At 34.2% G+C, this 57,671-nt stretch carries 48 protein-coding genes and 3 pseudogenes (1 of these 51 running past the window's edge); 44 read left to right on the top strand and 7 right to left on the bottom strand.

Annotated features, from left to right (window positions below):
- The 11 genes from lon to M663_RS0102095 form a co-directional block, all read left to right on the top strand.
- A protein-coding gene (gene lon, locus M663_RS0102145; RefSeq protein WP_029687798.1) for an endopeptidase La crosses the window boundary here: on the top strand, nt 1–703 show its 3' end. 1,634 nt of this gene lie to the left of the window's left edge; the window shows 703 of its 2,337 coding nt (coding positions 1,635–2,337); its start codon lies off the left edge, out of view; it ends in the stop codon at nt 701–703.
- Complete coding sequence (yihA, locus tag M663_RS0102140) at nt 693–1,277, top strand: ribosome biogenesis GTP-binding protein YihA/YsxC (protein WP_003870586.1); 585 nt, start codon at nt 693–695, stop codon at nt 1,275–1,277. The genes lon and yihA overlap by 11 nt, the downstream gene beginning before the upstream one ends.
- 171 nt (nt 1,278–1,448) lie before the next feature.
- Complete coding sequence (locus M663_RS0102135; protein ID WP_029687797.1) at nt 1,449–1,811, top strand: DUF2294 domain-containing protein; 363 nt, start codon at nt 1,449–1,451, stop codon at nt 1,809–1,811.
- Between the two features lie 113 nt (nt 1,812–1,924).
- On the top strand, nt 1,925–2,578 hold the full coding sequence (locus M663_RS0102130; protein ID WP_004397403.1) for a F0F1 ATP synthase subunit A: 654 nt from the start codon (nt 1,925–1,927) through the stop codon (nt 2,576–2,578).
- A gap of 69 nt (nt 2,579–2,647) precedes the next feature.
- Entirely contained in the window at nt 2,648–2,869 is a 222-nt protein-coding gene (gene atpE, locus M663_RS0102125; protein WP_003870589.1) for an ATP synthase F0 subunit C, read from the top strand.
- A 19-nt stretch (nt 2,870–2,888) separates the two neighbouring features.
- On the top strand, nt 2,889–3,398 hold the full coding sequence (gene atpF, locus M663_RS0102120; RefSeq protein ID WP_003870590.1) for a F0F1 ATP synthase subunit B: 510 nt from the start codon (nt 2,889–2,891) through the stop codon (nt 3,396–3,398).
- A complete protein-coding gene (gene atpH, locus M663_RS0102115; RefSeq protein WP_029687796.1) occupies nt 3,386–3,919 on the top strand; it encodes an ATP synthase F1 subunit delta in 534 nt (177 codons plus the stop codon). The genes atpF and atpH overlap by 13 nt, the downstream gene beginning before the upstream one ends.
- Nucleotides 3,920–3,944: 25 nt before the next feature.
- A complete protein-coding gene (atpA, locus tag M663_RS0102110) occupies nt 3,945–5,465 on the top strand; it encodes a F0F1 ATP synthase subunit alpha (RefSeq protein ID WP_029687795.1) in 1,521 nt (506 codons plus the stop codon).
- A complete protein-coding gene (gene atpG, locus M663_RS0102105; protein ID WP_029687794.1) occupies nt 5,465–6,349 on the top strand; it encodes an ATP synthase F1 subunit gamma in 885 nt (294 codons plus the stop codon). The genes atpA and atpG overlap by 1 nt, the downstream gene beginning before the upstream one ends.
- Nucleotides 6,350–6,363: 14 nt before the next feature.
- Nucleotides 6,364–7,749 (top strand): F0F1 ATP synthase subunit beta, encoded by a 1,386-nt coding sequence (gene atpD / locus M663_RS0102100; protein ID WP_003870594.1) that lies wholly within the window; start codon nt 6,364–6,366, stop codon nt 7,747–7,749.
- A 10-nt stretch (nt 7,750–7,759) separates the two neighbouring features.
- On the top strand, nt 7,760–8,173 hold the full coding sequence (locus M663_RS0102095; RefSeq protein WP_004397392.1) for a F0F1 ATP synthase subunit epsilon: 414 nt from the start codon (nt 7,760–7,762) through the stop codon (nt 8,171–8,173).
- A 49-nt stretch (nt 8,174–8,222) separates the two neighbouring features.
- On the opposite strand, the gene M663_RS0102090 is transcribed toward M663_RS0102095, so the two are convergent.
- The 5 genes from M663_RS0102090 to M663_RS0102070 form a co-directional block, all read right to left on the bottom strand.
- Nucleotides 8,223–9,086, bottom strand: a complete 864-nt coding sequence (locus M663_RS0102090; protein ID WP_029687792.1) for a DMT family transporter — start codon at nt 9,084–9,086, stop codon at nt 8,223–8,225.
- A gap of 30 nt (nt 9,087–9,116) precedes the next feature.
- Nucleotides 9,117–10,748 (bottom strand): NAD+ synthase, encoded by a 1,632-nt coding sequence (locus M663_RS0102085; protein WP_029687791.1) that lies wholly within the window; start codon nt 10,746–10,748, stop codon nt 9,117–9,119.
- A gap of 71 nt (nt 10,749–10,819) precedes the next feature.
- Entirely contained in the window at nt 10,820–11,632 is an 813-nt protein-coding gene (locus tag M663_RS0102080; protein WP_029687790.1) for an ABC transporter permease, read from the bottom strand.
- On the bottom strand, nt 11,625–12,371 hold the full coding sequence (locus M663_RS0102075) for an ABC transporter ATP-binding protein (protein ID WP_004397377.1): 747 nt from the start codon (nt 12,369–12,371) through the stop codon (nt 11,625–11,627). The genes M663_RS0102080 and M663_RS0102075 overlap by 8 nt, the downstream gene beginning before the upstream one ends.
- An 84-nt stretch (nt 12,372–12,455) precedes the next feature.
- Nucleotides 12,456–13,466: an ABC transporter substrate-binding protein gene (locus tag M663_RS0102070; protein WP_029687789.1), complete on the bottom strand. Its 1,011-nt coding sequence runs from the start codon at nt 13,464–13,466 to the stop codon at nt 12,456–12,458.
- Nucleotides 13,467–13,663: 197 nt separating this feature from the next.
- On the opposite strand from M663_RS0102070, the gene M663_RS0102065 reads away from it, so the two are divergent.
- The 9 genes from M663_RS0102065 (at nt 13,664) to M663_RS15070 (ending at nt 25,672) form a co-directional block, all read left to right on the top strand.
- Nucleotides 13,664–16,150, top strand: a complete 2,487-nt coding sequence (locus tag M663_RS0102065; RefSeq protein ID WP_029687788.1) for an O-antigen ligase family protein — start codon at nt 13,664–13,666, stop codon at nt 16,148–16,150.
- An 86-nt stretch (nt 16,151–16,236) separates the two neighbouring features.
- Entirely contained in the window at nt 16,237–16,395 is a 159-nt protein-coding gene (locus M663_RS15075; RefSeq protein WP_273702592.1) for a hypothetical protein, read from the top strand.
- Nucleotides 16,396–16,680: 285 nt separating this feature from the next.
- A complete protein-coding gene (locus M663_RS0102055; RefSeq protein WP_029687787.1) occupies nt 16,681–18,375 on the top strand; it encodes an ATP-binding protein in 1,695 nt (564 codons plus the stop codon).
- A gap of 340 nt (nt 18,376–18,715) precedes the next feature.
- Nucleotides 18,716–19,753 (top strand): Rpn family recombination-promoting nuclease/putative transposase, encoded by a 1,038-nt coding sequence (locus M663_RS0102050; RefSeq protein WP_029687786.1) that lies wholly within the window; start codon nt 18,716–18,718, stop codon nt 19,751–19,753.
- A gap of 144 nt (nt 19,754–19,897) precedes the next feature.
- Nucleotides 19,898–21,283, top strand: a complete 1,386-nt coding sequence (locus M663_RS0102045; protein ID WP_337954487.1) for a UDP-glucose/GDP-mannose dehydrogenase family protein — start codon at nt 19,898–19,900, stop codon at nt 21,281–21,283.
- Nucleotides 21,280–22,227: an NAD-dependent epimerase/dehydratase family protein gene (locus M663_RS0102040; RefSeq protein WP_009610136.1), complete on the top strand. Its 948-nt coding sequence runs from the start codon at nt 21,280–21,282 to the stop codon at nt 22,225–22,227. The genes M663_RS0102045 and M663_RS0102040 overlap by 4 nt, the downstream gene beginning before the upstream one ends.
- Nucleotides 22,228–22,294: 67 nt before the next feature.
- Nucleotides 22,295–23,227, top strand: coding sequence for a glycosyltransferase family 2 protein (locus M663_RS0102035; RefSeq protein WP_029687784.1), 933 nt, complete (start codon nt 22,295–22,297; stop codon nt 23,225–23,227).
- Complete coding sequence (locus M663_RS0102030) at nt 23,188–24,324, top strand: glycosyltransferase (protein WP_009610146.1); 1,137 nt, start codon at nt 23,188–23,190, stop codon at nt 24,322–24,324. Before M663_RS0102035 ends, M663_RS0102030 begins: the two co-directional genes overlap by 40 nt.
- Nucleotides 24,325–24,817: 493 nt before the next feature.
- Complete coding sequence (locus M663_RS15070; RefSeq protein WP_273702591.1) at nt 24,818–25,672, top strand: hypothetical protein; 855 nt, start codon at nt 24,818–24,820, stop codon at nt 25,670–25,672.
- A 110-nt stretch (nt 25,673–25,782) separates the two neighbouring features.
- Here the strand turns inward: M663_RS15070 and M663_RS0102020 are convergent, their stop codons facing one another.
- Nucleotides 25,783–27,018, bottom strand: coding sequence for an IS110 family transposase (locus M663_RS0102020; RefSeq protein WP_029687782.1), 1,236 nt, complete (start codon nt 27,016–27,018; stop codon nt 25,783–25,785).
- A 399-nt stretch (nt 27,019–27,417) separates the two neighbouring features.
- Between M663_RS0102020 and M663_RS0102015 the strand changes: the two genes are divergently transcribed.
- From M663_RS0102015 to M663_RS0101940, 17 genes and pseudogenes are all read left to right on the top strand, one after another.
- Nucleotides 27,418–28,560 carry a glycosyltransferase gene (locus M663_RS0102015; RefSeq protein WP_029687780.1) on the top strand — a complete coding sequence of 381 codons (1,143 nt, stop codon included), beginning with the start codon at nt 27,418–27,420 and terminating at the stop codon, nt 28,558–28,560.
- Nucleotides 28,561–28,604: 44 nt separating this feature from the next.
- Nucleotides 28,605–30,308, top strand: a complete 1,704-nt coding sequence (locus M663_RS0102010) for an AAA family ATPase (protein WP_029687779.1) — start codon at nt 28,605–28,607, stop codon at nt 30,306–30,308.
- A 126-nt stretch (nt 30,309–30,434) separates the two neighbouring features.
- Entirely contained in the window at nt 30,435–31,553 is a 1,119-nt protein-coding gene (locus tag M663_RS0102005) for a glycosyltransferase family 4 protein (RefSeq protein ID WP_029687778.1), read from the top strand.
- Nucleotides 31,554–31,575: 22 nt separating this feature from the next.
- On the top strand, nt 31,576–32,478 hold the full coding sequence (locus tag M663_RS0102000; RefSeq protein WP_029687777.1) for a hypothetical protein: 903 nt from the start codon (nt 31,576–31,578) through the stop codon (nt 32,476–32,478).
- Nucleotides 32,479–32,520: 42 nt separating this feature from the next.
- Nucleotides 32,521–32,757 (top strand): hypothetical protein, encoded by a 237-nt coding sequence (locus M663_RS15810; RefSeq protein WP_337954486.1) that lies wholly within the window; start codon nt 32,521–32,523, stop codon nt 32,755–32,757.
- Nucleotides 32,757–33,935, top strand: coding sequence for a sugar transferase (locus M663_RS14450; protein ID WP_337954485.1), 1,179 nt, complete (start codon nt 32,757–32,759; stop codon nt 33,933–33,935). Before M663_RS15810 ends, M663_RS14450 begins: the two co-directional genes overlap by 1 nt.
- Nucleotides 33,936–33,948: 13 nt before the next feature.
- Nucleotides 33,949–34,869, top strand: coding sequence for an SDR family oxidoreductase (locus tag M663_RS0101990; protein ID WP_029687775.1), 921 nt, complete (start codon nt 33,949–33,951; stop codon nt 34,867–34,869).
- 42 nt (nt 34,870–34,911) lie between these two features.
- Nucleotides 34,912–36,756, top strand: a complete 1,845-nt coding sequence (locus tag M663_RS0101985) for a TerB N-terminal domain-containing protein (RefSeq protein WP_029687774.1) — start codon at nt 34,912–34,914, stop codon at nt 36,754–36,756.
- Nucleotides 36,746–38,077: an ATP-binding protein gene (locus M663_RS0101980; RefSeq protein WP_029687773.1), complete on the top strand. Its 1,332-nt coding sequence runs from the start codon at nt 36,746–36,748 to the stop codon at nt 38,075–38,077. The genes M663_RS0101985 and M663_RS0101980 overlap by 11 nt, the downstream gene beginning before the upstream one ends.
- 18 nt (nt 38,078–38,095) lie before the next feature.
- The gene (locus M663_RS0101975; protein WP_029687772.1) at nt 38,096–40,234 is read left to right on the top strand and encodes a DEAD/DEAH box helicase; all 2,139 of its coding nucleotides are present in this window, start codon (nt 38,096–38,098) and stop codon (nt 40,232–40,234) included.
- A gap of 226 nt (nt 40,235–40,460) precedes the next feature.
- A complete protein-coding gene (locus M663_RS0101970) occupies nt 40,461–41,522 on the top strand; it encodes a DNA repair exonuclease (protein WP_029687771.1) in 1,062 nt (353 codons plus the stop codon).
- A complete protein-coding gene (locus tag M663_RS0101965) occupies nt 41,519–43,828 on the top strand; it encodes an AAA family ATPase (RefSeq protein WP_029687770.1) in 2,310 nt (769 codons plus the stop codon). The genes M663_RS0101970 and M663_RS0101965 overlap by 4 nt, the downstream gene beginning before the upstream one ends.
- A gap of 141 nt (nt 43,829–43,969) precedes the next feature.
- Nucleotides 43,970–44,296, top strand: coding sequence for a glycosyltransferase (locus M663_RS0101960; RefSeq protein WP_273702593.1), 327 nt, complete (start codon nt 43,970–43,972; stop codon nt 44,294–44,296).
- 72 nt (nt 44,297–44,368) lie between these two features.
- On the top strand, nt 44,369–45,784 hold the full coding sequence (locus M663_RS0101955) for a sugar transferase (RefSeq protein ID WP_029687766.1): 1,416 nt from the start codon (nt 44,369–44,371) through the stop codon (nt 45,782–45,784).
- Nucleotides 45,785–45,795: 11 nt separating this feature from the next.
- Nucleotides 45,796–46,746, top strand: a complete 951-nt coding sequence (locus tag M663_RS0101950; RefSeq protein WP_029687765.1) for an SDR family oxidoreductase — start codon at nt 45,796–45,798, stop codon at nt 46,744–46,746.
- Between the two features lie 559 nt (nt 46,747–47,305).
- A pseudogene (locus M663_RS14445) lies at nt 47,306–48,218 on the top strand (GNVR domain-containing protein).
- A 358-nt stretch (nt 48,219–48,576) separates the two neighbouring features.
- Entirely contained in the window at nt 48,577–49,239 is a 663-nt protein-coding gene (locus tag M663_RS0101940) for an SdpI family protein (RefSeq protein WP_029687764.1), read from the top strand.
- A gap of 254 nt (nt 49,240–49,493) precedes the next feature.
- Here M663_RS0101940 and M663_RS0101930 read toward each other — a convergent pair whose 3' ends face one another.
- Nucleotides 49,494–49,808 carry a hypothetical protein gene (locus M663_RS0101930; protein WP_012269520.1) on the bottom strand — a complete coding sequence of 105 codons (315 nt, stop codon included), beginning with the start codon at nt 49,806–49,808 and terminating at the stop codon, nt 49,494–49,496.
- 422 nt (nt 49,809–50,230) lie between these two features.
- On the opposite strand from M663_RS0101930, the pseudogene M663_RS15805 reads away from it, so the two are divergent.
- The 7 genes and pseudogenes from M663_RS15805 (at nt 50,231) to M663_RS0101895 (ending at nt 57,595) form a co-directional block, all read left to right on the top strand.
- A pseudogene (locus tag M663_RS15805) lies at nt 50,231–51,146 on the top strand (nuclease-related domain-containing protein).
- Nucleotides 51,147–51,402: 256 nt separating this feature from the next.
- Nucleotides 51,403–52,264 (top strand): annotated as a pseudogene (locus M663_RS14435) (Rpn family recombination-promoting nuclease/putative transposase).
- 113 nt (nt 52,265–52,377) lie between these two features.
- Nucleotides 52,378–54,789 (top strand): AAA family ATPase, encoded by a 2,412-nt coding sequence (locus M663_RS0101915; protein ID WP_029687763.1) that lies wholly within the window; start codon nt 52,378–52,380, stop codon nt 54,787–54,789.
- A gap of 18 nt (nt 54,790–54,807) precedes the next feature.
- Complete coding sequence (locus M663_RS0101910; RefSeq protein ID WP_029687762.1) at nt 54,808–56,106, top strand: hypothetical protein; 1,299 nt, start codon at nt 54,808–54,810, stop codon at nt 56,104–56,106.
- 351 nt (nt 56,107–56,457) lie between these two features.
- Nucleotides 56,458–56,709, top strand: coding sequence for a hypothetical protein (locus M663_RS0101905; protein WP_003867774.1), 252 nt, complete (start codon nt 56,458–56,460; stop codon nt 56,707–56,709).
- 380 nt (nt 56,710–57,089) lie between these two features.
- Nucleotides 57,090–57,347, top strand: coding sequence for a type II toxin-antitoxin system Phd/YefM family antitoxin (locus M663_RS0101900; protein ID WP_029687761.1), 258 nt, complete (start codon nt 57,090–57,092; stop codon nt 57,345–57,347).
- Complete coding sequence (locus tag M663_RS0101895) at nt 57,332–57,595, top strand: Txe/YoeB family addiction module toxin (RefSeq protein ID WP_003867772.1); 264 nt, start codon at nt 57,332–57,334, stop codon at nt 57,593–57,595. The genes M663_RS0101900 and M663_RS0101895 overlap by 16 nt, the downstream gene beginning before the upstream one ends.
- Nucleotides 57,596–57,671 lie beyond the last annotated feature (76 nt).

Genomic DNA, 57,671 nt, shown 5'->3' with positions numbered 1-57,671 from the left:
AAAGAATTTATCTCAAATTGTGAGGAAAGCTATAAAGAAGATAGTGGAAGAAAATGCACAAGTAGTAAAAGTGGGAAAAAGAAATTTACAGTCTTATTTAGACAAGCCTATTTACCGCCCTGACAAAGCGAATCAAAAAGACGAAGTAGGGATAGTTTTTGGACTTGCATGGACAAGGATAGGAGGAGAAATTTTAACTGTAGAAGCCTCCATAATGCCAGGAAGTGGCAAACTCAATCTTACAGGGCAATTAGGTGACGTAATGAAAGAATCTGCCCAAGCTGGGTTTAGCTATATAAGGGCAAATGCCGAGAAACTGAATATAGATAAAGATTTTTACAAAAATATCGATATACATATACACGTTCCTGAAGGTGCAATTCCAAAAGATGGACCTTCTGCTGGCATAACAATGGTGACAGCAATGGTGTCTGCTCTTAAAAAAGTTCCTGTGAGAAAAGATGTAGCAATGACAGGAGAAATAACTTTGACGGGCAAAGTCCTTCCAATTGGAGGAGTAAAGGAAAAAGTTTTAGCAGCCCATAGAGCAGGAATAGGAAAAGTAATACTTCCTCAAGAAAACAAAAGGGATTTAGATGAAATTCCTCAAAGTGTAAAGCGAAAATTAGAATTCAAGTTTGTTGAAAAAATTGATGAAGTTCTTGACTATGCCTTGTCTAAGGAGGGCATTTATGAAAATTAAAACTGTAGAGCTGGTTCGTACTGCCTTTAATGAAGAGCAGTATCCTAAAGATAATTTTCCTCAGATAGTAATCGTAGGAAGGTCAAACGTGGGCAAATCCACTTTGATAAATACTGTATTAAACAGAAAAAATCTCGCAAAGACAAGTTCTAAACCTGGAAAAACTAGGGGCATAAATTTTTATTTGATAAATAATGGCTTTTATTTAGTAGACTTGCCGGGATATGGATATGCAAAAGTTTCAAAAGAAATGAAGAAACAGTGGGCACATAACATAGAGACTTTTCTAAATACTTCTAAGAATCTGCGGCATGCTTTGCTTTTAATAGATATACGTCGAACTCCTACAGAAGACGATTTTTTAATGGTAAATTGGTTTAGACATAAAGAGTTACCTTTTACAGTGGTATTAACAAAAGCTGATAAGGTCAATAAATCAGAGATAGTAAATGCAGTAGAAGGCATTTGTAAAACTTTTAACATTGATAGCGAAAGAATTATAGTTTTTTCTTCTTTAAAGAAAATGGGAGTATCCCAAGTATTATCAATTTTTGAGGAGTGGACAAAAAAATAAATTTTTAATTTTGTAAAAAAGCACGAGAAAATCGTTAAATTTTTGATTATTTTTGATGAAATAAAAAATTTAGCAGCATTAAAATTGTTGTGTTAGAACATTATAAGGGGTATAATTTTTATTAACTATTGATAAAAATTTTTGCGTTTATATGTGCGGAGGGAGAAAATAATGAAAGGGGTATTAGAAAGTAAAATAAACGAAGAAATGATAAAACTCACAAAAGAAGCAATTGGAAGAGGTGCAGAGGCAGCAAAAACCCGAATTTGCGAGGATATGATTATTGTAAGGCTTATTAAATCTTTGAGCCATGAGGAGATGCAAATTATATCTACTGAAGAGGGTAAAAGGCTGGTAAAACAATTAAGGGAATTATTGGATGAAATATTAAAACCCAAGTTTAAGGAGATGATAATGCGCCTTACAGGTTGTAATGTTATAGGTATCTATAAGGATATGAATCCTCAAAAAGGAGAATACGTCTATCTATTTGTGTTAGACAAAAATCTAGAAGAAGAGTTGCGAAGCAGGTAAAAATCAAATGAATTGTTAGCTTTTAGCAACACAGTAAATATACTAAATTGAAAATCTTTTGTAATAAGTATATAATTATACATGTTGGGGGTATAGAAGAGGAGGTGAGGTTATTGGAGATAGGATCTTCAGTGGTATTTACCATACCGCTATTTGGAGGTATTCCTATTACAGAAACAATAGTAGTAGAATGGATTATAATGGCTGTACTAATTTTGGGTGCTGCTGTTGTTACTAAGGGATGGAAATTAGTTCCTGAGGGTGCACAAAATGTTGTAGAGCTTATGGTGGAGGGATTTAATAAATTTGTGGAAGGTGCTTTAGGAGAGCATTGGAGAGATTATGCTCCTTATTTAGGAACTGTAGCAGCTTTTTTGATTTTAGCCAACACTATAAGCATTTTTGGCTTAACACCTCCTACTAAAGATATTAGTACAACTTCAGCCCTTGCCATTATGTCGATTACTACTGTTATTATAGCTTCCATAAGAGCAAGAGGGCTTAAAGGGTACGTAAAGCACTTTTTTAAGTCTCCTATAAACCTTTTTATCAATGTTTTGGATTTATTTACAAGACCTTTGTCGCTGGCAGCCCGACTTTTTGGCAACATATTTGCAGCAGTTACGATAATGGAACTTATTGAAAGGGCTGTGCCAATAGTAGTTCCTGCAGTATTTAGTTTATATTTTGACCTTTTTGATGGATTATTACAGATGTTGGTATTTGTGTTTTTGACCATGTTATATATTGAAGAAGCTATAGAATAATGTATAATAAAAATAATGAAATGATTAAAAAATTTTAATAAAAATAAAAAAGAAAAGGAGAGGATTTAAATGGATTTATTAGCTATAGGAGCAGCTATTGCTGCATTAACAGGGATAGGTGCAGGTATTGGTATAGGTCTTGCGACAGGAAAGGCAGTTGAAGCTGTATCAAGACAGCCAGAAGCAGGTGGAAGGATTATGCAGCTTCTTTTATTGGGAGGCGCGCTTGCAGAGGCAACAGCTATTTACGGTTTGTTGGTGGCATTCCTGATAATAATATTAAAGCCATAAGTTTGAGACAAATTTCCTGATGAAAGAAGGGAAAAAATTGGGCATTTTTAATATATCGACTTTCATCTTTACAATAATTAATTTACTAGTTCTTTATTTTATTTTGAAATGGCTTCTATTCAAACCTGTTACACAATTTCTTGAAAATAGAGAAAACAAAATTAAATCCTCCTTAGAAGAAGCAAATAGAGAAAGGCAAGAAGCTCATAATTTAAAAGCTAAGTACGAAGAAATACTAAAAAATGCTGATAATGAAGGAAAAGCTATTATTGAGAAGGCACAAAAGGCAGCAGAAGACAAAGCAAACAAAATTATAGAAAATGCCAATAAAGAGGCAGAAAATATAATAGAAAAGGCAAAAGAAGAGGCAATGTTAGAGAAAATCAAAGCTATGCATGATTTAAGGACAGAGATATCGCAATTAGTCATAGATGCCGCTTCCCGTGTGCTGGAGAAAAAGCTACCTGTTGCTGACGAAGACCTCATCAATGAGGTTATCGAGGAGGCGGGGGCATCATGGCACAAATAATTGCGAAGAGATACGCTTATGCCTTTTTTGATGTTGCGAAGCAGCAAAATAAAGTGAAAGAGTATTATGAGGAGTTAAATAAAGCAATTGAAATTCTTCAAGTGGATAAAGTAAAGCGGATTTTTAAGAATAAAAGTATTGATAAAACAAAGAAAATAGAATTTGTGGAGCAGATTTTAAAGGATACCGATAAAGAAGTTATCAATTTTATCAAAATAATAATATCAAAACATAGAGAAGATCTAATTGAAGACATTGGAAAGGAGTTTAAAAAGCTATACAAAGAGTATTTTAATATTACAGATGTAAAAGTCGTTTCTGCATATCCACTAAAAGAAGAAGTATTGCAAAAGCTTCAAGAAAAATTAGAGAAAAAGTTAGAAAAACACATCAATATCGAACCAATAGTAGATAAAAGAATATTAGGCGGTTTAAAACTTATTATTGGGAATACAATAATCGATGGTTCAGTCAAAGCAAGACTTACTGCACTTCTAAAAAATATGCAACAAGCTGTGTAAAATGAATTTAAGAAGGTGAAAGAGTATGAGCATAAGACCTGAAGAAATAAGCTCAGTTATAGAAGAAAAAATAAAAAATTTCGATTTTAACCTTGAAACTCAGGAAATTGGACACGTCATCCAATCAGGTGATGGAATAGCGAGGATTTATGGCCTTGACAATGCTATTTACGGAGAAATGGTGGAGTTTGAAAGTGGAGTCGTTGGAATGGTCTTAAATCTTGAAGAAGATACCGTAGGTGTTGTTGTCCTTGGAGACCCCGAAAAAGTTAAAGAAGGGGATATAGTAAAAAGAACAGGCAGAATCATGGAAGTGCCTGTTGGAAAAGAAATGTTAGGAAGAGTTGTAAACCCCTTAGGAGAGCCCATTGATGGTAAAGGACCAATAAACTACGAAACAAAACGTCCAATTGAATATCCCGCTCCACCAATAGTAAGAAGGAAATCTGTGGATACACCTTTACAGACAGGTATTTTAGCTATAGATTCTATGATCCCTATAGGAAGAGGGCAGAGAGAATTAATAATTGGAGATAGGCAAACAGGTAAAACTGCTATTGCTATAGATACTATAATAAATCAAAAAGACAAAGGAGTATATTGTATATATGTAGCTATAGGACAAAAGGCTTCAACTGTTGCAGGAATTGTAAACATGTTAGAAAAGTATGGGGCTATGGAATATACAACAGTTGTCGCATCAACTGCCAGTGATTCAGCTGCACTTCAGTATATTGCTCCGTATGCAGGTTGCGCTATGGGAGAACATTTTATGTATCAAGGCAAAGATGTACTGGTAGTTTATGATGACCTTTCAAAGCATGCTATTGCTTATAGAACTATATCCTTGCTTTTGAGAAGACCACCTGGAAGAGAAGCATACCCTGGCGATGTATTTTACCTTCATTCAAGACTTCTTGAACGTTCTGCAAGGCTTGCAGATGAATACGGGGGAGGTTCGTTGACGGCTCTTCCTATTGTGGAAACATTGGCAGGGGATATATCTGCATATATTCCTACAAATGTAATTTCAATCACAGATGGACAAATATACCTTGAGTCAGAGCTTTTCTATTCAGGAATAAGACCAGCTATAAATGTGGGTCTATCTGTATCCCGTGTTGGCGGTGCCGCACAAATAAAGGCGATGAAAAAAGTGGCTGGTCGCTTAAGGTTGGAACTTTCTCAATATAGAGAATTGCAAGTTTTTGCGCGATTTGGGTCTGACTTAGATAAAGCAACCCTTGAAGTTTTAAGACAAGGGGAAAGAATTGTTGAAATCACAAAGCAACCTCAATATCAGCCAATGCCAGTAGAAGATCAAGTAATAGCTATATATACTGTGATGAATAGATATGTTGCTGATATCGAGGTAGAACAAGTTAGACCTTTTGTAAAAGGACTTTTAGAATTTTTGGATATAAATTATCCCGAAATAAAACAGTCGATAAGAGACACAAAAGATTTAAGTTCCGAAACAGAAGAAAAATTAAAAGCTGCAATTTTGGAGTACAAAGAAAAGTACGCCGCAAAGGGTGATAGTTAATGGGAAAAAGAGATATAGCCTTGCGCATTAAAAGTGTCAAAGAAACACGGAAAATTACGAGAGCTATGTATTTAATATCAGCGTCAAAGTTTCAAAAAGCAAAAGTCATGTTGGACAATGTAAGACCTTATTACCATAAGGTTCAGCTTACAATGAAAGATATATTGCTTCATACAGGGGAAGTTACTTCTCATTATCTTGAAAGAAAAGAAGATGACAAGGGGAATAAGAAAAAATCTGTAATAGTTGTAACAGGAGACAAAGGCCTTTGCGGTGCTTACAATCACAATGTCATAAAAACAACTCAAGAACTAATTGGAAAAGAAGAAGTAAACTTGATGGTAATAGGAGAAGTTGGAAGGCGTTATTTCATCAAAAAAGGTTATAATGTAGATATTGAATTTTTATATACCGCTCAAAATCCAACTACAGCCATAGCAGGAGAAATTAGCGATGTCATATTAAATGCTTACAATAGAGGGCTGACAGATGAAATATCTATTGTTTATACTGAAATGCAAGGACTTGTACAAAAGGTAAGGGTTTTAAGACTTTTACCTTTAGACATTGACAACTTTATGGCGTTAGCCAATGAAGGAGAAGAAGCTGAAAAGAATGAAGTAATAATTGACAGTGACATGATATACGAGCCTTCTGCTTCAGAAGTTTTTGATGTGCTTGTTCCTGAGTATCTCAAAGGTCTCATATACAGTATACTTGTTCAAGCTTTTGCTTCAGAGCATTTTGCAAGGATGATTGCAATGGATGGAGCAACGTCAAATGCCGATAAAATGATAAACAGACTTACTTTAGAGTATAATAAACTCAGGCAGGCTTCTATTACTCAGGAAATATCAGAAATAGTCGCAGGGGCATCTGTATAAAAGGAGATGATAAATTGAAGAAGGGGTATATTACACAGGTCATTGGTCCTGTTGTTGATATAAGATTTGAAGGGGAACTTCCTCCTATAAACAACGCCATAAAAATACCTATGGAAGACAGAGAATTAGTTGTTGAAGTATCTCAGCATATAGGAGACAATGTAGTAAGATGTGTTGCAATGGCTTCAACAGATGGCTTAAAAAGAGGTATGGAATGTATAGATACAGGCAGCCCTATAATGGTTCCTGTTGGAAAAGGGACTTTAGGCAGAATGTTTAATGTATTGGGGCAGCCTATAGATGAGTTAGGAGAAGTCAAAGATGTGAAGTACATGTCAATTCACAGAAAAGCACCGCCTTTTGAAGAACAAAGCCCTGCTACTGAAATTTTGGAGACGGGTATTAAAGTAATAGACTTACTTACTCCTTATCCAAAAGGCGGTAAAATAGGGCTCTTTGGTGGTGCAGGTGTTGGCAAAACTGTCTTAATAATGGAGCTAATACGCAACGTTGCCATAGAGCATGGTGGTTACTCAATTTTCACCGGTGTTGGTGAAAGGTCTCGTGAAGGAAACGAATTGTGGCATGAAATGCATGAATCAGGGGTTATAGACAAAACTGCTTTTGTATTTGGACAAATGAATGAGCCGCCGGGAGCCAGAATGAGAGTAGGTCTTGCAGGGCTTACAATGGCAGAATATTTTAGAGATGAAGAGCACCAAGACGTTCTTTTATTCATAGACAATATATTCAGGTTTGTCCAAGCTGGTTCAGAAGTTTCAGCTCTTTTAGGAAGAATGCCCTCTGCCGTTGGATATCAACCTACATTGGCTACAGACTTAGGCCTTTTACAAGAAAGGATTACTTCTACAAAGAAAGGGTCTATTACCTCAGTTCAGGCTGTTTACGTACCTGCTGATGACTTAACTGACCCAGCACCAGCTACAACTTTTACCCACTTAGATGCTACAACAGTTTTGTCAAGAAGTATTGCAGAAATGGGAATTTATCCTGCAGTAGATCCTTTAGATTCTACTTCACGTATATTGGAACCTCATATAGTAGGAGAAGAACACTATTATGTTGCGAGAAAAGTGCAGGAGATTTTGCAGAGGTATAAAGAACTGCAGGATATAATTGCTATATTGGGTATGGAAGAGCTTACAGAGGAAGATAAACTCATAGTTTACAGAGCAAGAAAGATACAGAGGTTTTTATCACAGCCTTTCTTTGTAGCAGAAACTTTTACTGGAACACCTGGCAAATATGTGCCGCTGAAAGAGACGATAAGAGGATTTAAGAAAATTGTAGAGGGAGAAATGGACGATATCCCAGAGGCTGCTTTCTACATGGTAGGAAATATAGACGAAGTCTACGAGAAAGCTGAAAAAATGAAATGAGGTGAAAAGAATGGATAAAAATTTTCACCTCGAGGTTTTAACTCCTCATAGAAAATTTTACGAAGGGGATGTGGAAGAAATAATAGTGACCATAACCACAGGTCAAATAGGTATTTTAAAAGGCCACATCCCCATGACAGCAGCCGTAGGTACAGGTACTTTACAGATAAAAAAAGACGGACAGTGGAGAGAGGCATTTATTTCCGGCGGCTTTATGGAAGTCAAAAGAGACAGTGTGACAATCTTGTCCAGTGCAGTAGAATGGCCCGAAGAAATTGATATAGCTCGTGCTCAAGCAGCCAAAGAAAGAGCAGAAGAAAAACTTAGGCAAAAAAGAAGCAAACAGGAACATCTTTTGGCAGAAGCAGCCTTAAAGAGGGCTTTGATGAGATTGCAAATTGCTAGCAAATATCAAAAAATGTAAAAATAAAACTTCCTACTGATGATTTTTAAAAGCAGTAGGAAGTTTTTTATTATTTACTCACTTCCTTTTCAGGCAGTTCGGAAAGCACTATACCTGCAAACATAAAAATTCCGCCTAGTATTGCTCTAAAGGACATCACTTCACCTGCAATTAAAAAAGCAGCTATTGCAGCAAAAACTGGTTCTAATGCAAATATCAAAGCTGTATGAGTAGCAGTAGTGTACGCTTGCATTGTATTTTGGGCAACAATAGCAAAAGCCGTAGCAAAAAAGCCGGTTATTATAATGGCTAACCAGACATCGACAGATGTAGGTATAAAAGGCTTTTCAAATAGAAAAGTCACAATGCCGCTTAAAAGTGCAACTATTCCTATTTGAATAGTAGCGAGTAAATATGTATCCAAGGTGGAGGCGTATTTTGCTATCAAAACAATCTGCATTCCAAAAGCAAAGGCACACAAAAGTGTCAAAAAGTCACCTATGTTAATAGATAAGTCAATATTTGTAGTGAGCAGTATAAGTCCTATAAAAGCGAGGACAATTCCTAAAATTGCAGGCTTTGAAGGCTTTCTTTTAAGAAGCACTGCTTCTAAAATTGGCACTAACACTACGCTAAACCCTGTTATAAATCCTGATTTAGATGCTGTAGTGTATTTAAGTCCCATTGTCTGAAAGGCATAACCTAAAAAAAGCATTGTCCCAATTACTGAAGCAGCAGCCAATGTTTTTTTGTCAATGGTTTTTAACTTTTTATAGAAGATTATTGCGAGAAGCGAAAAAGCCAATAAAAAGCGTATAAAAAGAAAATTGTATACAGGAAGTGTCTGTATAGCGTTTTTGACTATTATAAATGTAGCCCCCCACACCATGGTTACTACGGTGAGCACAATGTCGCTTTTTAATTGTTTTGACAAAATATCTCCTCCTCACAAGTTATTTAAAAATCACAGTTTAAAGTTGTGAACAATTGGCATACGTCTTCCTGTTCCAAAGGCTTTGGTGGTGACTTTGAGTCCAGGTGCTGCTTGTTTTCTTTTGTACTCTACTCTGTTGACTTTATTTATAACATCTTTTACCAATCTTTCATCATATCCTTTTTCTATTATTTCTTTTGCTGACCTGTTTTCCTCTATATACATTTTTAATATTTCATCCAAAATCTTGTAAGGAGGCAATGAGTCTTCATCTTTTTGATTAGGTCTTAATTCTGCAGAAGGAACTTTTTCAATTATAGAAATTGGAATTATTTCTCTTTCTCTGTTTATATACTTCGCAAGCTCGTATACCATTGTCTTAGGTACATCTGCAATTGGTGCAAGGCTTCCGCTCATATCTCCGTAAAGAGTGCAATATCCCATTGCCAATTCTGATTTATTTCCGGTAGTTAAAACAATGTGCCCTTCCCTATTTGATATAAACATTAAATAATTACCTCTTATTCTTGCCTGTATGTTTTCTTCTGCCAGGTCACCTATAACGCTGTTATCCCCATTGAAAACGGATAAATAACTTTTGAACACAGGCTCTATTGGGATTACTCTAAATTCAACTCCCAAATTTTCAGCCAGTATTCTTGCATCAGTTTTACTTCCTTCAGAGGAATATCTTGAAGGCATTGAAACTGCAAGAACATTTTCTTTTCCTAAAGCTTCTACTGCAATGGCACAAACTACTGCAGAATCTATTCCTCCGCTTAAGCCTACTACTGCCTTTTTAAAACCTGATTTTTTACAATAATCTCTTACACCAACTACGAGAGCATTGTATACCCATGATATATCCTCTTTTATCTCAGGTAACTCTTTAAAATTTTTAAGCTCTTCCATATCGACAATTTTAATGTCTTCCTCAAAAGCTTTAAGCTGCACAACTCTTTTGCCTTCTTCATTTACTACAAAGCTAGAACCGTCAAATATCAATTCATCATTTGCACCAACTTGATTCACGTAAACAAAAGGAATTGCGTACTTTTTTATTTTTTTCTCTATCATTTCTACTCTCATATTTTGCTTACCCAAGTAGTAAGGAGATGCTGAAATATTTATAAAAATATCAGGTTTTAGCTTAAATTGTTCTTCTAAAACATCAACAGAATAATCTACATTTGGCTCAAAAACATAATCTTTCCATATGTCTTCACATATATTAACTCCTAATTTTATCCCTTTAAAAGAAGCTACCTTTCTTATTTGTGCTGGTTTGAAATACCTTTTTTCATCAAATACGTCATAGTTTGGAAATAAAGTCTTATCAAAAACCTCGACTATTTTACCGTCATAAATAAAAAAAGCAGAATTGTAAAGATTGCCTTCTGTGTCTTGCCTTACAGTACCAAGTATTACTCCGATTTGATAAGTAGCGGGCAAGACTATTTCATTTATATATTTTTCATTGGCTTCTAAAAAATCTTGCATAAACAAAAAGTCTTTAGGAGGATAACCTACAGTAGACAATTCAGGGAACACCACAAGGTCAGCTTTTTGGTATTTTGCTGTATTTATAAACTCTACTATCTTTTTAAAGTTTCCTTTTATATCTCCTACAACTGGATTTATTTGTGCTAATGCAATTTTCATTAGTTTTCACCCCGCATTTATAGTACTACAATACATATTTTAGCACATAAAAAGACAAAAAACACTGTTTTCTATCTCCACCTTATCAGCTTTTTTTCAAGATACACTATAAAAATGTACATCAAGGCAGAAAGTATTGAGAGTATCATGACACTTGTCATTACCAAATCCAACTTAAAAATTTGACCGCCGTAGACAATCAAATATCCCAAACCTGCTTTAGAAACTAAGAATTCTCCTGTAATTACTCCTACCCAGGAAAGTCCGATGTTTATTTTTATGGCGGAAATAATCGTTGGGACACTGGCGGGAAGAATACATTTTGTAAGTATTTGCATTTTTGTGGCACCAAAAGTCTTTAAAAGTTTTATTTTTTCTTCGTCTACTTCTTTAAAACCCGTTTGCAAGCTGATTATAGTTACTATCAATGAAATAGCAAGAGCCATTGTAATTATTGGAGCTTCTCCATTTCCCATCCAAACTATAAATATAGGACCCAATGCAATTTTAGGGAGGCTATTAAGTACAACCAAATAAGGTTCTGCAACTTTTGACAAAAAATCTGACCACCACAAAAGTATAGCGATTATCATGCCAATTATTGTGCCAAGAGTAAAACCTATTATCGTTTCACTCAAAGTAACCCATATGTGCATAAAAAGAGAACCATTCTGGCTTAAAGTCATCATAGTTTTCAGCATTCTTGAAGGCTGGCTGACCAAAAAAGGGTCTACAATTTTATACCTTGCGACAATTTCCCATGTAGCGAAAAAGAGGATTAATAATGCAAATTGGGTGACTCGTATCAATACATTTTTTCTCTTAACTTTTTTTAAAAATTCCCTGTGCTCCTTTGAAATATAAGGGGTTGCTGCTTCATACATGGACATCCAACTCCTTCCAAATAGAATTAAAATATTCTCTAAACTCAGGAGCTTTTCTGCAGCCTATGGGAGTTCGATCTTCACAGGTTAAGACAATGTCATAAATCTTTTTTACATGGGCAGGCCTATTTGATAGCACTACAATTCTGTCACACATAGAAATTGCCTCTGAGATATCGTGAGTTACTATGACCGCAGTTTTTTGCTCATATTTAAGAATTTTATACACTTCATCGGATATAGCAAGTCTTGTTTGGTAGTCTAAAGCAGAAAAGGCCTCATCTAGTAAAAGTATGTCTGGTTTTAAAGCCAATGTCCTTATGAGAGCGGCTCTTTGTCGCATCCCACCTGACAATTGATTAGGATAATGGTTTTTAAACTCGCCGAGGCCGTATTTTACAAGCAAACCTTCTACGTATTTTTTAGACTCTTCTGTTAGACTTTTTTGTATTTCAAGTCCAAGTAGCGCATTTTGCCATATATTTCGCCATTCAAAAAGGTGGTCTTTTTGGAGCATATAGCCTATTTTTCCATTTACCTCTACACTTCCGTAAGAAGGCTTTAAAAGACCGGAAATAATCGAAAGAAGAGTAGATTTGCCACACCCAGAAGGGCCTATAATCCCTACAAATTCTCCTTCGTACACATCAAAAGAAATATTTTTTAAAGCTTCAGTTTCACCCTCTAAGGTGTGATAATTAAAGGATACATCTTTGAGGCTGACCATTATTTTATTCATAAAAGACACTCCCTTCTATGTGAAGTTAATAAAAGGGGAGTTGTGCTCAATATGGGAGGGACATATTGAGCACAATTTAAAACCCTACTTTTTGATCATTTTTTCAGCTTTTTCAGCGAAAGTGTTGTTGATTAGAAGATGTGAGTCCACCTTTTCTTTTATTACACTTGCATCTAAAAGTATATTTTGCAAAAAATCAAAGTCTTCAACTTTCATTTTTAGAGTAGTGCCCCAGGTGTTTTGATTTTTGTATCTTTCAATAGCTGTCGCCATAAGGTCTATATCAGCATCTGGGAAGAAAGGCTTAATTGCTTCTGCTACTTCTTTAGGAGAATGAGATTCCACCCACAGCATTCCCTTATACGCTGCATTTACAAAACGCTGTATTATATCGGGATGTTTTTCAATATAGCTTTTTCTTGCATTAAAAGTCGTATAAGGAACTTCATGACTGGAAGCGCCAACTGATGCTACAATGTATCCACCTTTTTGTTTTTCAACTAGGGAAGCTGTAGGTTCGAATAACGCCACGTAATCAGCATCGGAAGACATAAAAGCTCCCGCTGCAGCTGTAAATTGAAGATTGGTGATGAGAGTTAAATCTGTTTTTGGATTTATGCCGTGCTCTTTTAAAATGTATTCCAGTGTCATTTGAGGCATTCCGCCAGGCCTTCCACCTATTACCTTTTTGCCTCTTAAATTTTCCCATTTAAAGTCCGGTTCAGGCTTTTTCCCCAAAAGGAAAGACCCATCTTTTCTTGTGAGCTGCCCAAAGTTTACAAGATAATCATCTCTACCTTCTTTAAGTACGTATACAGTGGTTTCAGGCCCTTGAAGTCCTATGTCTGCTGTGCCTGATAAAACGGCCGTTGCAGCTTTATCTGACCCTTGAGCAGTTGTAATGACGAGTTCCAGCCCCTGTTCTTTGAAAAAGCCTTGGCTTACAGCTACGTAATAGGGAGCGTAAAAAATAGAATGGACTGTTTCTACAAAATTAATTTTTGTAAGTTTTTGACTTTTATTTATACACCCTGCAAATAAAGAAACTGTAAGGGCTAATACTAACAGGAATACAATTAAGTACTTAAGCCTCATACCCATCCTCCTTTTTCTATTTTCACTTTATTATATTCTTGCAATTAAAATGTGTGATTGAGGCAAATTGTGCCTTTTTGCGATTTTAAATTTGTAATTGATAGTTTGATAAAAAGAAGGAAAAGTGAAATTTTTGTCGAATATGTATATACTGTGGTCTTAATGGATTAAAATGCTACAAGAAAAGGGGATTGAAAATGGCACAAAAAGTAGCTGTAAAAAAGGGCAAGACATTAAAAAAACAAACGAAAAAAACCTACAGAAGTTTTGCAAGCTTAGACACAATATTTTATATATTGCTTTTAGTTCTCGTATTTTATCCACCTTTTTTTAGAGGCATGTACTTTGAAAAAGAAATGTTTCCCACGATTGCATTGACTTCTGCGGTATTTATTATATGGGCTATTTTTAAAATTGTGCAAAAAGAACCCATAATAAGTACTACCTTAGACTATGCTGCTTTATCTCTTGTAGTGGCGTATATAATCTCTAGTTTTTTTGCTGTAAATATAAGGGCGAGCATAGGGGAAGTTTTGAGATATTTTGATTATTTGTTCATGTATTTTATGGTTAGTAGAACCGTAAAAGATAACAAAAAAATTTTTATGCTGTTAAATGTGCTAGTTTTAAGCTCTTTTGTAGTAGCGGTTGTGGGGCTGGGATCTTCAGTTAATCTCATCCATTACAACGGTTCATGGGTAGGAGGCAGGATAAACTCTACTTTTCAGTACCCTAATACAACAGCTTCATTTTTGATGGCTTTTTTCCTTGTCAATTTAGCTTTAATTTCTTATACTGATAATAAATATTTAAAGGCAATATACGGCGTAACCGCTTATACACAGTTTTACGCCTATGTATTTACCTTATCTCGCGGAGCATGGCTTATGCTTCCTTTCCTTGGCATTATCCTCATGTTTTTGATGCCAAGAGGCAAAAGAATAGAACCTTTTATGTATTTTGTAGGGGTTTTAATTGCTTCAGCACTGCCTATAGTAAAATTTAATTCAGCAGTTGCCAGCGGTGTAGCTCTCAATTTAATCAAATGGTATTTGATTGGGGTTTTTGCTTCACTAATTGTTACATACGCAATAAGCTTTTTTGTAAGTGTTGTCAATAAAATAAATGTGAAAGTGGGAATAGCTATTGCTGCTGCAATTGGAATCTTTGTGTTAGCAGCAGGATACATAGTTTTTACGACACAAGTTCCTTTGACTTTAAAACATGATGTAGAGGAGCCTGACAGCATAAAAAGCATAACGAGATTTGTGAGTGCAGAACCTGACAGAGTTTATGTATTAAAATACGATGTTGTAGCCAAAAATCCCTCAAATAAGGATTGGGCTTACGGCATAATAATAAACAGCAGAAATGAAAATGACCAATCCACTAAAATTACAGAATTTTACGATAAAGACAATTTCATAGGAGAAAAAACAATAGAATTTTCTACTTTGAAAGACACAAAAAGGCTTGCCATAACATTTGTGAATAGATTTCAAAATACATCAGTTACTTTTACAAAGGCGCAAATATATCCTAAAAATGCTCCTTATGAAGCACAAAACATAATGTTAAAATACAAGTACTTGCCAGAGAATATTGCATCACGTGTCCAAGATATAAGCCTGTCAACCCAAAGTAGCTCACAAAGAATGCAGTTTTACAAAGATGGATTAAAAATTTTTAAAGATTATCCTATATTGGGAGCAGGTGGTGGTGCATGGGCATCACTATATTTCAAATACCAATCTTACCTGTATTGGACTACTCAGACTCATAACTATTTCATGCAGGTACTTTTAGATACGGGTATCATTGGAGCTATTGCTATAATATTTTTGTTGGTATCCCTTTTTAGAAGCATGCATAGAGTGTATAAAGGATACATGGAAGACAAAGACAGAATTTTAATTGCTGCAATTATAACAGCAATAGTAAGTCTTTACGCTCATGCTGCAATGGATTTTGACCTGTCGCTTTCTGCAGTATCTATTGCACTTTGGGCGTTAATTGGTATAATAAATTCTCTGGACATACTAAAAGTTAAAGTAAAAAACAAAAAAATTTACTTAAACTATTTAGCGATAGTTGTAGCCTTTGTTGTAATGTTTATGTCTACCTCTATGTCAGTAGCGCTAAGTTATGCCGTAAAAGGGGATAACTTTTTGAGACAACAAAATCTTATTTTGGCGGAACAAAATTATGAAAAAGCAGTATCCTATGACCCTTGGAACGCAAAATACAGAATGACATACGGGCAAATTCTCACCGCCTTTGGTGACCAGTTAAAGGATGCTGTAAGGCTTCAAAAAGCGATGTTTGAGGAAGAAAAAGCCGTGCAATTAGAGCCTTTTAATTCTCAACTTAATGCCCAACTGGGAGCTTTCTATCTTGCTCATGGACAAATTGACCTTGGCCTTAAATATGTATTAAAAGCAGTGGAAGTACAACCATTGAGGCCAGAAAATTACCAGCAATTAGCTGATGCTTATAACAAAGTTGGTATGTATTATTTAAACAATGGAGATAAAGAAAAGGCAAAAGAATTTTTGCAAAAAGCGGTAGATGTACAAAAAATGTTTGACAAAGCAAATTCCAAATCATTAGAGCCAAAGCCTATGACTGAAATGACCAAACAGATAATAGAAGAATCCCAAAAGACGCTTCAAGAGATACATTAAAAGTGTATCTCTTTTTTTATCTTGATTTACCATAAAAGGAATGGTATGATGAAGCTAGTAAAAGGTTTTTATATGGGGGCCATGAAATGACAAATGAAGATTTTGTGAATTTTATTGTTGACAAATTTAATAGTTTTGAAAAAAGGTTTGACAACTTTGAAAAAAGATTGGATGGATTTGAAGAAAGATTTGATGAAGCTATTACAAAAATAAAGATGAAGTTAAAGAAAAAAACACTAGATTAGAATGATAAAAAGATTACCGAATTAAACCAAAAATCACAGGAAGTAAAGCTGGATAGACAGCTTTTAAAGAGAGCAGTAGTAAATTTGTAGACATCGAGATACACTATAAAGTGTGTCTTTTTTTGTAAAGTGTAGCAGTAAAATCCTGAGCCGAAGTGAAACGAAGCCTTAAGCTGAAGAATCTTTGTTTTCTGTCATTCTGAGGCGAAGCCGAAGAATCTCATGCATAAAGGAATACAAAAAATGCAAAAAAGTATTAAAAAAGAAAAGAAAGAGGTGGTAGAGATGAAGAAAATACCCTATGGGATGTCCAATTTCAGAGCGATGAGAGAAGAAGGATACCTGTATGTAGATAAAACGATGTATATAGAGAAGATAGAGAACTTAAATAGCAAATACCTGTTTTTCATAAGGCCGAGGAGGTTTGGGAAAAGTCTCTTTCTTTCAACATTAGAGAACTACTATGACATAAACAATGAGAAAGACTTTGAGAAACTATTTGGTGACTTATATATAGGGAAGAAGCCAACAAAGCTAAAGAACAGTTATATGATACTCAAACTGAATTTTTCAGGCCTAAACACAGAAAACAAAGACCAACTAAAAGAGTCCTTTTTGTTAAGTGTGAAAAATTCAATAAATGCTTTATTAGGCAGATACGAGGGTATATTAGGAAATACGGAAGAAATAAGGGAGAAAATTGACCAAATAACTGATATAAATGCGGTTATAATGACGCTAATAAATGAAGTAAAAAAAGTAGGTAAAAAGATATACCTAATAATAGACGAATATGACCATTTTGCCAATGACATAATAGCGATGGGTGAGAGTGAATTTTACAGAGAGATAGTGAGGGCATCAGGATTTGTAAGAGACTTTTATGAGACATTGAAGATAGGGACAGAGAGTGTAATAGACAGGATATTCATAACAGGGATATCCCCAATAATGTTGGACGACTTAACGAGTGGATTTAACATAGCATTAAATGTCACAATGGATTTAAGCTTAAATGAGATGCTGGGATTTACAGAAGAAGAAGTGGTGAAGATACTAGAAGAAGTAGGGATAGAGGAAAAAGAGAATTTAATAAATAACTTAAGGGAATTATACGATGGCTATAAATTCAACAAAAATGCCAAGACAAGGGTATACAATCCAGACATGGTACTATACTTTTTAGCACAATACAAAAACACAGGAGGATATCCAGAGTATCTAATAGACGACAATGTAAAGACAGACTATGGTAGGCTAAACAGGCTTACAATGAATGAAGAGAACAAGGCATTATTAGAGAGAATCATAAAAGAGGAAGGGATAGTAGCGGAGATAGTAACAAAATTTTCATTTGACAGAATGTACGACGAAGAATACTTCATTTCTCTTCTATTTTATATGGGCTTATTAACAATAAAAGATTACAGGTACAATATCTTAGAACTTGGCATACCTAATTACGTAATAAAAACAATGTATTGGGAGTACTTCAGTAAAAAATTAAAGGAAGAAAACAACATAAAATATGAAATGCTAGAAATAGCAAAAGCCATATGGGAAATGGCATTTGAAGGAAAAATAAAGAACTTTGTAAAATTTATAAGTGAAAAAGTTCTAAAAGTATTATCCAATAGAGATACAATAAAATTTGATGAAAAATATATAAAAATAATACTCTTTTCATACTTGACAATGAGTAACATATACAAGCTTATAAGTGAGAAAGAAACAGAGGGAGGTTATATAGATATTTATTTAGAAAAAGACATAAGAATGCCAGATGTAAAATACGAATGGTTGATAGAGCTAAAGTATGTAAAGAAAAGTGACGAAAAATATATTGAGGAGATAAGAGAAAAAGGGAAAGAACAATTAAAGAGATACCGTGAAAGTATGCAATTTAAAGATAAACAAAATTTAAAGAAAGCATTAGTGGTATTTATAGGAAAAGGAGATTACAAAATATTTGAAGAGTAATGAGAAGAAAGTTATTCAGCATCAGGAAGGAATAATATCAGACTTCAAAGGTTTACTATAATCTTTTCATGGAATATCATTCTATAAAATTATAAAAAATTCCTTTGGAAAAGAAGGAAAATGTAAATTTACGTCGAATATATATTATTGTTCACGCTAAATTTTGACATGATCCGATAGGACTTATGAGGCTGTTTCGGCGCCCATAAGTTTTATTGGTGGTAATATAGATACAGAAGCGGAGGCGGTGCTTTTTAAGCACTTGCGCCCGCAGAGTGAGGCTTTATCTTTTTTATTTCCTGCAGTAGTCAAAAATGATGTGATATAATATAGGTGAGATATGATGGAAACTGATAAAAATAAAAAGAATTTAAATGCCCCTCATGATAAAGGTTATAAATATCTACTTTCTCATAAAAAAGTATTTATTGAACTTTTAAGAAGTTTTGTCAAAAAAGATTGGGTAAATGAAATAGACGAATCTAAAGTAATACGAATAAACAAATCCTTCATATTGCAAGATTTTAAAAATAAAGAGGCTGATTTGGTTTATCAAGTAAAATTGAAGGATAAAGAAGTTTTCTTTTATATATTGTTGGAATTACAATCAAAAGTTGATTTTCAAATGCCATACAGATTGTTATTGTATATAATTGAAGTGTGGAGAGAAATTCTTAAAGATACATCATTAAACCAGCAAAAAAGGAAGGACTATAAATTACCAGCGATTATTCCTATTGTGTTGTATAATGGTGTTAATAGATGGACTGCTTCTTTGAGCTTTAAAGAAACGATAGATTCATATCAATTATTTGGAGAAAATATAATAGACTTTAAATATATTTTCATTGATGTGAATAGATATAATGAAGAAGAACTTTTACAATTATCTAATCTTATAGGTAGTGTCTTTTTGCTAGACAGAAGGATAGACAGAGAAGAATTAATAGAAAGATTAAAAAAATTAACAGATGTGCTCAAAAATCTGTCTGAAGAAGAGTTTATATTATTGAGAAACTGGTTTGTGTCTATTATATTCAGATTTCTACCCGAAGGCAAAAGAGAAGAGGTAAAGAAAATATTCGAAAAGAGTGAGGGGGTGGAAAAAATGATTTCCAATTTAGAACGTAGTTTAAAAGAGGAATTTAAAAAAACTAGAAAAGAAGGAAAAATAGAAGGGAAAATAGAAGGGAAAATAGAAGGAAAAATAGAAGGAATACGAATGGTGCTACTTGAACAATTGAAAGAAAAGTTTAAAGATATACCTTTTGAATATATAAATGGACTTGAAAAGTTAGATGACAAAGCATTACTTGCTTTAGCAAGAGATATTTTGAAAATTGAAAAATTAGATGACTTAAAGAAGTATATAAATTAGTTTTATAGGCATGGTCTTTTATTTTTTGGCGTAATAATGGACTAATTGTACGAAATCATAATTTAGTATAATTGTAAGGTGGATAGGGGTTTTTTTTATTTTTATGAAAATCAATTTAATAATCTGACAGAGGAGAGAGAGAAATTGAGCACAAACAAGGGAATGAAAATAGTAATTGTTGGCACAGGCTATGTCGGTTTAACGACAGCTGTTATGCTTGCTTATATAGGGCATAACGTTGTTGGAGTAGATATTGATGAAAAAAAGATAGAACTGCTCAAAAAAGGGAAAAGTCCAATACATGAGGCTGGTGTAGAAGAACTATTAACTAGTTTAAAAAATAATATTACTTTCACTACCGATTTAAAATCTAATGTAGGCGATGCAGATATTATTATGATTGCTGTTGGTACTCCAGCAAAAGCTAATGGAGAAGCAAATACACATTATGTAGAAGAAGCTGCTTGTACCGTTGCAGAAGGGCTAATAGATGGGCGTAAATATACTGTTGTTGTAAAGTCTACTGTGCCAATTGGCACTAATAGGCGTGTAGCCCATGTAATTAAAAAAACACTAGAAGAAAGAAATGTTAAAGCTACTGTATATGTTGCTTCAAATCCTGAATTCTTACGTGAAGGAATGGCGCTTTATGATAGCTTTTATCCAGACAGGATTGTTATTGGATCAGAAGATCCAGAAGCTATTGAAATGCTCAGAAGAATGCACAGACCAATTTTAGAACAAACTTTTGATCCACCTCAAGCTATTCCTAAGCGTGATGGTTATAGCCTTCCACCCCTTATCACAACTGATCCTGTAAGTGCTGAAATGATAAAATACGCTGCTAATGCCTTTTTAGCGCTAAAGATAAGCTTTATCAATGAAATTGCTGGCCTTTGTGAAAAAGTGGGCGCTGATGTTACTGAAGTTGCTCGTGGCATCGGATTAGATACGCGTATTGGAGCCCGTTTTTTAAACGCAGGTATAGGATGGGGAGGGAGCTGTTTTCCAAAAGACACTGCTGCCCTAATTGCTGTAGGCAGAGAATACAACTATGAGATGCCTATTGTGGAAGCAGCACGGAGAGTCAATCAGCTTCAGAGGGAGCGCACTGTTGAAAAATTACAGTCAGTGTTAAAAGGTGTACGAGGGCGTACAATTGCAATTTTAGGTCTATCTTTTAAACCAGGAACTGACGATGTAAGAGAATCTCCGGCAATTGATATTATTAGATTACTCATAGAAAGGGGAGCACATATTCGTGCACATGACCCTGTTGCCATAGAAAATGCGCGTAAAGCTTTTACTACTGAAGAACTTCAAGAAATAACCTTTGTAGATGATCCATACCTAGCAGCAGAAGGAGCAGATGCTGTAGTAGTTGCAACGGAATGGCAGCTTTATCGTAAGATTGATTTAAAACGCCTAGCTTATGTGATGCGCACCCCCATATTACTTGATGGGAGAAATATTTATGCACCCAAAGAAGCAAGAGGAGCAGGATTTATATACATGGGGGTGGGCAGATGAAACATGCTTTAGTTACTGGAGGAGCAGGGTTTATTGGAAGCCATTTGGTGGACAGGCTATTAAAAGAAGGATGGCAAGTCACTGTAGTGGACAATTTTGACCCATTTTATGACCCTGCCATCAAAAGAAAAAACATTTCTGCTCATTTTGATTATAAGACGTATCGGCTATTTGAAATAGATATAAGAGATATGGAAGCACTTCACGAAAAATTAACTGATGACTATGATGTTATCGTTCATTTAGCGGCAAAAGCGGGGGTACGCCCATCAATTCAAGATCCAATTGGCTATCAGGAAGTAAATGTTAGAGGAACGCAAAACCTTTTAGAATTTGCACGGCATAGAGGAATAAAGCAGTTCGTTTTTGCTTCTTCCTCTAGTGTTTATGGTATAAATCATAATGTTCCTTGGAAAGAAGATGACTGTGTGTTAAAGCCAATTAGCCCTTATGCCTCTACAAAAGTGAGTGGTGAATTATTAGGCCATGTATACAGCCATCTTTATGGGATTCGCTTTATTGCACTCAGATTTTTTACAGTATATGGGCCTAGACAAAGGCCAGATCTAGCTATTCATAAATTTGCTCGATTGATGCTAGAAGGAAAGCCTATACCCATATACGGCGACGGTTCAAGCCGCAGGGATTATACATATATAGACGATATTATTGAAGGTGTACGTAGGGCTATGGATTATACTGCCACATTGTATGAGGTAATTAATCTTGGTAACAATCAAATCGTTAGCTTATTAGAAATGGTGAGAACATTAGAAGAAGCTTTGGGGATAAGGGCTCATCTTGAGTTTTTGCCTTTACAGCCAGGTGACGTGCCGCAGACCTGGGCGGATATGGAGAAAGCAGAAAGGCTTTTAGGGTTTAGGCCGAAGATAGAGTTTAAGAAAGGGATACATAATTTTGTGGAGTGGATAAAGAGGTCTTAGAATAGCTAGAAAAGGATTTAATCAGTTTTTTGGAAATAGAATAATAATTCTGAAAAGGATGAAGGAAATGAAATCTAACTTTGAATTTACCTTTACTGTATTTACTCCGACATTTAATCGAGCTTATGTGCTTGAGAGATTATATAATAGTTTGAAAAAACAAACTTTTCGCGATTTTGAATGGATAATAATAGATGATGGATCAGAGGATGGTACAAAAGAGTTAGTTGATAAATGGAAAAAAGAAGCATGGTTCCCTATCAATTACATATGGCAACCTAATAGCGGAAAACACGTTGCAATAAATAGAGGAGTTGAGGTGGCGAGAGGTTTTTTGTTTTTAATTGTAGATTCAGATGATTGGCTTGGACCTAACGGATTAGAACGTTTGCTTTATTTATGGGAAACAATTCCTGAAGAAGATGCCAATAATTTTGCGGGTGTAGGTGGATTGCTTGCTTTTCCAAATGGTGAAATAATAGGCGATGTTTTCCCAACACAAGTATGGGATTCTAATATGCTTGATCGCTGGCTCAAATGGGGAATAAAAGGTGACAAAATGGAGTGTTTTCGAACTGATGTGCTGAGATTGTATAAGTTTCCTGAGGATATAGGTAAATTCGTTCCAGAAGGAATTGTATGGAATAAAATAGGAAACAAGTATAAAATGCGATATTTTAATGAAATAATTGCTTATAGAGAATATTTACCCGATGGTCTATCATCAAAAGGATTATCTTTTGCTATGAAAACTGCATTAGCCCGATGGTTATATTTTAAAGATTTGTGTGCGCTTGTTTCAAAACGAAGGGATGTAAGTTTTTATAAGAAGATTAGATTTTGTGTCAGTTATACACGGTTTGCGTTGCATGCACGGGTGTCAATTGTTAAGCAGTTTCTTGAATCGTCGCTTAAAATATGGTGGATTATATCTTTCCCAGTGGGTTTAGGGGTGTTTATATGGGACCATATAAGAGTAAAAATAATGAATCAAAACTGAAAGAATTTAAAATAGCATTATTTATTCCATCCCTTCGTGGTGGTGGAGCAGAACGGGTTATGTTAAATTTGGCAAGAGGATTTGCTGAAAGAGGGTATAAAGTAGATTTAGTTCTTGCTAAAGCAGAAGGACCTTATCTTTCACAGGTTCCCGATAATATACGAGTGATTGACCTCAAGAGCCGGCGAGTTCTGTATAGTTTACCTGGACTTATTCGCTATTTACGCCAAGAAAGACCAGAGGCTTTACTATCGGCTTTAGATCACGCAAATATTGTAGCCTTGTGGGCTAAAAAACTCTCCCAAGTACCAACACGTGTAGTAGTAAGTGTTCATAGCACTCTCAGTAAAGCTAGTACAAATGCAACGAGTATACGTGCCAGACTTATTCCTTTATGGGTGCGTGTCTTTTACCCCGGGGTAGATGCGGTTGTTGCTGTTTCAAAAGGAGTAGCCGAAGACCTTATACGGCTTACCAATTTACGTCGAGAAAAAGTCCATGTAATATACAACCCAGTAATAACTCCTGAACTTTTTGCTAAAGCTGATGAGCCTTTAGATCATCCTTGGTTTGACCCGAGTGAGCCTCCTGTAGTACTAAGCGTAGGTCGATTGACTCCTGCAAAAGATTATTCTACCCTCATTCGTGCTTTTGCTTTAGTACGCAAAGAGATTCCAGCACGTCTTATGATTTTAGGTGAAGGAGAAGAGAGGCCTAAACTTGAAGCCTTAATTAAAGAACTTAGATTAGAGCAGGATGTTGCTTTACCTGGATTTGTAAATAATCCTTATAAATATATGAGACATGCAACTGTGTTTGTTTTGTCATCTCGATGGGAAGGATTTGGAAATGTGCTTGTGGAGGCGATGGCTTTAGGAACGCCAGTAGTATCAACAGACTGTCCTAGTGGGCCTTCGGAAATATTGGATGGTGGAAAACATGGGAAATTAGTACCCGTTGGAGATCCAAATTTAATGGCTAAAGCTATTTTAGAAACATTAGAAGATAGGAAAAAAGATTTATCTAAAATTAATCTAACACTATTTTCTTTAGAATACGTTATGAACGAGTATGCGAAAATTCTTATAAGCGAGTAATATAGTATAAGGAGTGCTAAAACTAATGAGGAATTCATCTAAAAATTATAATAATCATAATCAGCAGTATTTCGATAAAACTTTGTTATTGCGATTTGATATAACAGGTTATATATTGGGATTTTTCATTATTGCTTCTATTTTGTCGCTAATGGTTCACAACGTATTTAATCAAAATCATACTTATACAAATATTTTCTTTGTTTTTCCTATATTATTAGTATTGTTATTTGTTTTTCTTAGAGAATTAAGATCCATATTCTTAGTACCAGAGCTCAAGATTTTAATCCTTTTTCTGGTGTGGATTTTATTTGTTTATTTTATTCGTATACCTGTAAATACTGAGTCTTTGATAAAGTCTTCAATAAGGCTTTCCTCACTCTTATTTCAAATTTTGTTATATTTTATTTCTTTTAAATACTTTTATCGTAATTCAAAAGGTTTATATCAGATATGGTTATATACAGCAACGTCAAGTATATTTTTTCTGATTATGTCTAATTTTTTTAATCGCAACATAAATGTTTTAGATGTTATAAAAGGAGTTACAAGATACGAAGGTATTTCTGGTCCAAATGCACATGGCATCATTTCTGCGTTAGCAATTATAAGTTTAACAGCACTTTTGACAAATAAAAAAAATATTTTAAAAAAATTTATAATATTTTTCTTTATTAGCTATGCGTCATTTAATTTGTTGATTACTGGCTCTCGCTGGAGTTTATTTATTATCTTTGTTTATATAATGACATATTCTTTTAAAATTAAATATTCACTTTTTGTAATATTCATAACAATTGGTACAGTGTTGCTAATAGGTATTGATGCTTATTTGGGTAGCAGTATGTTAAGAACCGTATTTGTTAGTATTTATCACATGTTTCCCTACTTCCGTTTAAGCGAATATAGTATAATAGGACGCATTGTTCCTTTTATATGGTGGTTTGAAAAGGCAAAGCGAAATTTTTTTATGCCATATGGATTGAATGTGTTTGACAAAGAACTACTAAAGTTACAACCTTTAGACGGAAGTTATCTTGCTTTGTTATTGGAGCTTGGATTACCTGGTTTGATTTTAATATTAGCATTTATCAGGCTAATTGTACTACATGGGAATGAAGTACTTAAAGTGAATATTAAACAAGACGAAGATGATAATTACAAGTTTGTAAAAATAGCGTTAGCAGCTTTTCTTGCCATATCATTACATGGAATAGGGGAAACGTATATTTTTGTTGGGATTCAATTAGGAAACATTTTATTTTGGGTAATAGCAGCTAATTTATCTGCAAATTATTATAAACTGAAATTAAAAAATAAGACTCACGGTAATATGTCAATACCTTAAAATTGGAAAATAAAATTATCAAAGCAAAAAAAGACAATAATACCCTTAGCCAATTAATATGGTAAAAATTGGCTTCAAAAGTAGCAATTAATAGGTTTTAAAAGACAAAATTAACTCTTCACCGCCCCTTTGTAGATTTGGCCTTTGCTCAGCAGTGCAAAGACCAGCCTAACAAGTTTGCGGGCAGTCAATACCAGCGCTCTCTTATGCTGGTGCTTTTGAACCTCCTGATACTTGGTCTGATAATAGGCCTTGTATTCCTCGTTGTGCACCCGCAACGAGTTTGCGGCCATGACCAAGTAATAGCGGAGGTATTTGTTCCCGCTCTTTGTCAAACGACGCTCTTCAGCGTCAAAGTCGCCCGACTGATAACGGGTCCAGGTGAGGCCAGAATACTGAGCAAGAGAGGCTTCGTTTTTAAAACGCTTAATATCGCCTATTTCAGCGATTATTCCTGCAGCCGACACATCGCCTAAACCCTTAACTGTAGTAAGTGTTTGAGGGATAGCTTTAAGCTCTCTGGAAATAACCTTATCAAGGCTTTTAATCTGCCTTTTGAGATGCTCAATGTTTTGAAGAGTTAAAGAAATAGCTATCTCACAGGCCTGTTCCATTTTAGAGTTTAGGCGGTAAGCACGGTTTGCGGCTTGCTTTAGAGCAGTAGCGATTTCTTCAGGATTAGTGAATCTGTTTTTTCCGTGAGACTGAATAAACTCTGCAAGTTCTTCTATGGATATCTGAGCTATTTCATCAGGGGTAAATTCTTTCAGGACTTCAATGGACGCTCTGCCAAAGACGTTGGTAAAGGGATTGTCCTGTTTGTAATTAGAGAATTTCAGAAAGAGCAAATTCAAAGCTCGATTTTTCTCATCAACAAGGAGTTCGACAAGATGTAATCTAAGCCTTGTAAGCTGACGCAAAGGTGCAGTAACAGAAACTTCATGGCTGTATGGAGTAAGATGTCCAAAGCGAAGCCTCTCAGCAATTATATAGGCATCTAAGGCATCAGTTTTAGGGAGTCTTGAGCCGAAAGCTTTTTTAAACCCGGATACAAGAGAAGGATTAATTTCATACACCTGGACCGAATAAGGCTTTAACTGAGGTGCATCCAAAAGGAAATCTCTAAGTGGAATACTGAAGATAGAGGTAGCTTCTAATCCAAGATTAAGTTGCGAGACATTGGATTTAGTTGCTAGTGAAACTAAAGTATCCACCAGCGCATTTGCGCCCTCAGCATTATTGGAGAAAGACCTAGCAGGAGAAAGTTGATTACCATTTTCATCGATGCATACGAGATCCAGCTTAGAGGCGCTGACATCGATGCCTGCAAAGATAACCTGAGCCACCAGATATCCCTCCTTTGGTTGGCCAGGATTAGGGGCGTGCCCTGCGGGTGCAGTACCTAACAGCCTCGCGGGCGATAAGAGCTTGACAGGGCAACCGGGGGTGCACCCCTAGCCTGCTGAATCTAGGGGCCGGAATGCCTGCTGGCTCAGCTCACGAGTGAGAAACTAGTACTGCACCGCAGGGGTCTCACTCTTACTTGAGTAGGCTGTATTTGAAAAGCTACAGGGGGTGTTAAGAGTGACCCCAGACCAACCTAAATTAATTTTCGCAAAGGCACGCTCAATTATCAAGAAGTAAAAAAACTTCTTGATAATTTCCAAATCATATTATACGAGGGGAGTTTTTACAGTAAAATTTAATTATAATTAACAATTATTTTTCAAATGGAGTGAGTTTTTGTGCTTAAAACCAAGGTAATTACTTTTCTCACTACAGGACTTAATTACGGTGGTGCAGAGACACAGCTTGTGCATTTAGCTACTCGTCTTAAGAAACGAGGCTGGGATGTGCAAGTAATTTCCATGATCCCTCCTGTGGCTTATGTGGAAGAACTTAAGAGAGCAGGAATACATGTTTATTCTTTGGAGATGCGACGAGGTGTGCCGGATCCAAGAGGACTCTTTCGCTTGGTAAAGATTTTGCGACGTGAAAGACCTCAAATTCTTCACTGCCATATGGTTCATGCTAATCTCTTAGGGCGAATTTCTAAAATTTTTGTTAAAACTCCCATACTCATCTGTACAATTCACAGTATTATCGAAGGTGGAAGGCAAAGGGAAATTGCCTATCGTATTACAGATTGGTTATGTGATTTAACCACCCAAGTTAGCCGTGCAGGATTGGAGAGGTATGTACAAATAGGCGCAGTGCCTCGGCATAAAGTAATACATATACCTAATGGGATTGATACTGAAATATTTAAACCTGATTTAGAAGCACGAATTCGTTTAAGAAAGGAATTAGGGATTGAAGACAAATTTGTATGGTTGGCTGTAGGGAGATTTGAGGAGGCTAAAGATTATCCTAATATGTTGAATGCTTTTGCTAAAGTAGTTTCAAAAAGAAATGATTCTGTACTTCTAATTGCAGGGCAAGGCTCTTTAATGGAAAAAGCCAAGCATTTAGTAGACGACCTGAATATTATATCTCATGTTTATTTTTTAGGAGTGCGTAAAGATATTCCTGTTCTAATGAATGCTGCTGATGCATATGTTATGTCCTCTTCTTGGGAAGGTATGCCTCTTGTGCTTTTGGAAGCCTCAGTTGTAGGTTTACCTATAGTAGCTACAGATGTTGGGGGGAATGGAGAAATTGTTATAGATGGAAAATCTGGTTTCCTTGTTCCCCCAAAGAATTCTGAAGCTTTAGCTCAGACTATGTTAAAAATGATGGACTTAGATGAAAATGTCAGAAAAGAGATGGGGAATTATGGGCGGAGGTATATAAAGGAAAATTATGATTTAGAAAGAGTAGTAGATCAGTGGGAAAGTTTATATTTAGAGCTACTTAAAAGTAAGGGGCTAAAAGTTGGAAGTATATAATTTTCTGTGGGATTTTAAAAGGTGTGTAAAAAAGAGGGGTAGTTATGAAATTAAAGCGTGTAGTCATTAAAAACTTCCGCTCAATCAAACATTTAGAATTTGAGTTTCCTGAAAGTAACTTACTTGTACTTGTAGGGCCCAATAATTCAGGAAAGTCAAATATTATACGGGCTATTAATTTAATTTGTGGAGAAGATTGGGTTAGTTCTGAGAGATTACAGGATTATGATTTTTATTTGAGAGACAAAAGTAAGGAAATAAGAATAGAACTTATTTTTGATAATGGTTCTTCTGCTATATTTTCTTCTTCTTCAAGATGGCCTGAGTATAGAGATGTTTTAGGGAATCTTATTCGAGATCAAAACATTAAAGAAGATTTTCCTTCTACTTATCTAGGAGCTGATCGGGCATTTGATCGCCATATATCTTTTTACGATTGGAGTTTATTAGGGAAAATTCGCAAAACATTTCATAAAAGGGCCTACAATCTTTCAGATAAACTTGAAGAAAGATTTAATGAAATTGTTGATCTATTTGACCAAGTTCCTGGTTTTTCAGAATTCAAAAAAGATTTTGGTAAATTTTTTGAAGAACTACAAGCAGATGTTCCACTAAAAATGTCAATAGACTTTAAGCCGTTTACTCCCAGTAATTATTTCAAAACTATGCATATTCTAGCATCTGATCCTAATCAAAATAGGAGAGATATTGATTTAGACGAATTAGGAGAAGGTACACGAAATTTGATTCTTCTTGCTCTTCTTAGAAGTTATGCTGTTAATTTAAGACAATATGGAGAAGAAATAAGAGGTATTTTAGCTCTTGAAGAACCTGAAATTTATTTACACCCTCAGGCACAACGGAATTTATTTCGCATTTTACGTGAGATTGTTAGCACTGGACTCCAGGTTATTATTTCTACACATTCGAATAATTTCGTTGATACGGAATTTTTTGATTCGATCGGTCTAGTGCGAAAAGTTGATGACCCAGAAAATAAAGGTTGTCAGCATACAACTTTAACTTTGGTTTCAAAAGCTGAGCTTGTAGAACATTGTTACAGAACAGGTGTACCAGAAGGAAAAGCTACTATCGAAAATATTACTGAATATTATAAGAGTACTTCAAATTACCGGCTAAACGAAGCTTTTTTTGCTAGATTTCTCATCCTTGTGGAAGGTGAAACTGAAGAATTAGCTTTACCAGAGTACTTAGCTGCGGTGGGCTTGAATTGCGACCAAAAAGGTGTGTCAGTTATTGCAGTGCAGGGCAAAAATCAGATTCCCAAATATTGGCGTTTGTTTGGTAAGTTTAAAATTCCGATGTTAGTGGTTTTTGACAACGACGATGACGGTGTGGATGCAAAAGGTAGTGATAATCAAAAAAGAAAGTCTAATAAAAACTTAGCAAGTTGTTTTGGTTTGCAATTGGAACAAATTTTACATGGAAAAGCGTGGGATGTTGTAACAAGCGAAAATGAGCCTGCAACACCAATCGTAATTCTGGGTAAAGAATTTGAAACAGCTGTAAAACAAGACTATGAAAACACTAGAACGGAACGAACTCCAACTTATGAAAAAATAGAAGAGGAAGCGCATAATATAATCAAACCAGTATCGAAAAACCAAGCAAAAGGGCTTATTGCTCGATACATAGCTCGGCGAATTCATAGTTTTATGCCAGATTATGCACCTCAATTTGTAAAGCGTATAGCTGAGATAGTAAAAGAAGAATTGGGATTCTATTAGAGGATTCATGAAGAAAATTATTTTTGTAAGTTAATCACGATTATGTACTTTACGTGTTATTTGTAAAGGTAAGAGAAGGTATTAAATGGTATCAGTATAAGGTTTTTTGTGCAAGGAGGCAAAGAAATGAAAATAGCCTATATAATTACACGTGCTGATGCTATTGGTGGTGCTCAGGTCCATGTGAAAGATTTGGCTTATTTTTTAAAAAAACAGGGTCATGAAGTAATAGTATTAGTGGGAGGAACAGGGTCTTTTACTGAGAAATTAAAAGAGTTAGATATACCGTATATTGCTCTAAGACATTTAGTTCGTCCTATTAATCCATTTAAGGATTTGCTTGCATTAAAAGAGATTATCGATGTTTTACGTGAAATAAAACCTGATATTATCTCTTTGCATTCATCAAAAGCTGGATGGTTAGGCCGATTGGCTGCAAAGTGGTTGAAAATACCTGTAGTTTTTACAGCCCATGGTTGGGCTTTTACGGAAGGAGTTCCCAAAAGAAAACAGGTGGTTTACAGATGGGCGGAAAAGTTAGTAGGTTCACTCGAAGATAAAATCATTACAGTTTCTAACTATGATCGTGAACTTGCTATAAGGTACAAAATTGCCCATCCAAGCAAAATTGTCACAATTTATAACGGGATGCCTGATATTGATAGTACTCTTTTTGCTAAACCTGAAGTTGAACCAGTACATTTAATTATGGTAGCTCGCTTTGAAGAACAAAAAGATCATATTTTATTGTTAGAAACTCTTGAGGAACTGAAAGATTTACCCTGGACATTAGAATTAGTAGGTGATGGGCCATTGATGGAAATAGTTAGAGAGAGAGCCGAAAAGTTAGGAATTTCAGATAAAGTTCAATTTTCTGGTGCTTGTGATGATGTACCTTCTAGATTGGCAAAAGCACAGATTTTTATTCTAACATCAAAATGGGAAGGATTCCCACGTTCTATTTTAGAAGCAATGCGGGCAGGACTTCCAGTTATAGCTTCTGAGGTAGGAGGAGTAAAAGAGGTGGTTATTGATGGAGTAACAGGATACATTATTCCAAGGAGAGACAAAGAGGAACTGAAAAAACGTTTGAAGGAACTACTATTAGATTCTCATAAGCGTATTAAGTTTGGATTAGCGGGGCGAAAAAGATACGAAGAATTTTTTACTTTTGAACGTATGGCCAAACAGACTATGGAAGTGTATCAAGAAGTCATTGGGCAAAAATCTAGCAAAATGTTATAATTTTTACGAGGAGTAAAGTAAAATGCTAGAAAATTTTAGCAATAGGGAGTTAGCAATTGGCTTTTGGCTACTCATATTATTGGTTTTAGTGATCTATAAAAAAGATACTAGGCACTCGTTATGGGATCTCCTCAAAGCATTTTTTGACAGAAAATTGATTGGTTGGCATATAAGTATGGTTTTATATGTATCATTAACAGTTTTTATATTGTTTAAAATTGGACTCTGGGAGTTTAAATTATTAAAAGATACTATTATATGGTATATAGTTACTGCTATTCCTTCTACTATAAAATCGATAAACGAAGCTAAAGATATGAAATACTTTAAAGAGATGGCAAAAAATAATCTCAGCATAGGTGTTCTGGTGGGATTTATTGTGGATTCATACAACTTTTCATTAATCTGTGAAATTATTTTAATTTCTTTGTTTGTTTTTTTATCTCTTATGGTAGGAATTGCTGAACACAAGGTAGAGTATGAAAATAAAGAGTACGAAGTAACAGCTAATCTGTTGAGACACACGACTGCAGGTGTTGGTTTGTTTTTAATATTTAGTTCATTAAACAGATTTTTAAGTGATATAAAAAATATTGTTCTTTTGGAACTTATAAAAGATTTTATTTTACCAATAACTCTTTCAATGATATTTATTCCATACATATATTTTCTCGTGTTATATTCATCTTATGAAAAACTTTTTATGAGACTGAATTTTAAAAAGACTATTGATGATAAATATAGAACTTTTCTGTATTTGAAGATATTATTGTTCTGTAGATTTAATATTAATAGGGTAAATAATTTTATCGATTATAGTGAAATAATGAAAAGTTATGTCAAAAGCAAAGATGATATAAACCGGTTGTTTAAAAATTATAAGATAAATGCACGTACCCAAAAAGCTTTAAATCTACAACGATAATTCTACCCAAGTGACAAATTATTTTAATAGGTGGTGTCTCTAATGCATACCCATTTTCATAAATTCTTTAAATTAAGCAAATTTATTGTTTTCATTGTAGATTTATTATTAATTCATACAGGATTTATACTTGCGTATACTATCAAATTTGGAACAAATCCGCCAATTGCAAACCTTGAGCCATATTATGAGTTAATTCCTGTGATCACATTGTCTGCTATTATTTTATTTCATATTTATGGTTTGTATAATACTCACGGAAAAGCTATGGAGATATAGTGTTTTCTTTAATTCTTTCCTTACTGCTGCTGCAGGTTGTAACAGTAGCTTCAACATTTTTTATAAGACAGTTTGCATTTCCACGGAGCATATTTTTTATAGCTTTTGGAATTCAGCTTGTATTGTTGTCCCTGTGGAGATATTTAGTACAAAATGTAAGAAAATATGTGCATGGCGAGAAGAAAGTAATGATTATAGGCGAAAAGGAAGTAGCAGAAAAATTAGCGAAGAAATTAATTTCAAGTTCTAGAGGTTGGTTTGATATAAAGTACATAATAAGTCCTCAAAGATATGATGAGATTATTAATCACATCAATGAAGTAGATGCAATATACATATGCAGTGGTGTTGATGAGAATCTTAAGACCCGTCTTTTTTATGATTCAATGAAATTTAAGAAACATCTTTTTATTGTCCCAAATCTAAGAGATATTCTTTTAGTAAAATCGCAATTTGTACAATTTGATGATGTTCCTGTTATAAGTGTGAATTATCCTTCATTGACTAGTGAAGATAAGTTAATTAAAAGGCTTTTCGATATAGTTTTTTCATTTATTGGTATAGTAGTTACTTTGCCTCTAATGGTAATAATTGCTATGTTGATTAAAGCGACTTCACCCGGTCCAGTGATTTATAAGCAGTTAAGAGTAACAGAGAAAGGCAAGAAGTTTAATGTATATAAATTTAGGACAATGGTCAAAGATGCTGAAAAAATGACAGGACCTGTTTTAGCTACAGAGGATGATCCAAGGATTACAAAAGTAGGCAAGGTGTTAAGGGCGACTAGACTTGATGAACTGCCTCAATTATTTAATGTTTTGAAGGGCGATATGAGCTTTGTAGGTCCCAGACCTGAAAGACCATATTTTGTAGAACAATTTGAAAAGCAGTATCCTTCATACAAGTACAGGCATAATGTAAAGGCAGGGATAACAGGTCTTGCACAGGTATTTGGAAAGTATACGACAGATGTGGACGACAAATTGAGATTGGACCTTATATATATCACAAATTACTCTTTATGGCTTGATATTAAGATAATATTATTGACATTAAAGACCATATTCATAAAAGAAGCATCTTCTGGTGTGAAAAGAGAGATGGAATTAGAAGAGCTGTTGAAATCTTTAAACTATAATGTTTACAGTGAATTAGGAATTACAAAAATAGATAAGTGAGGAGATATATACGATGAAAGTTTTAGTCACAGGTGGTGCAGGCTTTATAGGTTCACATGTAGTAGATTTGCTGATTGAAAATGGATATGAAGTCATAATAGTTGATAATCTTTCAACAGGAAAAGAAGAATTTATAAATAAAAAGGCCATTTTTTATAAAAAAGACATTACAGATGAGAACTTGTGTGAAATATTTAAAAAAGAAAAGCCTGATTATGTGATACATCAGGCAGCTCAGATAGAGGTGCAGAAATCAATTGATAATCCTGTATTTGATGCGAAGGTAAATATACTTGGAACAGTATATTTACTGGAATGTTGCAGAAAAAGTGGTGTTAAAAAAGTTATATACGCTTCATCAGCAGCAGTGTATGGAAATCCTGAATATCTTCCCATTGATGAGAAACATAAAGTAAATCCCATATCTTACTATGGAATATCAAAACACACACCAGAGCATTATTTTGAGGTATACAGCCAATTGTATGGATTGAAATATACGATTTTGCGCTATGCAAATGTATATGGGATAAGACAGGACCCAAAAGGAGAAGGTGGAGTAATATCTATTTTTATAGATAAAATGCTTAAAGGGGAAAGACCTATTATTTTTGGAGATGGAAAGCAAACGCGTGATTTTGTTTATGTAAAAGATGTGGCGAAAGCTAATCTTTTGGCATTGGAAAAGGGAGATAATGAAGTTGTAAATATAAGCACGAATAAACCTACAAGTATAAATGAGCTTGTTGAGATAATGAATAAAATCATGAATGCCTCTTTAAAGCCTATTTATACAGAGCCTCGAAAAGGAGATATAGTACATAGTTATCTTGATAATAAAAAAGCTTTGGATGTGCTTGGATGGAAACCGGAGTATAGTTTGGAAGAGGGGTTAAGGGAGACAATTGAGTATTATAAAGGGAACGTCAAATAAGGCTATGAAGATTCCCTAAAAAATTCTGGGAGGGGCAATTAAATGAAAAAAGGCAAGTCTCCGACAGTAGGCTATTTATTGGCCTTTTTCTTGGGGGGTTTTGGAGCGCATCTTTTTTATTATCAAAAATATCTAAAGGCTGCGATATATCTCTTGATCGTCATATTTTCCGCAGGCAAATTGCTCCCTTTGACTATGGTATTGGGTTGGATAGATATGTTTTTTATTAAGAAATGGCAGAAGGAGTATTCAGAAAGGGAAGAAGAGGTTTCAAAGAAGCTCCCCGAAACACCAACTCGGATTTCTCCTACAGAGGAAATTACTCAAGTCAAAAAACTTGATCCTTCTCCAGAAAAAGTTTTACTTCAAAAAGGAAAAGAGAAATTTTACAAGGAAGAAGATATCATACTGCCAGAATATGCTCACCTTGAAACTCCTCTCTACATAAGAAAAGAAATTGAGGAACTAAAAAACTCTCTCAAAGCTAAAAAGTCGAGTTCACCTACTATAGAGATTACTTTTTCCACTCGTGAAACGGAGTTTATGAAGGATTCGATTAAATACGCTGATATGAAACTCAGGAAGGCGGATTTTGTGCCATTGAAGGTGTATTGGACTACTTTTAGAGATTTGGACGAAAGGCAGAAGAGGTGGTATTTCTACTGGAGGTATCAGGCACTAAACGGCAATTATTTGGACACAGATTTGAGCTACGTAATCTTATTTGTTTATGAACTCTTGAACTATACATTCAATCAAAATGCTGCGTTCAACGTTAGTATGATGGTCCGCTTACGGGAGGCGTACAAGGATAGACTTCCTGATCTGGACAGATATATTGTGCCCTGGATAAGGGATATGTTGGTAGAACTGAATGAAATTGAATTGGCTTATAAATGGGGATTAGGGGCAGAACCGTATTCTGGGCTCAATTTTTATCAGATTTTCAAAGAATATCAAGATGATATTAGCAAAATACCTATGGAAGAATGGCGAAAGGTTCTATATGGATATTCAGAAACCACCTTTTTTAAAACCAATGCCCAAAGAGTATATGCTGTTTTTGAACAGGCTTTAAAATTATTTCAAAGGATAAATATAGAAGAGGGATTAGATCTGGAGAAAGCCTGGTTTAAACCAGAAGAAAAAATAGAGACATATCACTTTTTTAATAGCGCAGTAATAGGTCGAAATGTTCCAAGCCGGGTTATAAAGTACTTACAATATGTGCCTACAGATTATTTTTACAATGAAGTAACAGCTTTATTCCGGCTTTCAGAGAATGTTGCTCGATTGCTCGCTGGAGTTACCAGACAGCTTCAAGTAAACGAAGAATTGTTGCCTCCTGGGTTTAAAGAAGCTTTATTAGAGGAAATAAAGAGCTTGGACCTGACAAAGGATGTAGGCCTCAAAAGCCGTTTTTCTCCAGTTAAAGGAGTAAAGAGTCGTTTTTCTCAAGTAGCATCGAAAGAAAAGGAAGAGTCGAAACATATTATACCTCCAAGACCAGTCCAAACCACAGGGATAGACGGCGAGGAAATTGAACCTGAACTGGACTTGCCTGAAATAGACATTCCCGAAAATAGGTCTCGAATCTGCTTGTCTGATGAAGAAGTTGATGTGGAAGGATTTATTTCTTCCTTAACAGAAGAGGAATCTAAATTTATCAGCACATTTTCCAATAGAAAGAAAAGCATAAATGAAGCAGAGGAACAGTTGAGAGATCAAGGTGTTCCTGTAACGATTTTTGTCGAGCAGATAAATGCTAAAGCGGAGGAATATTTAGAAGATGTCTTTATTGAGCTCATAGGAGAAGAGTATGTGATAAACGAAGAGCTGGTAACTGTATGGGAAGAAGTGGAGAGGAGAAATCGGCATGAAAATTAAAAGGAGAGATTCAGCAGATATTTTAAGTGCATTGGCAGGCGGGGTGGTTCCTAAAAAAGGTCTCCAGTATATAATGGTGGGCCGTGAAGCGGAAATGAAACAAATAAGAGAAGAATTAAGAGACATAAAAGAAAATGGAAACTCTATGATCAAGTTTTTTATCGGCGCCTATGGAACTGGAAAAAGTTTTATGCAAAATTTTGTTAGGCAAGTGGGTCTAGAAGAAGGATTTGTAGTTACCAATGCGGATTTTACTCCCCATAGAAGATTGTATGGAAGCGATAATCAAGCTCTGGCCTTGTACAATGAATTGATAAAAAATCTATCAACCAAATCCGCACCCCAAGGGAACGCCCTGCCCATTATTTTAGATCAGTGGATAATGGGTTTGCAAAAGAAAGTAATGGAAGACCTAGATTATGAAGATAAAGCTGTTTTGGAGGAGAGTGTATTTGTTCAAGCAGTAGAGAAAGAAATTGTTAAAGCTGTTTCTCATTTAGATGAGTTAACGGGTGGTTACGATTTTGCAAAAGTTCTAAGTATTTACTATAAAAGTTTTGTAAAGCAAGATAAGGAAAAACAGCGTCAAGCTTTGAGGTGGCTCAGAGGAGAATATTTGACCAAAACCGATGCAATGCGGGACCTAGAAATTAGAGAGATCATTAATGATAGCAATTATTATAGTTACTTAAAAGTGCTGTGTAAATTTGTAAGGCAAGCAGGGTATTCAGGCTTGATTATCAATTTAGATGAAGCAGTCAATCTATATAAGATTACTCATAGGGAAGCCAGAGAAAAAAATTATGACTATATCCTGATGATCTACAATGACATTTTGCAAGGTTCAGTTGAGGGTTTGTATATAACGTTTAGCGGTACCCCTGAGTTTTTAGAGGATGAGCGCCGTGGGCTTTACAGCTACCAGGCATTGAAGCGACGTTTGAAGCCAGCGGTGGAAAAGGAAGAATATCAAGATTTAAGGCAGGCAGTAATGAAATTAACTCCCCTTACACCTGAAGAAACCTTGATTCTATTGATGAATATACGGGATATCCACGCAGCCCATTATGGCTATGAAATAAATGTGACGGACGAAGAAATTCGGAAGTATTTGCTGTGGACATACAAGCGACCAGGGGCTGAAAAGCACATTATTTTAGGAGATGTGGTCAGGCAGTTTATCAGCTTTTTGAATATTAAGATGGAACACCCTACTCTGAATTTTGAAGAATTATATATAGGAGAAGAGACTAGAGAAAACAACTCCTCGGAAAAAGTCATCGACATCCATAAACGTTTTAAAAGAACCCAGCTTTCATAACCTGGGAGGCAAATAAATATGAGCCAAATATTTTATAAGCTATCAGATAAAGTGCAAAAGAAAATATGGGACATGGGATGGAAACATTTTACCCCTATCCAAGAAAAAGCAATCCCTGTGATTATCGATACAGAAAAAGATGTGGTGTTGTCGTCAGGTACAGCTTCTGGAAAAACTGAGGCTGCATTTTTGCCCATCATCAGCAAAATCGAGAAGACAGCTCCTAGCGTTTTGAAGGTTCTTTACGTTTCTCCTCTAAAGGCTTTGATTAATAATCAATTTGAGCGACTTCAAAAATTATGTGAAGAGATGAATATTCCTGTGCATAGGTGGCATGGTGATGTGAGCCAACACAGTAAGAAAAAATTAATTGATAATCCTGCTGGCATATTACAGATTACTCCCGAATCTATTGAAAGCTTGTTCATAAACAGAACACGCTCTTTGAAGCAATTATTTCAGGACCTCGAATTTATTGTAATTGACGAGCTCCACGCTTTTATTAATACAGAAAGAGGAGTTCAGCTCCGATCTCTCTTATCTCGTATTGAGCGATACAGCAAAAAGCCCCCTCGGATCATCGGGTTGTCAGCAACAATCGATAATTTTTCTCTGATTAAAAAGTGGGTTAATTGCAACAATCCAGATAATGTGGAAATCATTGAAGTAAAGGGATTTGAGAGGGACATCTATTACAGTTTAATGCATTTTGAAAAAACTAAAACAGGAAATTATCCTCTGGAATTATACGAAGATATTCTAGAACTGACCCGGAACTATACCTCTTTGATTTTTTTTAATAGTCGGGCGGCAGTAGAAGAGGCTACAGTAATTTTAAATCGTTTAGCTCAAAGGGAGGGCCTGGGAGAAAGGTATTATGCCCATCATTCTTCAATAGCTAAGGCAGAACGGGAATTTGTGGAGAAGCTGATGGCAGAGTCCACTGAGATTAAAAGTGTTATAGCTACAAGCTCCTTAGAACTAGGGATCGATATAGGGGAAATTGATCTGGTAATACAGGTGGATAGTACATTTACGGTTTCCTCTTTAAAGCAGAGACTGGGCAGGTCAGGAAGAAAGCAAGGGGAAGGTCAATATTTGCAGATGTATACCACAGACAAATATGGATTGCTGCAATCTATTGCAGTGATGGATCTCTTGTTGCAAGGTTGGATTGAACCCAGCAAAGGCTATCCGTACCCATATGATATTTTATTTCATCAAATTATTTCTATATGTCACCAGCTGAACGGTATCCCTCTTGAGGAACTTGTTTCATTGATAAGTGAAAACGCTGCCTTTCATGAATTGCCGAAATCAGATATCCGTATATTAGTTGAACACATGATTGAGAAGGAATATTTAGAAATATTGGCTGATACCCAGGAGTTAATTGTAGGCCTAGAGGGAGAACGACTGCTAAGGCAGAAAGATTTTTACTCGGTCTTCATGACTCCAGAGGTTTATGAAGTTTTTTATGGAAATAAAAATATAGGAGAAATCGAAAAAACTTCTCTTTTAAACGACGGAGACAATATCATTCTTGCTGGGCAGCTGTGGAAAATAGAAGAGATAGATTTTCATAAAAATAAAGTATATGTAAAAAAAGCGGTGGATGGAAAGCCTCCTAGATATTCAGGTGGACCAGGACCATTGCACCCCCGTATTCCTGAGCGCATGCACGAAATATTGTGTTCAGACTGTAAGTTTGATTTTATTGATGAGAGGGCCCAGACTGTTTTAGAAGAATTAAGGACACCTTATAGATATTTCAATGTTAAGCCAGACGAAAGGATTGTCTGGAAAACGAAAGAGGGCTTACTATTTGAAACCTTTACTGGCACAAATATTTTTAGAACTTTGATGTGGATGTTGCGCTATTATGGAGTTGACGTGGCAAAAACAGATGGAATCGGACGCATGGAGATTTCCGCCAGTGATGAATTTATCGATATTTTACAGGATATTAAGAGAAGAAAGTGGTCTTTAGAAAATTTATTGCCCTACACTAAAGAACAGGAATTTTTTGTATCCAAATATAGTCATTTCCTTCCCCCAAAATTGCAAATAAAAATGCATGGGGCTCATAATGTGGATATCGAAGGGGTATTGAATTTTTTAGATAAATTCCGTATTAGGATAATAAGTTTGGAATAAATGACAGTTTGAAAAGAATTTCTTTGTTCTGTAAAACTTTTTTCTGTACAGAGTGCCCAGTAAGAGAAGAATGTTTGGCGTTTCGGCTAAAAAACATTTTGGAAAGCTGGCCGGATGGGTTCAGACAGCTTCTTATGTTTTAGATAAAATTTACTGCCGAAAGAAAAGATGTTCAGAATGCGGGATAAGGGAAATTTGCTATGAAAAGGAGTAATGGGGTGAAATTATGAGAATTCTCCATACGGCAGACCTTCATTTAAAGGGATATGAAGACGAAAGATGGGAAGCTTTAGAAGAATTAATAGAAGTGGGGAGAAAAGAGAAAATCAATCTCTTGGTGATAAGTGGTGACCTTTTTGATACCGAGGTAGAGGTAGAAAAATTAAGGCCCCATTTGAGAAGTATTTTTTCTGACAATGATTTTAAAATTCTTATAATCCCTGGAAATCACGATAAAAGTGCTTACACTAAGGGTATGTATTGGGGCGAAGATGTGACGATTTTGACCCATCTCCATGAACCTTTTGAATTAGAAACAGTCAGAGTGTGGGGTATGCCTTTTGAAAATATAGAAGGTAGAGAAATGGTGCAAAAAATTCGAACCTTGGAAGACAGGCTGATTCCGGACAAGACCAATATTTTACTTTATCATGGAGAATTGGTGGATAGCTACTTTGCCCGGGAGGATTTTGGTGAAGAAGGAGAAGGCAGGTATATGCCGGTGAAACTTTCTTATTTTGAAGGTTTAAACCTACAGTATATACTGGGGGGACATTTTCATTCTCGCTATAACGTATGGGAAGTAGAAAAAGGCAAATATTTTGTTTACCCTGGATCTCCAGTTTCTGTTACTAAAAAGGAAACAGGTCAGCGCAAAGCAAATATTTTTGAAATAGGAGAGCCTCCCCAGGAATACCTTCTCGATACTCTACACTTTGAGGAAGTTACTTTAAAACTAGACCCTTTTGATCCTCGTCATCCTTTAGACATATTAGAGAACTACCTCAAAAATCTCCACCCCAAAGCCCAAGTACTTTTAACCGTATCTGGGTACCTTCATGGGGAAAAGTTGGGGATGGGGGAGGAAGAATTAGTGGAAAAGGTGAGAAAATTAGCTTCAGGAAAAATTGCAGGGGAAAACTACCAGTTTAGAGATATAAGCAGGATATGGGAAGACGACCTTTTTAAAAAGTTTTTAGAAACCCTAGAGAAGGAGGGCGTTGAAGAAGAGGAAAAAAAGCATTTGTCTGACTTAGTCCTCCAAGCCATAATGGAGGTGAGAATATGAGAATAAAGGAATTTTTAATTACTCGCTATGGCCCTCTAGGTTACAAAACTAAATTTGTGCTGGGGAATTTTACTCTGTTTGTAGGGAAAAATGAGAGCGGAAAAACCTTGACCATAGAGGCACTTATAAAACTTTTATTGGGAAAAAACGTGAAAGATTTTGAAAATATAGATAGAGTAGAGGAAAATCCAGAGGGGTATGTAGTTTTGGAGACAGAGCAAGGAATGGAGGTCAAGCTCCCCGACAAGGGTACTCTGATCCAAGTGACAGGATTGAGTCCCACAGATTGCCGCAATATTTTCATAATAAGAAATAGCGACCTTTCCCTTGATAAAGAGGGGGCTTTCTATACTGAGGTGACTGACAGGCTGATGGGCCTTCGTTCAGAAGAAATCAATAAAATAAAAGAGAAATTGAGGGAAATAGGTAAGATAACTCCCACTGGTATTTTTCGCAATGTAGGAGAGGAAAAATTGAAAGATAGGATAGAGAAAGGACAAAGGCTCATAGAAGAGATAGATGAATTACATAAAAGAATAAACGAAGAAGGGCTTGAAGATTCTGAGCTGGAATATGTAAAGACAGCCGAAGAGATAGAAAAGCTAAAAAATGAGTTAGAGGAATTGGAAGAGGCCCGAAAAAGGGAAATATACGAAAAAGCTGAAAATGCTCTAAAGGAGATATATGAGTACTCAGAAAGGCTTAAAGCGCTAGAGGGGTTCAGCGAAGCTGAATGGCAAAAATGGAGAGACCACGAAAGGGATATAGAGCAATATCATAGGGAAAAGGAGGGGGCTTTAGAGGAACTACAAAAAACAGAAGAAGAGCTTCAAAAACATGAGAACAGATACGCAGTGCTAAAAGAGGAATTTGAGATTTTGGAGGGGAGAAAGAAAAAGCTAGAGGAGAATATTAAGCCGGAGCTGATAAATTACGAAAAACAGAGGGCAGAGTTTCGAGCGTGGGAAACCAAAAACAGCTTTTGGCAGCCTCTGGCTTACGCTTCTTCAATTCTTTTAGCCTTTTCTCTCTTGGGGTTATTTTTTAAATATTCCTCCTGGATGATCTTTTTGACATTTGTATTTTTGTTATCTGCCGTAGTTTCTTGGGCTTATAGCTTTCAATTTTGGCGCAAAAAGGGGCATCTAGAAAGTTTATTTGAAAAGATCCGACTGGCTCTGGCAGAGCTGGAGTTGGAGGGAGAGACCCTAGAAAAATCTTTGGCTCATATCCAAAGATTTGAAGAGACATATCTTCAAAAAAACAAGGATAAAGAAGATATGGAAAGACAAAAAGAGAGATTAGAGAATAAAATTGAGCAATTAAGGGGGAGAATAGAAAATCTAGAGGAAAAGATTAGAAGTGTACAAAATGTCATTGCTAGGATAAAAGAAAATTCAGGAGAGGAGACCCTAGAGGGTTATAAGAAAAAAATAGAAGAGAAGAAGGATTTAGAAACAAAAATAAAGGGAGCGGAACGGGAGTTAAGAAGCCTTTTAGGAGGAGAAGCTATTTCCTACTGGGAACAAGCCATAGAAGAGCTATCGTCTTACAAGGATAAGGCTCTGGGAAGAAAATATGACGAAAAAGAGGTAGACCATTTAAGGAGAAAACGGCAACAGTTAGAAGAAAAATTAGAAACCCTAGAAAAGCAGAGGGAAAATATAAAGAGAATGATGACGGAGATAGAGAAAAGGGCTGGAGAAATTTTGCGTTCAGAAGAATATTTGTACTGTCATACCCTGGCCGATTTAGAAAAAATCAAGGAAGAGTTGCAAAAATTTATACAAGAAAATGAAACCCGGAAAAACAGGGTTTTAACTGCCATTAGAATTTGGGAAAAAATAGATAAGGAAGAAAAGGAAAAGGTAGCTACCTTATTTGGTGAAGATAGCTTGGTGTCTAAATATTTTGCTGTAGCCACTGAACATCGCTACAGAGGAGTAGTTTACCACCAAGAAAGAGGTACGGTAGAGGTGGTACGAGAGGATGGAGCCCGACTTTCTACCGAAAAATTGTCAGGCGGAGCCTATGACCAATTGTACTTCGCTATAAGGCTGGCCCTAGGCAAAAAGCTTTTGGCTTCTTCTGGAGGTTTCTTTATCTTGGACGACCCTTTTATAAAAGCTGATCCCTACAGATTAAGGAAACAACTTCAAATGGTGAAAGAAATGGCCTATGAGGAGGGATGGCAGATAATTTACTTCACGGCCAAGGGAGAGGTTGAAGAAGCCCTTAGGGAAGAGAAAGAAAAAGGAGAAATCACTTACTTTAAAATAGAGGACTTCTCACATGAGGAAGAATAAAGTTCCAAAGCTCAATAAGTTTTAAAAGACGTCGATGAATTAAAGGAATAAATCTTCTTTTCCCCAAAAACTTTTAGTTTCAATGTTTTAGAAACCATAGGTATGTGAGTTTGGTGCTCTAATTTGACGTTATAAAGTGACATTCCAGAGCTTTTAAATGCTGTTGATATTTTTGCACTAACATCTTTACGGGAAGGTCTTCCAAGAGCTATAATGGAAGCAATGGCGGCAGGTAAACCTATTGTTGCCACAAATGTAAGAGGAAATAGAGATTTAGTTGTAGATGGTGTTAATGGGTACTTAGTTTCTGTAAATGATGTAGAAACAACAGCTGAAGCAATTACAAAATTAGCCGAAGATAAAACGTTGAGAACCAAAATGGGAGAAGAGGGTAAAAGGATTATACAAGATTATGCTATTGAGGAAGTTTTAAAAGAAATGGATGAGATATATGGTTTATACATTTAAAATCTATTGTTGTAAATTAATATATAAAGTGATATTATGTAAAAAGATAAAAGCTATATAGGTGGTGTTTAGATGGACACGTTTTTGCACAAATTTCCTAAATTAGGTAAGTTAATTATTTTTCTGATGGATTTGATATTAGTCCATGTAGGTTTCGTGCTCGCATATATTGTGAGATTTGGTAATAATCTGCCAGTAAAAAATTTTCAACCTTATTATGAATTAATACCTGTGATTACCTTGCTATCTATTATTTTATTTCATATTTATGGTTTATATAATACTTTGCGTAAAAATTATAATGATATAGTTTTTTCGTTGATAATTTCTTTGTCACTATTACAGATTTTAACAGTTGTGTCGACCTTTTTTATAAGACAATTTGCTTTTCCCCGAAGTATATTTGGCATAGCTTTAATAATCCAAATAGGATTGTTGTCATTATGGAGATATATAGTACAAAATGCGATAAAACATGCGCATGGTGAAAAGAATATAATGATCGTTGGGGAAAAGGATGCGGCGGATAAAATAGCCAAGAAATTAATTACGAGTTCACGCGGATGGTTTGAAATAAAATATATAATAAGTCCTGAAAAGTACGATGAAATCATTAAACATTTTGATGAAATAGATGCTGTTTATATATGTAATGATGTTAAAGAGGATATAAAAACACGACTTTTTTATGACTCAATGAAGTTTAAAAAACATCTTTTTGTTGTACCAAATTTCAGAGATATTCTTATGGTTAAATCGCAATTTGTGCAATTTGATGATGTGCCGGTTGTGAGTATAAATTCTCTCTCATTAACAGAAGAAGATAAATTTATTAAAAGAGTATTTGACGTTGTTTTTTCAATTATTGGAGTAGTAATTACTCTTCCTTTAATGGCAATAATTGCTTTGATAATTAAATTAACATCCCCTGGACCAGTAATTTACAAGCAGACAAGAATAACGGAAAATGGTAAGAAATTTAAAGTATATAAGTTTAGAACAATGTACAATGATGCAGAAAAGATGACGGGGCCTGTTTTAGCCACAGATAATGATCCAAGGATTACAAAAGTAGGTAAAATATTGAGAGCGACCAGACTTGATGAGTTGCCTCAATTGTTCAATGTTTTAAAGGGAGATATGAGCTTTGTAGGCCCTAGACCTGAGAGACCATATTTTGTTGAACAATTTGAAAAACAATATCCATCCTATAAGTATAGGCATAATGTAAAAGCGGGTATAACAGGACTTGCACAAGTATTTGGAAAATATTCAACAGATGCGGATGACAAGTTGAGATTAGACTTGATATATATTAAGAATTATTCATTTTGGTTGGATCTTAAAATAATATTGCTTACTTTAAAAACTGTATTAACTAAAGAAGCTTCTTTTGGAATAAAGGAAGACGTGGAATTGGAAGAATTGTTAGAAAGTCTAGATTACAATGTTTACAGCGAATTAGGTATCACTAAAATAGAAAGGTAAGGGATACATAGATGAAAGTTTTAATTACAGGTGGAGCAGGTTTTATAGGTTCAAACATAGCGGATTTGTTGATTGAAAATGGCTATGAAGTTGTAATAGTTGATAATCTTTCAACAGGAAAACATGAGTTTATAAACAAAAAGGCAGTTTTTTATAATAAAGATATTACAGATGATGATTTACATGAAGTATTCGAAAAAGAGAAACCTGATTATGTGATACATCAGGCAGCTCAAATAGATATACAAAAGTCAATTAAAGAGCCTGTATTTGATGCAAAAGTAAATATCTTGGGTACAGTGAATTTGTTGGAATGTTCTAAAAGTTATAAAGTGAAAAAAATTATATATGCTTCATCAGCAGCGGTATATGGAGATCCTGAGTATCTTGCTATTGATGAAAAACATAAGGTAGATCCTATCTCCTACTATGGGATATCAAAGCATACACCAGAGCATTACTTTGAGGTATATAGGCAATTGTATGGTTTAAAGTATACAATTTTGCGTTATGCAAATGTATATGGAATAAGGCAGGACCCAAAAGGAGAAGGCGGAGTAATATCTATTTTTGTAGATAAAATACTTAAAGATGAGAGGCCTATTATTTTTGGAGATGGAAATCAAACGCGTGATTTTGTTTATGTAAAAGATGTGGCAAAAGCCAATCTTCTGGCATTGGAAAAGGGAGATAACGAGATTGTAAATATAAGCACGAATAAGCCTACAAGTATAAATGAGCTTATTGATTTGATGAATAAAATCATGGGAACTTCTTTGAAGCCTATTTATGCAGAACCTCGTAAAGGCGATATAGTACATAGTTATCTTGATAATAAAAAAGCTTTGGATGTGCTTGGATGGAAACCGGAGTATAGCTTAGAAGAGGGATTGAGAGAGACAATTGAGTATTATAGGGTGAAGTATGCAGAAGATGAGGTTGCAATCAGTAGGGGAGAGTAGCACTTATATTTTATAGATTAAAGTATTTAAACGTAAATGAGAACTATAGTAAGAATAATTAAAAAACTCATTGTATAATTTTAGTAAACACGAAAGGTATATAATTTAAAATAGGGGGATATTTTGATAAAAAGCGCCACTTTTTATATTTCGATAAGTGGTGCTTTTTTTGTGTAACAATACTTCGAAGGGTAGACTTTTTACGTAAATATGGTATAATTATTTTAGTTTGCTCTTTGTTGTAAAATGGAGGATTAAAAATAATCCTGTTTGTCCAAGATGCGGGAAAATAACATCCAAAATTTATGATTATGGAGTACAAAGAATAAAAGATGTAATTAATCATAGTAGACATAGAAGAAGATGCACTTTTAATCTGTTCAAAAGACAAGGTGTAGAATGCGAAAATGTATGTGAATTTGTGTAAGTAATGAATAATAAGTAAGAAAAATATAATTAAGAGATTTAAAAAATTTAAATTCTTGGAAATTATTTAAAAATATTTTAGTAATAATCTTCTAAACGTGGATAAAAGATTTGTAGAATAAGGAGGATAAAAATGGAAGAAGAAATTTCATTGAGAGAGCTTATTGAGGTAATTTTAAAATATAAAAAAACAATCATTATTGTAACTCTTACTGCAACTTTAGTAGCAGCAGTGCTTAGTTTTTTTGTAATAAAACCCACCTATGAAGCAACTACAACTTTATCAGTTACAGATGTAACACCTGCAACAGGCTTTTTTGGTTCAAATACTACGGTTATTCTTCCGGGAAAAGATTCAAATCTTCCGACAGTACAAAGTGACAGTATAGAAAAAGACTTATATGTCAGTAGAAGCATTTAAAGAAGAGGTTACTAATCCTATTGTTCTTATGAATACTGTAAAACAATTAGGATTAGATCCTCAAAAGTACACAATAGAAAATTTAAAAAAGCAAATTTCGGTTTCTGTGATTAACAATACAAATCTTATAACAGTTACTGTAAAGGAAAATGATCCAAAGCTTGCGGCAAAAATTGCAGATACAATAGCGCAAAATTTTCGGACTTATATAATTGAGAGAAATAACAGGCAGACAGATAAATTAATCGAAACTTTGAATAAACTTATAACTCTCCAAAATGATAAAATAAAAGAGGTAACAGCGGAACTTAATAAAATTCAAACAAATTCTCAAGACAAGCTTTTAATTGAGCAGAAACAAAAACAGTTGGATTTACTGAAAACTACAAGAGATATAATGTTAGAAAAATATAATATGCTGGAACTGGTTAAAGAATCGGAACTTGGCAATCAAAGCATTCTTATAACTAGCAAAGCTTTAATACCTGATAAACCAGTAGCACCTAAAAAATCATTGAATATAATTATAGCATTTATATTAGGTCTTATGGTCAGTATTTTTATAGTGTTTTTTATGGAATATTGGAAAAATACAGAGCCAAAAAGAGCTGTAGAGAGTAAATAATAAAAAATTATAGTTTAAGTGAAGAGGGCCATCCCTCTTTTATTTTTGTCAAAATATATCGAAACATTTTTAATGTTTGTGTTGGTTCTTGAGAAATAAAATGGTAAAATATAGATGGATAAAAATATATTTTCACTTTTAAAAGGTTTTGATTTTAAGATATTAAAGAATAGAGATATATATCTAATGAATGACATAAAAAGGGCATAGATAATGTTTTTGAAAATTATAATTCTTTAAGTAGAGAACGTAAGATAACGAGGAGTACCTTTGAAGAAAAAACTAAAGGTATTTAGAATACTCGTAGAAAAAATACTTGATTCAATATATACAACATGAGGGGAGTGTTTAATGTAGTATGGATGAAAACTACAATGTCAAATACGAGATAAAAAAGGATTGGTGGTTAATTGGCATTATCATATTGATATGGATTTTTACATTTGCCATTTTTGGACGTTTACCGGATAAAATTCCAATGCATTGGAACATTTCTGGTCAAGTAGATAGGTTTGGTTCAAAAAATGAGATATTTATTTTGCCTTCTACTATTACAATAATATATTTTGTGATGCTATTTATACCGCTTATTGACCCTAAAAGAGCTAATTATGGCAAATTTGCTGAAGCTTATAGGATAGTAAGAGCGGTTGTGGTAATTATTTTCATGGCAGTATATTTTGCTTCTACGTATTCTGCATTAGGTTATAGAATTGATATGAATAGAATAGGCAATTTTATTATTCCTTTTATGTTGATTGGGTTTGGAAGCGTTATGGGTAAACTACGCCATAATTATTTTGTGGGTATAAGGACTCCTTGGACGCTGGCAGATGAAGAGGTATGGAATGTCACACATCAGGTAGCTAGTAAAATATGGCTCATTGCAGGTATTATTGGATTATTTTTTTCTTTTTTTAAAGGCACATGGGTGATTGTTTTTATGTTTGTGCTGCTAATTACTGCTGTTATGGTACCGGTTGTGTATTCTTATATAATTTTTAAAAACAAAGGAGAGTAGAGGATGGATGAGATTAACAGTAAAGTTTTTTATGATATGGTTATAAGGGTAAGGGGACACAGTAGAATTTACCTTAGGTATTTTTTGGATGTAAGAGCTTTGCCACTTTGGTAAATAAATTATAAAAAGAGGTCAATGCAAAAAGACTGTTAAAAATTTATGCACCCAAATAGCTTATATCCGGTATACGATTCTTTTTTATAAGGGGCTGTAGCATTTTTTAATAGCCAATATATTATAACAATTATTTTTAATTAATTTTTGTTGTATTTAGGGGAATACTGTTTAGGAATTACCGGGGAAGAAGGGGAACCTGCTAATTCATGATGTGGAGAGTGTACAACAGTTATACTATTCATTATTATCTCTATCTCTTTCTCATTATCTTTTATCTTTTTTCTAAGTTCAACTCTTGGGACTACTACTGTTACTTCATGTGGAATATTGATATTTGTCTTTCTCTCTACACTTATATTAAGACCATAAAGGCTCAGTGTTATTTTATCAATGCCCTCATTTTTATTTTTCCAAATACCTTTTATGATGTTTGCTAATTTACCAAAACACATTATAAATATCCCCTATATACATATTATGCATCAATATATATGTGTGCTTTACATAGGGGTCAAATCTAAATTTTTGTAAAAATTTCTCTGGATAAAAGTAGGCAAATGCACTACGCTGACAAGCCCGGACTTCTTCTTTAGCCATTATGACTATAGTGTTCACTACGAAAAGAAAGCTTTTTTCTTCAACAGACCTTGAATGCTACGCTGTAACAATAGAGTTAAGGTTTTTACAGAACTCGGAAATTGCAAATTTTGAAAACTCTGTACTGCAAAGCTCATAAGTGATTTCTTCAATTTTGCGTGAGAGTATATTTGGAAATTAATTCAAAACAAGATTGTAGAAATTTCATAGAAGGAGAGACAATGATGCAGTTGAATATGTGGGGTAAACCTTTTATTAAAAAGGAGAGAGGAGCAAAATGTTTGCGCGTTTTATAGAGCAGGATAGAGAGATAAAAAAGCTTTTTTATCAAAAAATCAAAGAAAAAGAAGAAAGAGAAAAGCAAAAACATCTAGACAAAATTAGTGAGGGCTTTCTTGGATGGCTTTTAGAACCTATTGCGGATGTTGCTTATACATGGAGGCGTATTTCTGAAAAAGAACAGGGAAGTAGTGGTGAAGATTCAGCAGGATGGGCATTGCATTTATGGCTTCCAGGTAATTGTTATAAATGACCTTGTTTTAGAAGTAGAGCCTGACAAGTTTATACAAATTGATCACTTTGTATTAAATACAAACGGAATTTTTGTGTTAGAGACAAAATCATGGGATGGTGCTTTTTTAGGAACAAAAGATAAATGGCGCATGAAACAAGGAAATAAATGGGTTGAAGTTCAAAGTCCTACCAAACAAAATGAAAGGCATGTTAAATTGTTTAAAAAATAGTTAGGAGAAAATTTGCCTGATTTACATGAAAGAATTAAAGATCATATACATCCAATTGTAATATTTAAAAGGGCTAAATGGGTAAAAGCTAAAGATTGCAGCATGCCTGTTGTTATTGGAGGAATGGAGGCTGTTGGAGAAATTAGAAAAGTAAAAGGAGAAAATATATCTGAAGAGGATATTAATTTGATTATTGAAGCTGTAAAAAATGCTAAACCGTTAGATCATGAAGAATGGAAAAGAAAGCATAGTAAAAGGAAAGAAGAGGATGAAAAAGGATACCAAGTTACAACAGGGAAAACTTCAAGTGGTAAAATGTATGTAAGGATTTTGGGAACAAAGGAAGATGCCCAAAAAGTTGCAGAGGAGTATAAAAACCAAAATTATACAATAAGCGAAATAAGGAAGGATAAAAAAGACAAAAATGTATGGTTTTTTTATTATTCTTAAAGCTTGAAAAATAATAAAAATGTTAAGTGGAGCTAAGCTATTAATATTATCCGCAGGGCTTTGCTGTGTTACACATTTTCATTTTTGTCGATATATGGCGAAATATTTTTAATATTTATGTTGGTTTTTGAGAAATAAAATGGTAAAATGAAGACAGAATGAAAATTATTTAGAGACTTAGTAACAGCAATTATAAATTGTTATTCAAAACTTATCATTTATGAGATATAATGATATTAAGAAGGAGCAAAATGTCATGGATGATAAAAATGTAAAGGAAGCTATTCACAATCAGCATGACAAAGGGTATAAATTTTTGTTATCCAGTAAGCGAGTGTTTATAGAGTTATTAAGAAGTTTTGTAATGGAGAAGCATACTAAAAGATACACCAAGAAAAGAATCAAGAAGGAAAGATTTTAAATTACCAGTTATAGTGCCGATAGTATTATACAACGGAGACCATAAATGGACAGCAAAAACAAGCTACAAAGAAACACTAAATTCCTATGAAACCTTTGGAGAATATGCAGTAGATTTCAAATATATACTAGTAGATGTAAATAGGTATACAAAAGAAGAATTATTAAAGTTAGAAAACTTAATAGCTTCTGTATTTTTATTAGAACAAAAAGTAGAATTTGAAGAAATAATGAAAAGGCTTAAGGAATTATCAGAGATATTAAACAACTTGGATAAAGATGAAATATTATTATTTAAAGCATGGTTTAAAAAGATATTACTAGCTAGATTGCCGGAAGAAGAGCGAGAAAATATAGAGAGGATAATAGATGAAAACAAGGAGGTGAAAATAATGATATCAAATCTTGAAAAGACCATATTGCAAGAGATGAAAGAGCGTGAGAAAAGGGGTATTAAAAAAGGGATAAAAAAAGGGATAGAAAAAGGAATAGAAAAAGGAATAGAAAAAGGAATAGAAAAAGGCATGGAGAAGGGAATAGGAGTAACTGTTATTAAGTTATTAGAGAAGAAATTTGGGAATGTTCCTGAAGAATATGTAAAGAAAATAGATGGTGCAAACAGGGAAACGTTGATGGATATTGTTGACAATATATTTGATATAGATAAGATAGAAGATTTAGATAAGTTTTTGAAATAAGGGCACTATGAAAGGTAGTGTCTTTATTTTTTATGGAAATATAAAGGATTTTCAATAAATTTATAGAATAGATAATATAACATACATTAATGTAGTTTTAGGGGGATCTTAGGATGAAGATTGAAGATTTAAAAGGAAAATTTTTTATGGACAATTATATGGACATTGCTATTGAGGAATATTTAAAGTTCAAAGAAACTGTGGATTACGATGAAAAGTATAAAAGAGAAGTTTTAAGCGAAATAAATGATTATTTAAAAGACAAGCGTATTGCTGGGGAGAATGTTATAGAAATAATTAAGTATTTTCAAAGTAAAAATCCACAAAAGGGTGGTTTTGTTCATTGGTCGAATTTAGATGATTTATATAAATATGCAGAAGAAAAACCTTCAGAAGTAGCTGAATTGTTTAACTATCTATATGATGATTCGGCAGATTTAGAAGATAGAATACGAAGATTTGTGAATACTGGGGAAAGATATAATACTACTATTAAATTTGATACTTCTCTTTTTGGATATTTATTAGCAGGTTTTAGTTTAGAGAAGTATCCCTTGTATAGGGATCAGGCATTTAGAGAGTTTTTAAATTCTTTTGGAATTAATGAGTCTTTAACTGAAGATGTAGCAGATAAGTATTCTACCTATTATGAAGTTTGTAATATTTTGCTCGATTATTTTAAAGAGAAAAATTATATAAAAAATCCAGATATGTTGGATGCACAGGATTTCATTTATTGTCTTACCAACTACAAGGAACTGTATGTAAAAGTAAGTGTAAAGTATCTCTATGAACATGCAAAGGTATTGTATTCTTTTAGTAAGGATATAAATGCTTTTTTGGAATATTTAAAGGAATTAGATAGAGAATATTTACAAGTTTTATATGAAAGATACAAAGGTGATGAAAAAGTCAATGAAATTAGATTTAGAGTGTGTGAGATGATTTTAAATGGTGATTATGTGGATGAGAAAAATTTGGAGAGCATAAAGAATGAAGTTGCAAATAAACATGAAAAAGATATTTTAAAATCATGGAATGATTTTAAGATTTTGTTTCCATTATATTATGAAAAGTATAAGGAAAAAGTGAATATAGAAATTAGAAAAATTTACAATAGTATTAAATCGATATTTCCTAATTTTAAATTTAAAGAAAATAAATATATTAGTGATTTTTATGGACCACAGAATTTTGGAGGGAGTAGATGTTGGTTTGCAATATATCCCGAAAAGAAAAAAACACATAAAGAAGCTGCTCAGTTATTTTTTACAATTGGGGGAGATGAAACGGAAAAGTATTCTAATATTTCGTATGGTTTATATATAGGTGATAATATTAATAAAATTCTTGAAGAGAAAGGCACCAAAGAACACGATGATATAGAAACCATTGATAACCCTAATGATTTTACATATAAGAAAATGGTGAAGAAGTTTATTGAAGTTTTTGATAGGTTTAAAAAGATAAATGGTATAAATAGAGAGGACATTATTAAGGTGTCTCATGGGGAAAAGGATAAAAGCGGCGAGGAGGAGAAAGATGGCTTTCTTCATGAAATTGATTTTGAAAGAGAAATTAAAATAAATAATTTATTTTTTGAGGATGCAGAGGTTTTATCAAAGCAAATATCTACTGCTTTAAAATCAGGTAAACACATAATATTGGTAGGTCCTCCTGGAACAGGCAAGTCCAAACTAGCTAAAGAAATATGTAAAAGTTACGGAGTAGAATACGAAATGGTGACTGCCATGTCCGATTGGTCTACTTATGATACTATTGGTGGTTATAAACCTGATAGGGATGGAACTTTGTATTTTGATGAAGGCGTATTTTTACGGCTTTTTAAAAATAAGAAAAATAACAATTCCAATATCAAGTGGCTAATTATAGATGAAATAAACAGAGCTGATATTGACAAAGCTTTTGGTGTATTATTTTCTGCCTTAACAGGGGACAGGGTGACACTGAGTTTTAAGTCAAAATCTGGAGAGAATATAGTCATACGTCCGGAGGAAGATGATGAAGAAGAGGTAGAGATACAAGAACATGGGTATGTAATTCCTAAAGATTTTCGCATTATTGGGACTATGAACACTTACGACAAAACTTCTTTATATGAAATGAGCTATGCCTTTATGAGGCGATTTGCTTTTATTCCTGTTGGTGTGCCAAAAAACATTGATAAGGACCTTGTTGCGAAATATCTTAATATATGGGGGATAGAGGATAAAAGCATCAATAATGTGGATTTAAAAGAGGGACTGGCGGAGGTTTGGAATATTATTAACAAATACAGAAGGGTTGGACCTGCTATTATTGAAGACATTGCCAGATATGTTAGCGTTGAAGGGGATTACACTTCTGCTGTTATACTTTATGTCCTGCCGCAGTTCGAAGGCGTTATGGAGAATGATATTAAAAAATTTGCAGAGGAATTGTATAAAAGCAGTATAGGAGATTTTTCTAGACAAAAGGATAGATTGGATGGATTCATAAAAGACTTTTTTGGAATAAAAATGTGATTTTTAGGGGATTTGACTATGAAGACAAGTAAAGAAGTGCTTTTAGAATCTATCAAAGAGGATTTATTGGTATATTTAAAGTCTGGCAAATTATCTCCGCTACCTTTTTTGAATGAGTTAAATTTAAACATAAATAAGGTTGAAGATTTGTTGAAAATACATTTTTTATTAATGGATGAGGTTAAGGATTATATATTAAATCTTCCAATGATGATTAGGGAATTGAAGGTTTCAACTAATCTTACAAAGGAGATAAGTTATAATAAAATTAGAGGCAGCATAGATTGGAAAGAGACTATAAGACAGAGATTGAATACAAATTATAAAGATAAAACTCTTTTTTCTTATAATGAAAGGAATAAGCTTTATAATACCAAAGAAAATGTAGTCTTAAAAAAGTTTATAGAAGTTTTGTATGACATCGTTATAGGCCTTAATATGGATAGATTTACAGGTTATGATTGGTACGTAGAGGGAGAAAAAATAAATAAAATTGTAAAAGAGATATATGAAAAAAATGTTTATATGAGCAGGATAAATATTGAAGGTATAAATGTCATGGATAGGATGATTGAAGATGTTGCAAAAAACAGGAGTAAACTCTATAGTGATGCAGCTAAGCTTTTAAGAAAGTACAGACAAATTATAAATTTTATTGATTATGAAGAGATTAAAAAACTTTTTGAGAAAACTTTTATAGAAATTGCTGATGAAAATACTTTGTTTGAATTATATTGGGTTGTAAGAATTTTAAGAGATAACGCTTGTAATGAAAAAATGTATATCGTTGATGGCACGAACAATAAAATAGCCAGTTGGGAAGACGGAAATTTACTATACAATATTTATCACAACAGTACTGGTTCTGATAATCTAATATTTAAGATAGGATTTGAGGAAGTAGAAAATATTGAAAATGAATATTTTAGAAGGATGATGGCAGTAGTTAAAAAGACTCACGAGATAGCAGATAAACTTTTTGATGATAAAGGTACTTTGGGCAATATCTTTTGGAGCGGCAGGCCGGATATAATAATAGAAATTATTGATAAAAACACAGGAAGAATAGTAAAAGTTATTTTAGGAGAAGTAAAGTATACAACAGATAGAGAATATATGATACAGGGTTTAAAGGAGCTTTTGGAGTATGTTTATTATATAAAGGAAAAGTCAATAAAAGGCATGTACGTTTTTGACAATCCACAAAGTGGCATAGAAGTGGAGGGTATTTTGTTTGTAGATAATATTGATTTTAAGCCGTTGCACAATGAGATTGTAAAGGTGTATGGGACGGATACTAAAGAGATTTTGCTATAACTTATCAGTAAGATTTGTAGGCTATTAAGTTACAACAGGTAAAACTTCAAATGGTAAAATGTATGTTAGAATTGTCGGTGCAAAAGAAGATGCCCAAAAAAAGGGCCGTGGTGATTAAGCTTGTTTATTTGCTTTTTGCGGTTTGCGTCCTGCAAAGAATTCTATTACAGCAAGAATTAGAACGATAACTCCCCAAACAGTCATGTCATGTTTAATAGAGAAAAAAGAGACAAATTTATCGAAATATATTGGAATTTTATTTATATTTATGTTGTTTTTTGGAGAATAAAATGGTAAAATTATAAATATAATAGTAAAATTGTTTTATTTTTTAGAAAAGAGGAGGGAAAAATGGAAAAGAAAACGATATTGCCAAGTGATAAAATTGAAGAGGAAATAAGAGAAAAAGTAGAAATTTGGGAGACAATACCAGCCAGAGAAGCTGAAGATTATTATTACAAAGAGATATTCCCATTGGTAATAGAAAAGTTTCAGTTAGATAATAATACTAATTTTCATGGAAGATATGAAAACCTGATTTTGTCATTAGGTTTTTCTTTTGAACCTCTCGTATTAACTATACATACTATATACAGTTTTTAGCCTACCTATAAGGGATTGAAACAATTAAAACGAAAAGGTTTTATCCATATGGTACCTTTTTTGGTAACAGATTTATATTAGAGCTTGAAGGAAGAGTTAATGGTGGTAGGCTTTGCAACAGTTTTTATTAATCTTAATTTTGCAAGTTTCCAAAAAATACGATAAAATTACAGTAAATTACCCGATTTGCAAAGCATGTGTGATGTTCTTCGTTATAAAAATAAGCTTGAAAAAGAAGTATTTAACAACGCAATTCAGCGTTATGTTAAAGAACAAGAGAAAAGTAATTTACATAAAGGATTTTCAATAACAAGTCATCTAATTTTTTACTGACATACATAAAAACGTACGTTATAATTAATTTAAAAGGAGTGATTTTTATGAAAACAATACCGGTAACAACGGTAAGACAAAATATATACAAAATTTTAGAACAAATAATGGTAAGTAATGAACCTATACAGATAACTTCTAAAAAAGGAAATGCAGTCTTAATTTCCGAAGAAGATTGGAATGCTATTCAAGAAACGCTATATTTGTTGTCAGTACCAAATTTAAGAGAAAGCATCATAGAGTCAGATAAAATTCCCTTGGAAGAGTGGAAGGATGAAAAGGACTTAGGATGGGATATAAGTTAAAATTTTCTAAATACGCTCTAAAAGATGCAAAAAAATTAGAAGCGTGTGGACTTGACAAAAAAGCAAAAGAAATTTTAAAAATATTAAAAGAAAATCCGCATCAAAATCCTCCTCCATACGAAAAATTAAAAGGTGATCTCCAAGGGAAACTTTCAAGAAGAATAAATATTCAGCACAGAATAATTTATGAAATTTTAGAGGATGAACACATTATAAAGATGTATAGGATGTGGACACATTACGAATAGGAATGAATGCTGAGGAATTGGTAAGAAATGAATAATGCTATAAAATAGAGAATTTAGATAATTTCTACGGCAGGCT

Source organism: Thermoanaerobacter sp. A7A, from assembly GCF_000445185.1.
Classification (GTDB): Bacteria; Bacillota; Thermoanaerobacteria; order Thermoanaerobacterales; family Thermoanaerobacteraceae; genus Thermoanaerobacter.
This window is presented reverse-complemented; position numbering and strand designations above follow the sequence as displayed.

Coding starts and splice junctions, on each gene's coding strand:
- yihA (WP_003870586.1), top strand. CDS start 693: ATGAAAATTAAAACTGTAGAGCTGGTTCGTACTGCCTTTAATGAAGAG.
- M663_RS0102135 (WP_029687797.1), top strand. CDS start 1,449: ATGAAAGGGGTATTAGAAAGTAAAATAAACGAAGAAATGATAAAACTC.
- atpE (WP_003870589.1), top strand. CDS start 2,648: ATGGATTTATTAGCTATAGGAGCAGCTATTGCTGCATTAACAGGGATA.
- atpF (WP_003870590.1), top strand. CDS start 2,889: ATGAAAGAAGGGAAAAAATTGGGCATTTTTAATATATCGACTTTCATC.
- atpH (WP_029687796.1), top strand. CDS start 3,386: ATGGCACAAATAATTGCGAAGAGATACGCTTATGCCTTTTTTGATGTT.
- atpA (WP_029687795.1), top strand. CDS start 3,945: ATGAGCATAAGACCTGAAGAAATAAGCTCAGTTATAGAAGAAAAAATA.
- atpG (WP_029687794.1), top strand. CDS start 5,465: ATGGGAAAAAGAGATATAGCCTTGCGCATTAAAAGTGTCAAAGAAACA.
- M663_RS0102095 (WP_004397392.1), top strand. CDS start 7,760: ATGGATAAAAATTTTCACCTCGAGGTTTTAACTCCTCATAGAAAATTT.
- M663_RS0102085 (WP_029687791.1), bottom strand. CDS start 10,748: ATGAAAATTGCATTAGCACAAATAAATCCAGTTGTAGGAGATATAAAA.
- M663_RS0102080 (WP_029687790.1), bottom strand. CDS start 11,632: ATGTATGAAGCAGCAACCCCTTATATTTCAAAGGAGCACAGGGAATTT.
- M663_RS0102075 (WP_004397377.1), bottom strand. CDS start 12,371: ATGAATAAAATAATGGTCAGCCTCAAAGATGTATCCTTTAATTATCAC.
- M663_RS0102070 (WP_029687789.1), bottom strand. CDS start 13,466: ATGAGGCTTAAGTACTTAATTGTATTCCTGTTAGTATTAGCCCTTACA.
- M663_RS0102065 (WP_029687788.1), top strand. CDS start 13,664: ATGGCACAAAAAGTAGCTGTAAAAAAGGGCAAGACATTAAAAAAACAA.
- M663_RS15075 (WP_273702592.1), top strand. CDS start 16,237: ATGACAAATGAAGATTTTGTGAATTTTATTGTTGACAAATTTAATAGT.
- M663_RS0102055 (WP_029687787.1), top strand. CDS start 16,681: ATGAAGAAAATACCCTATGGGATGTCCAATTTCAGAGCGATGAGAGAA.
- M663_RS0102050 (WP_029687786.1), top strand. CDS start 18,716: ATGATGGAAACTGATAAAAATAAAAAGAATTTAAATGCCCCTCATGAT.
- M663_RS0102040 (WP_009610136.1), top strand. CDS start 21,280: ATGAAACATGCTTTAGTTACTGGAGGAGCAGGGTTTATTGGAAGCCAT.
- M663_RS0102035 (WP_029687784.1), top strand. CDS start 22,295: ATGAAATCTAACTTTGAATTTACCTTTACTGTATTTACTCCGACATTT.
- M663_RS0102030 (WP_009610146.1), top strand. CDS start 23,188: ATGGGACCATATAAGAGTAAAAATAATGAATCAAAACTGAAAGAATTT.
- M663_RS15070 (WP_273702591.1), top strand. CDS start 24,818: ATGTCTAATTTTTTTAATCGCAACATAAATGTTTTAGATGTTATAAAA.
- M663_RS0102010 (WP_029687779.1), top strand. CDS start 28,605: ATGAAATTAAAGCGTGTAGTCATTAAAAACTTCCGCTCAATCAAACAT.
- M663_RS0102005 (WP_029687778.1), top strand. CDS start 30,435: ATGAAAATAGCCTATATAATTACACGTGCTGATGCTATTGGTGGTGCT.
- M663_RS0102000 (WP_029687777.1), top strand. CDS start 31,576: ATGCTAGAAAATTTTAGCAATAGGGAGTTAGCAATTGGCTTTTGGCTA.
- M663_RS15810 (WP_337954486.1), top strand. CDS start 32,521: ATGCATACCCATTTTCATAAATTCTTTAAATTAAGCAAATTTATTGTT.
- M663_RS0101990 (WP_029687775.1), top strand. CDS start 33,949: ATGAAAGTTTTAGTCACAGGTGGTGCAGGCTTTATAGGTTCACATGTA.
- M663_RS0101985 (WP_029687774.1), top strand. CDS start 34,912: ATGAAAAAAGGCAAGTCTCCGACAGTAGGCTATTTATTGGCCTTTTTC.
- M663_RS0101980 (WP_029687773.1), top strand. CDS start 36,746: ATGAAAATTAAAAGGAGAGATTCAGCAGATATTTTAAGTGCATTGGCA.
- M663_RS0101975 (WP_029687772.1), top strand. CDS start 38,096: ATGAGCCAAATATTTTATAAGCTATCAGATAAAGTGCAAAAGAAAATA.
- M663_RS0101970 (WP_029687771.1), top strand. CDS start 40,461: ATGAGAATTCTCCATACGGCAGACCTTCATTTAAAGGGATATGAAGAC.
- M663_RS0101965 (WP_029687770.1), top strand. CDS start 41,519: ATGAGAATAAAGGAATTTTTAATTACTCGCTATGGCCCTCTAGGTTAC.
- M663_RS0101955 (WP_029687766.1), top strand. CDS start 44,369: ATGGACACGTTTTTGCACAAATTTCCTAAATTAGGTAAGTTAATTATT.
- M663_RS0101950 (WP_029687765.1), top strand. CDS start 45,796: ATGAAAGTTTTAATTACAGGTGGAGCAGGTTTTATAGGTTCAAACATA.
- M663_RS0101940 (WP_029687764.1), top strand. CDS start 48,577: ATGGATGAAAACTACAATGTCAAATACGAGATAAAAAAGGATTGGTGG.
- M663_RS0101930 (WP_012269520.1), bottom strand. CDS start 49,808: ATGTGTTTTGGTAAATTAGCAAACATCATAAAAGGTATTTGGAAAAAT.
- M663_RS0101915 (WP_029687763.1), top strand. CDS start 52,378: ATGAAGATTGAAGATTTAAAAGGAAAATTTTTTATGGACAATTATATG.
- M663_RS0101910 (WP_029687762.1), top strand. CDS start 54,808: ATGAAGACAAGTAAAGAAGTGCTTTTAGAATCTATCAAAGAGGATTTA.
- M663_RS0101905 (WP_003867774.1), top strand. CDS start 56,458: ATGGAAAAGAAAACGATATTGCCAAGTGATAAAATTGAAGAGGAAATA.
- M663_RS0101900 (WP_029687761.1), top strand. CDS start 57,090: ATGAAAACAATACCGGTAACAACGGTAAGACAAAATATATACAAAATT.
- M663_RS0101895 (WP_003867772.1), top strand. CDS start 57,332: ATGGGATATAAGTTAAAATTTTCTAAATACGCTCTAAAAGATGCAAAA.